Origin of the sequence: Peribacillus asahii (genome assembly GCF_004006295.1) — a bacterium.
Classification (GTDB): Bacteria; Bacillota; Bacilli; order Bacillales; family DSM-1321; genus Peribacillus; species Peribacillus asahii_A.
The window spans coordinates 92,501-149,778 of record NZ_CP026095.1 but is presented as its reverse complement, the minus strand read 5'-3'; the positions used below and the strand labels follow the sequence as shown (position 1 = coordinate 149,778).

Below are 57,278 nucleotides of genomic sequence, written 5' to 3'. Positions count from 1 at the left end.
CAAACTTCACTGTCACAATTAGAAAAAGAATGACTATACCTAACGCAAATCCTCCATACTTTAGCTTCCTTGTCATTTGCTCTCCTTCCATTTGCCCCTATACATTAAAAATATGGGACGAACTACGGAATTAGAACAAATTCTAGCTTCAGTGCAGCTTCATTTTATGACGCTTTTCCCCTGTTTTAAATCCATCCTTCCACCAAGCCTCTACATATCCTTCACAGCGATAATAGAGCCCCTCTTCAAAATTCTCATTTGAGCCAATCTTGCCCCAATAGCGAATAAAATGAAACAGCGTATCAACCAAATACTTCTCCTCTTGAAAGCATCGTGCCCTTACCTCTTCTTCAGACTCTCCATAATAACCAAATTTGCTATAATGCGCTCCCAGTAAAAAGGCTTCTATGGCGATATCTAAGCACCCTTCCTCCACCACATCTATGTAGCCTTTATCAAAGTACTGTACAAAACGCTTTTTGACCTGTTCAAGCGATAGTTCTCGAAGGATTCTCCGCTCATACTTAATCTGCTTCTCTCTCTGCCGCTCCTGTAAATCCATAATTACATTCACGATTGTCCCCCCCATTTTCCGAATCACTCGTAAAGAACGAGGATAAAACTAGTTTTCACTCCCCCTCTGTACACATGCCTGTTTTTTTATAGAAAATTTAATGACTCACTTCATCGTTAAAAACTAATGACACCCAACTACAAAACTTGGATGTCATTGCTTTTTAATTAAAATCATTTTTAAATGGTTCACTTTCACACTCTTTTATTTGTCCAATCAAAGATAGGACAGAACCCGTAGCCTGAATCCAACTCCCACTAACTGTTAATGATTCACCATTTTTATCTTCACTGTTGTTTTTTTCAAAAGTCAAATAGGAACTATAACTTTCAAAGTTTTTTTCATCTTTTTCATTATTCTTTTCTAAATCATATATTCCACCTATTGCTTGCAAGGAATTCCCTATGGATTGTAATAAATTCCCGATAATGTTATAAACCTGACCTGCACTTGTATCTCCTTCAATCTCGTCAGCAAACGACACAAGTCCGCCTAAGGCTTGCATCCAGTTTCCTGTAATGATTAATTTTTCCTCTGTTTCATTTTCAAAATCAATAAGCAGTCCCATAATTACTGTACTATTCCCCATTGCCTGAATCTCACTTCCGACCGCCCCAAGAGATACTCCTCCTGCCCCATCAGCTTGTAGGGCATTCCCTGTTGCCTGCAAGGTATTTCCGTACAAATCTAAATTTTCTCGAAAATCATCGTTTAAAAATTTCAATGGCGTATTTCCAATAGCAGAAAGAATGGTTCCGATAGCTACCACCGCTGCACCAAAAACTTCCTTAAATTGATTATTCGTTAGATTTAAATCAATTGATTCTTTCAATTCGTTATCCATTTGTAACCTCTCCACCATTAAGGGGTTATGTAAAGTATATTCAAATGAATGGGCCAATGCGCATAGTAATCAAATATTTACTCCGTATTTAACCCCGTAAGTCAAGAACGACCAGCTGCTTAGCCAAAAATCATTTCATTAACAATATTGGCGAAAATGGCATACATTCGACAACTTTTCATAATATCGCTACTAAACCTAATCTCTCAACTGAGGGTGAAGAGATATTAAAACCGAATAAAACGATTTACTGAAAGCCTGATTTATCGGGCTTTTTTCTTTCTCCCCATCAGCCTCCATTGGGGAATATTTCTTGGTTGTAATACTACATAGAAAGGGAAACCTAAAATGGAAAATTAAAATAAAGGAGACATCAAATTGAAGAGGAAAAGGATTTTTTTTAGATTTCTAATCAGTTTTACCTGCGTGACCTTGTCTTTTTTTCTTTATTCTATCACTAATCATGCAAGTGCGAGTGAATCCATGCTGCCTGAAGCATCCATTTTCATAGATGGGGAGCCTATCACCACCAAATATACGATGAGAGAAGGCCACTTACTCGTACCTGCCCTTTTCCTTAAAAATACCGGGGTGTATGTTGATTGGGATGAAAAGTATCAGTCCGTAGTATTTAAATTGAAAAAAACACTGTTTGCATTACCTGTAGGGAAAAGATTTACTGATGACTATGTTGGAGGTGTATGGAAACGGTCTCCTTTGCCAACAGAGACGATTGAGTTAGAAGGAGAACCTTATGTACCAATTGTTACGGTTGCACAAAAATTGGGAATGGAAGTAAGGTATGATCCACATATTTCCCGAACCTTTATTCAGACTAATTTCTCTGTTAAGACAAATAATATTAAGCAGCTTAATACTACAGAAAAGCTTGTTGCCTTGACATATGATGACGGGCCAGATAATGTTTATACACCTCAAATTCTAGACATTTTAAAAGAAAAGAATGTTAAGGCGACCTTTTTTATAATGGGAAAACAAGCTAGGGCATATCCTAATGAGGTAAAAAGAATGGTAAATGAAGGACATGCCATTGCAAATCACACATATTCTCATTTTAATACAAGAAAAATTTGGACAGATAAAATTCGAAAAGAAATTCTCTTAACACAGGCAGAACTAGAAAGAGTTGTTGGAAGAAGACCCGATATATTTAGACCGCCTTATGGGGCCTATACGAAAGCAGATATGCAGCTGTTTAATGAACTTGGAATGAGAAATATTCTATGGTCTGTTGATACACTTGATTGGAGTGGAGCAACTGCAGACGATATTTTGGAAATCATTCACCGTGATACTTCACCTGGAGGTATTGTGTTGCTTCATAACTTCCAGTCTGACACTCCTCTATTAAAAGGAAGCGTTGAGGCACTCCCAGGAATCATTGATGAACTACGGGCAAAAGGATATAAATTTGTAACGGTTCAATCCTTATTAGCAAGTCAAGGATAGAGTGTTACAACCAGCAACAGGTTGAGGAGAAAAGAGAAGGTAAGGAGTATTAGAATTCCTTGCCTTTTTCATTATTATTGATACTTACTGCTACATCTTCGCGTCGATTGTACTAATTGCCCACTGTATACATCCACTTAAAAACCTCAGTTCAGACTTACCCCGTTTTTTCTGTTGAACTAAACCTGGTTACGGATTCACTCTAGCTACTTACTCCCCCTTACTCTTAACACAACCTGAGTACAGGCAAACTTGGCAAGTTGGTACATATAGCATTTACACCTTTTACCCCTAACAAGTCAAAATACGGTCAAAAGTACTTTTGAGGCATAAAAAAGACCCCCAACCAAATTGGTTGAGAGCCTTGAAACGTAAAATTAACGTTTTGAGAACTGAGGAGCACGACGTGCACCTTTAAGACCGTATTTTTTACGTTCTTTCATACGTGGGTCACGTGTTAATAATCCAGCAGATTTAAGAGCTGGACGGAATTCTGGATCTACTTGAAGCAATGCACGAGCGATACCGTGACGGATTGCGCCAGCTTGACCAGTGTATCCTCCACCACTAACGTTTACAAGAACGTCGTAGCTTCCAGTAGTTTCAGTAGCAACTAGTGGTTGGTTAACAACTAAACGTAGTGCTGCGAATGGGATGTATTCATTAATGTCACGACCGTTGATTACGATGCGACCTTCGCCTGGTACTAAACGTACACGAGCAACTGAGCTCTTACGGCGACCAGTACCATAATATTGAACTTGTGCCAAGATAGTAACCTCCTTAATAATTATCCGCGTAATTCATATACTTCTGGTTGTTGAGCAGCATGTTTGTGCTCTGGACCAGCGTATACGTGTAATTTTTTGAATTGTTGACGACCAAGAGAATTCTTTGGAAGCATACCTTTGATTGCTAGTTCAAGCATTTTCTCTGGGTAGTTTGTACGCATCTCAAGAGCAGTTCTTGTTTTAAGACCGCCTGGGTGCATAGTGTGACGGTAATAAATTTTGTCAGTTAATTTTTTACCAGTCAATTCGATTTTTTCTACATTGATTAGAATTACATGATCACCAGTATCAACGTTTGGTGTAAATGTTGGTTTGTGTTTACCACGTAGAATGGAAGCTACTTCTGCAGCTAGACGACCTAAAGTTTGACCTTCAGCATCGATCACATACCATTTACGTTCCACTTCGTTAGCTTTCGCCATAAATGTCGTACGCATGGTTATCCTCCTAAAAACAGTTAAATTTTTAATATTTATCTTCATCACAATAAACTTCCGGGGCTTATCGCGGGATTAAAATACATACCATATTATATTAAACTCTTCCAGAAGCCTTGTCAAGCGAATGTTACACCAGGGCTAGTTGTCTTGGTGAATAACAAATCCCTTTATGAAGCCATTTCTAGAAGAAATCATCAAAATTAGTAAAAAAAATTAATTTTCGGGATAGTATACTTCCCATAAATATAGCCCATGACCTGGTGCTGTCTTCCCAGCAGCCTGACGATCACACTTGGCTAAAATATGCGGCAAATCAGTCGCCTGCTTCTTGCCGCTTCCGACCTCAAGCAATGTGCCAACAAGAATTCGAACCATATTATATAAAAATCCCGTGCCGAAAAAGCGAAACACCAGCGAATCGCCTTGCTCCTTCACTTCAATCTCATGAATCGTTCGAACTTTATCGACAACACTCGTATTCGAGGCACAAAAACTCGTAAAATCATGTGTACCTACTAGATATGAAGCAGCTTCTCTCATTGCCTCCAAATCCAATGGATGTGTATAATGATACGCATAGTGACGTTGAAATGGATCACGCAGCGGACTGCGTTCCACCCTATAACGGTATTCCTTGCCGATTGGATTAAATCGTGCATGAAAGTCATCAGCGACCTGCTCAACCGCTAATACGACGATATCGTTCGGTAATAAGGCATTGAGCGCCTTCTGCCAGTTTTCAGCAGGCAAAGCATTCGTAGAGTCAAAGTGAATAACCTGTCCTTTGGCGTGCACCCCAGCATCTGTTCTTCCTGATGCCGTTACTTTTACATGCGTACCCTTATGCATTTTTCCAAGTGCCGCCTCAAGCTCACTTTGAACCGTTCGTTTTTCCGGCTGCACCTGATAGCCTGCAAACGCTGTACCATCATACGAAATAATACATTTATATCTTGGCATTATTTTTTCCCTCTTATGAACGTAATAGAACTAATACACCCGTTAAAATGACAAGCCCGATCATACACAAACTATCTATCATACCCCAGTGAAGCTGGCGATATTTCGTTCGCCCTTCTCCGCCTTGGTAGCCGCGTGCTTCCATCGCTGTTGCCAATTCCTCAGCCCGCTTAAAAGCACTAACAAACAAGGGTACTAACAGGGGAACAATCGCTTTAATACGATTCTTAATCGGCCCAGAAGAAAAATCGACTCCTCTAGCAATTTGTGCTTTCATAATTTTATCCGTTTCTTCCATCAAAGTTGGAATAAAGCGGAGAGCAATGGACATCATTAACGCCAACTCATGCACAGGTACCTTCCATTTTTTCAATGGATTTAACAATTCCTCCATTCCATCTGTAATCGAAATAGGAGTAGTCGTTAACGTTAATAAAGACGTTACCAAAATCAAAAATGTAAAACGCAAAGAGATAAATATCCCTTGTCGCAAGCCGCCTTCATAAATTTCCAGCCAGCCCAGTCGATACAGCACTTCGCCTTCTTTTGTAAACAAGATATGAACTAGGAACGTAAAGATAATTAATAACAAAACCGGCTTTAACCCACTAATTAAGAAACGAATCTTAATTTTTGAGAGTAAGATAATCCCTAGCGTAACTAAACCAAGAAGGCTATATGTTACTAGATTATTAGCCAAAAAAACGATACATACAAAAAAGAAAACGAGCAAGAGCTTTGCACGCGGGTCCATTCTATGCATCACAGAGTTCGCCGGAACATAACGCCCGAAAATCATTTTATCTAGCATTAGCGGTTCCCTCTTTTCATTGCTTTATCTATTTCAATTGCTAAATCATCAATATTTAAACAAGGCTTATCAAAACGAACACCGAGCTCTTTTTGCAGCTTCAATTGAAAGCGCACCGTATCAGGCACATCTAGGCCTAATTCAAGCAATTGCACAGGATCTGAAAAAATTTCTTGCGGGGAGCCTTTTTTAAAGACAGACCCTTGATGCATAATCACGATTTCATCAGCATACTTCGCCGCATCTTCCATACTATGTGTTACAAGTATCGTCGAAATGCCTCGCTTTTTATGCAAGTCATAAAACATGTCCATAATTTCTTTGCGACCACGTGGATCAAGCCCTGCCGTTGGCTCATCTAAAACGAGTACATCCGGTTCCATCGCAAGCACACCTGCAATGGCCACACGTCTCATTTGTCCTCCTGATAAATCAAACGGTGACTTCTCTAAAATATCTTCTGCTAAGCCTACGTGCTGAATCGCCTTTCGGGCAAGTACTTTGGCATCCGCTTCCGACACACCAAAATTCATCGGTCCAAAACAAATATCCTTCTCCACCGTTTCATCAAACAATTGATGCTCAGGAAATTGAAACACAATCCCTACTTTTTGACGAATCGAACGTAATTGTTTCTCTTTACGCCCCGCTTCAATTGTTCGATCTCCAATGATAATCCGCCCTTTAGTAGGCTTTAATAGCGCATTCAAATGCTGAAGAAGCGTTGATTTTCCGGAACCAGTATGTCCAATAATAGCCGTATATGAGCCCGAATCAATAGAAAGATTCACATCATGCAAAGCAAGATGCTCAAACGGAGTATTCGCTTGATAGCGATATTCTACATCTTCGAGTGTAATTCGCATAAATCCTTCACCAACTCTTCCTCTGTCAAATGCCCATAGTCAATCGCTACGCCATTCTTTTGTAAAGCTTTGCTTAGTTTAATAGAAAACGGAATATCAAGGCCTAGCTCAATAAGCTCCTTTTCCATTTTAAAAATATCACGTGGCGTGCCTTCTCGATATAATTGTCCTTTATTCATGACAATTATACGATCCGCTTTCGCAGCTTCCTCTAGATCATGCGTAATAGAAATAACAGTAAGTTCCTTCTCCTGCATCAATTCCCTTACTGTCTCCAATACTTCTTCACGTCCTCTTGGATCAAGCATCGAAGTCGCTTCATCCAAAATAATAATATTGGGCTGCAGTGCTACCACTCCTGCAATCGCGATTCTTTGCTTCTGTCCGCCAGAAAGATGGTGCGGCTCTTGATTGAGAAATTTACTCATTTTCACCTTCGATAACGCGTTTTGCACACGCTCCACCATCACTTCTTGGGGGACACCGACATTTTCTAAACCAAAAGCCACATCATCTTGAACAGTGGTACCTACAAACTGATTATCAGGATTTTGAAACACCATGCCGATTTGCCTACGCACATCCCACACTGTTTCTTCTGTTAACACTTTATCATTCACTGTAATTGTCCCAGTCTGTGCAAATTGAAGGCCGTTTAATAATTTTGCTAATGTTGACTTTCCGGATCCGTTATGACCAACAATCGCCAACCATTCGCCCTCATATATATCAAACGATACATCATTTAAAGCAAAGTTCTTTTGTCCCTCATATTTGAACTTAATATTCTCTAAGGAAACCAGTTTCTTTCTCATTGTGGCCCTCCTTCCCCTCAAACTACGTCTACACTTAGCTCAACCCAATTGCAAATAAAAGTATTAATTTTGAATATAAAAAAACGCTGCACCCCTTCCACCGAAATATCTTTCGGTAAATTAAGAGCAGCTTGGTTTTACAATCTATTTCGACAAATAGATTAATCTTATATACACTTTATTGATTAAAGTGGGAAGGGGTACTTGAGCTAGACGAGAAGGCTCCTGCAAAGCAGGTACACCAGCCATCGTAACACTCAATGCGTATTTCATATATAAAGCAACATTGCATCATTCAACTCGTAAAGAAAATAGACAATATCCCCATGATCTTTACGGAACTAAACGCAAGTATGAATCAAAAAAAACTTAAATTTTCATATATAAAAAGAAAAAGGGCAAAGAACAAGTGAGTTTATTCATCATCTGTCCTGCCCTTTTTCATCGAAAGTTATTAAACTAATTCAATAACCACGACTGGTGCACCGTCACCGCGGCGTGGACCCATTTTTAAGATACGAGTGTAGCCACCTTGGCGTTCTTCATAACGTGGAGCGATGTCTGCGAATAATTTTTGAACAGCATCTTGTCCTTTTTCAGCATCAGCTACTTCATTACGAATAAATGCTGAAGCTTGACGACGTGCATGTAAGTCACCACGTTTACCAAGAGTGATCATTTTTTCTACAACAGAACGTAATTCTTTTGCACGTGCTTCTGTAGTTTCAATGCGCTCATGGATGATAAGATCCGTAGCTAAATCACGAAGTAATGCTTTACGTTGTGCGCTAGTGCGCCCTAACTTTCTGTAACCCATTAGAGATTCCCTCCTTTGTTGAAATTCTATATTATGTCATGTAATAGATATTAGTCGTCTTTACGAAGACCTAAACCTAATTCTTCTAGTTTCGCTTTCACTTCTTCAAGTGATTTACGACCCAAGTTACGAACCTTCATCATATCTTCTTCCGTTTTATGAGCAAGCTCTTGAACGGTATTGATTCCAGCACGTTTTAAACAGTTGTAAGAACGAACAGAAAGATCTAATTCCTCGATTGTCATCTCCAGAACTTTTTCTTTTTGATCTTCTTCCTTTTCAACCATGATTTCAGCATTTTGTGCTTCGTCTGTCAAACCAACAAAGATATTTAAATGCTCCGTTAAAATTTTTGCTCCAAGGGCAATCGCTTCTTGAGGTCCTGTACTGCCATCTGTCCAAACATCCAACGTTAGTTTATCAAAATTAGATAATTGTCCAACGCGTGTGTTTTCTACTTGATAAGAAACACGGGAAACAGGAGTGTAGATTGAATCAATTGGAATTACACCAATTGGTTGATCTTCTCTCTTATTTTGAACAGCCGGAGTATAACCACGACCACGTTTCGCTGTTAGGCGCATACGCATATGACCGTTTTTACCGATTGTTGCGATATATAAATCCGGGTTAAGAATTTCTACATCACTATCATGGGTAATATCAGCCGCTGTAATGACACCTTCACCTTGAACATCAATTTCAAGCGTCTTTTCTTCATCGGAGTAAATCTTTAGAGCAAGCTTTTTCACATTTAGAATGATAGAAGTCACATCTTCTACGACGCCTTCAATTGTTGAGAACTCATGCAAAACTCCATCAATTTGTATAGCTGTGACAGCAGCACCTGGGAGTGAGGATAATAGAATACGACGTAAGGAGTTACCCAAAGTTGTACCATACCCACGCTCTAGTGGCTCTACGACGAATTTACCGTATTTGGTATCGTCGTTGATTTCAACCGTTTCGATTTTTGGTTTTTCTATTTCGATCATTAATAAACCCTCCTTCAAAACGTCAAAACCCCGGCTAGTGGGATTAATCACTATAACCGAAATTCCCCATGTATACGTTCCCGCTGTGCGCAACAACTGAAAATTTAATAATTCTGTAAGAACGCAAACCTAGTATTATATCCCATTATAGACAGGAATACAAAATCTATACAGAAAGATTAAACACGGCGACGTTTTGGTGGACGGCATCCGTTATGTGGAACTGGAGTTACGTCTTTGATAGCTGTTACTTCTAGACCAGCAGCTTGAAGTGCACGAATAGCAGCTTCACGTCCAGCACCAGGTCCTTTAACAGTAACTTCTAGAGTTTTCATACCATGTTCGATTGATGTTTTAGCAGCTGTTTCAGCAGCCATTTGTGCAGCGAATGGAGTAGATTTACGTGAACCACGGAATCCTAAAGCTCCTGCACTTGACCAAGAAATAGCGTTACCATGAGAATCAGTAATCGTAACGATAGTGTTGTTGAAAGTAGAGCGAATATGTGCAATACCAGTTTCTATATTCTTTTTCACACGACGTTTACGTGTATTAGTTTTACGTGCCATGAAAAGTAACCTCCTTTTCTAATTATTTTTTCTTGTTAGCTACTGTACGACGAGGTCCTTTACGCGTACGAGCATTATTTTTAGTGTTTTGTCCACGAACAGGAAGACCACGACGGTGGCGAAGACCACGGTACGCGCCGATTTCCATTAGACGCTTGATGTTAAGAGAGATTTCACGACGAAGGTCGCCTTCTACTTTTAACTTGTCAATGATGTCACGAATTTTGTTTAATTCGTCTTCTGTTAAGTCACGAACGCGAGTATCTTCAGAAACACCTGCTTCTGCAAGAACTTTGATCGCAGTTTGTTTACCAATACCATAAATATATGTTAATGAGATAACAATACGTTTGTCACGGGGAATATCTACTCCAGCAATACGTGCCATGCTTGAGTGCACCTCCTTCTAATTAGCCTTGTTTTTGTTTATGTTTAGGGTTTTCGCAAATAACCATTACTTTACCTTTTCTGCGGATAACTTTACATTTCTCACAGATTGGTTTGACTGATGGTCTAACTTTCATTGCTATCTAACCTCCTTATACAGATCGGAGCGTAACCAGATTTATTTAAATCGGTATGTGATTCTGCCGCGAGTTAGATCATACGGGGAAAGCTCAACCGTAACTTTATCTCCAGGCAAAATACGAATAAAGTGCATACGAATTTTACCGGATACATGAGCTAAAACAGTATGACCATTTTCTAATTCTACCTTAAACATTGCATTTGGCAAAGTCTCTTGTACTGTGCCTTCTACTTCAATTACATCGTCTTTCGCCATTAAAGTGATTCTCCCTTCTCTATGGGTGAACTCTAAAAGAGTACACATCTTTCCGTCAACCGTTACTACAGTCCAATCATCCTCTAAAGTCAGTGCATATCTGCATATAGTATTCACTTATTACAACAGCGTTTACCAAACCAGGCTTTAACTGAGGACCTTTATCAGGTGGACCGAAATGAGGAACTTAACTATGGGTCCTCATGTAAGTCTTGACCGATTCCGTGGAAGCCATACTCTCTAAACTCAAGAGAAATAGTGAACCACGACATAGGTTTGAATAGCATGGGAGATATTTGAAAGACGCACGCCTGGCAAGCTTCTTTCAACCCTCTATATAATGACTCTTTAAACCCTTTAGAGTCGCTCTAGTTTCTTCAGTAATTTTGTAGATTTTGAAAAAATCAAAAGCTAGATATTTTGAAGTACTGCGTTGACGCCCGCGAAATTCATTATACCTTTTATCGAAAAAAATTGCATACTTTTTCGCAAATTCCACAAGATTTGTAGAATCAGATGGCTAATCCTTCAAGAAGTGCATCAACATCTTCAAATACCTTATTAATATCTTGCTGGCCGTTAATGTTTTGCAAGTATCCTTTTTCTCCGTAGAAATCAAGGAGTGGCTGCGTTTGTTTCAAATTCACATCTAAGCGATTTTGAACCGTTTCTGCATTATCGTCAGCACGTTGGTAAAGTTCTCCGCCACAGCGATCGCATGTGTCTTCTTTTGCTGGAGGATTAAAAACAAGGTGATATGTCGAACCACAAGATTTACAAATGCGGCGACCTGTTAATCTTTCCATCAAAATCTCTTTATCCACGTCAATATTAATAACAAAATTGATTTGACGATCTAAATCTGTAAGAATATTTTCTAATGCTTCAGCTTGAGCCACAGTACGTGGAAAACCATCAAGCAAGAAACCTTTCTTACAATCATCTTTACTTAATCTTTCACGGACAATCCCGATTGTAACTTCATCTGGTACAAGCGCACCTTGATCCATGAATGATTTTGCTTGTATACCAAGCTCTGTTCCATCTTTGATAGCTGTTCGGAACATATCTCCAGTAGAGATATGAGGGATGTTATATTTTTCTACAATCTTTTCAGCTTGAGTACCTTTACCAGCACCTGGAAGTCCCATTAATACTAGATTCATTTGTATTCCCCCTCAAACTCTATAATGGGCATTGGGAACAATCCGTTCCCAAAACTCATTACTTTATAAAACCTTTATAATGGCGTTTCACTAATTGCGCTTCAAGTTGTTTCATCGTATCAAGGGCTACCCCAACCACGATAAGAAGACTTGTTCCACCAATCTGTGCAGATTGAGGAAGATCAGCAATTTTAATGAAGAATACCGGTAAAACGGCAATGACTGCTAAAAATATAGAGCCAACAAACGTTAAACGATATAATACGCTCGTTAAATAATCTTGTGTATTCTGACCAGGACGAATCCCAGGTACATATCCACCTTGCTTTTTCAAATTATCAGCCATTTGTTCAGGATTAACCTGAATAAAGGCATAAAAATAAGCAAAAGCAATAATAAGAGCCACATAAATAATCATACCGATTGGTTCCGTATAATTAAATGACTTTTGAATCCATTCTGTTACACTATTCTGTTCAAAGAATGTAACAATGGTTGTAGGTGTAATAAGAAATGCCATCGCAAAGATTACCGGAATAACCCCTGCAGCATTCACCTTTAATGGTAGGTGAGTAGATTGCCCACCCATTTGTGTACGACCTGCCGCAGCGCGCTTCGCATATTGGATCGGAATTTTACGTAGTGCTTGTTGAATAAAGATAACAGCCACTATGATTGCTAATACTGCTAAAGCTATAAGAACCATGGTTACGATTCGTAAGAAAAGTTGTTCTCCAGCATCTTCAAACTGCTGAGCATAAATTTGATTAATTGTCGTAGGAAAACTCGCGACAATCCCAGCAAAGATAATGATAGAAATACCGTTACCTACACCTTTAGACGTGATCAGCTCTCCTAACCACAAAAGAAAAGCCGTACCCGCGGTTAAAACAGTCGCAATAAGCAAATACGTTCCAATGCTAGGGTCTTCTACTAAACCACTATACATACTATTGAATCCATAAGACATTCCTAATGCCTGAATAAATCCAAGAATAATGGTAAAGTAACGAGTGAATTGAGCTAGTTTACGACGACCAGCTTCCCCTTGCTTAGACCATTCAGTAAACTTTGGAACAACGTCCATTTGAAGCAACTGAACAATAATAGATGCCGTAATATACGGCATAATACCCATCGCTAAGATGGAGAAATTTTGCAAGGCACCGCCGCCAAAGGTATTTAATAAACCAATGACGCCTAACTCTTCCTGCGCTGTGAAAACATCGGCATTCACATTCGGTACAGGAATAAATGTACCGATGCGATAGACGATTAGCATTAGCAGGGTAAAGAAAATTTTATTTCTTATTTCACCCACACGCATAAAATTGGAGATCGTACGAAACATCAGATCACCTCTGCAGTACCGCCAGCAGCTTCGATAGCTTCTTTAGCAGCTGAAGAGAATTTGTTAGCTTTAACAGTAAGCTTTTTCTCGATGTTCCCTTTTGCAAGAATTTTGATTCCTGCTTTTTCTTTACTTACAATACCTGTCTCGATTAATAGAGCAGGTGTTACTTCTGTACCGTCTTCGAAACGATTTAACGTATCAAGATTCACGATAGCATAGTCTTTACGGTTGATGTTTGTAAATCCACGTTTTGGTAAACGTCTGAATAATGGTGTTTGACCACCTTCAAATCCAAGACGAACGCCACCGCCTGAACGAGCGTTTTGTCCTTTATGACCTTTACCAGCAGTTTTACCGTTACCAGATCCGATACCGCGACCTTTACGTTTACGTTCTTTACGAGCACCTTCTGCAGGTTTTAACTCATGAAGTTTCATTGTTGGCACCTCCTTGTTATGAGTTATGTTTTTATTGTTCCTTTACAGTAACAAGATGAGCAACTTTGGTAATCATACCGCGAATCGCAGGGTTATCATCATGAACAACTGTTTGATGCATTTTACGTAAACCCAGTGTGTTAACTGTAACGCGTTGATCTTCAGGGCGACCAATCAAGCTACGAGTAAGGGTAATTTCTAATTTAGCCATTTGAATTCCCCCCTTATCCTAACAGTTCTTCTACTGATTTACCACGTAACTTAGCTACGTCCTCAGCACGTTTCAATTGCTTTAATCCTTCGATTGTTGCACGAACCATGTTAATTGGTGTACTTGTACCTAGAGATTTAGAAAGAATATCTTGGATACCACCTAATTCTAAGACTGCACGAACTGGTCCACCAGCGATAACTCCAGTACCGGCAGAAGCAGGTTTTAATAATACGTGACCTGCACCGAAACGTCCGTTAACAAGGTGCGGAATAGTTGTTCCAACCATTGGTAACGTAATTAAGTTTTTCTTAGCATCCTCGATAGCTTTGCGGATCGCATCTGGAACTTCTTGAGCTTTACCAGTACCGAATCCAACGTGACCGTTTTTATCACCAACAACTACAAGTGCAGTGAAACGGAAACGACGTCCGCCTTTTACAACTTTAGCTACACGGTTAACGGTAACTACGCGTTCTTCAAGTTCTAATTTATTAGGATCAATACGACGCATCTGTTTTGTCCCTCCTTATCCATTAAAATTCTAAGCCGTTTTCACGAGCAGCGTCAGCTAATGCTTTTACACGACCATGGAAAAGGTAACCCCCGCGGTCAAATACCACAGTTGTATAACCTTTTTCTACAGCACGTTTCGCAATAAGTTCGCCAACTTTTTGAGCTGCTTCAGCATTGCTAGTAGCTTCTGTACCGATCTCTTTATCAAGAGTAGAAGCACTTGCTAGAGTTACGCCTTTTACATCGTCAATTAATTGTGCGTAAATGTGTTTGTTTGAACGGAACACATTTAAACGAGGACGAGCTTCCGTACCAGAAAGTTTCGCACGGACACGCGCGTGTCTTTTCTGACGAGTAGCGTTTTTATCAAGCTTCGTAATCATTTACGTCACTCCTTTCGTTTACTTATGCGACATTACTTACCAGTTTTACCTTCTTTACGACGAACATATTCACCTTCGTAACGAATACCTTTACCTTTATAAGGCTCTGGTGGGCGAACATCACGGATATCAGCTGCAAGAGCGCCTACACGTTCTTTGCTAATACCTTTAACAATAATCTTTGTATTTGAAGGAACTTCAATTTCAAGTCCTTGTTCAGCTTCAAATTCAACAGGGTGAGAGTACCCAACATTAAGAACTAGCTTGCTACCTTGCTTTTGAGCACGGTAACCAACCCCGATAAGTTCTAATGATTTTTCGAATCCTTTAGAAACACCTTCAACCATGTTTGAAAGTACAGCACGAGTTGTACCATGGATAGTACGGTGCTCTTTTGAATCAGAAGGACGTGTTACTGTAACTACGTTCTCTTCTTGAGCGATTGTAAGATCCGCATGAAATGATCTAGATAATTCACCTTTAGGACCTTTTACAGTTACATCACTACCGTTGATTGTAACTGTAACGCCAGCAGGAATTTCAATAGGTTTTTTACCTACACGTGACATTTAGTGCACCTCCATTCTTGTAACAATGTATTACCAAACGTATGCTAATACTTCTCCGCCTACTTGTTTAGCGCGAGCTTCTTTATCAGTGAAAACTCCTTGAGAAGTTGAAACAATTGCGATACCTAATCCATTAAGAACGCGTGGTACTTCACCAGTTTTTGCGTATACACGTAAACCAGGTTTACTAATACGTTTTAATCCAGTAATTACACGCTCGTTGTTTCCACCGTATTTTAAGAAGATACGGATGATACCTTGTTTATTGTCTTCGATAAACTCAACGTCACGTACGAAGCCCTCTTTTTTCAAGATCTCAGCAATATCTCTTTTGATCTTAGAAGCAGGAACTTCTAATTTTTCGTGACGTACCATGTTCGCATTACGGATGCGAGTAAGCATATCTGCAATAGGATCTGTCATGACCATTTTATTTTACCTCCTTCCCAAACTCGGGTTTTACCAGCTAGCTTTTTTCACGCCAGGAATTTGTCCTTTATATGCAAGTTCGCGGAAACAAATACGGCAAAGTTTAAATTTACGGTATACAGAATGTGGACGTCCGCAACGTTCGCAACGTGTATATTCTTGTACTTTAAACTTAGGTCCGCGCTTTTGTTTTACGACCATAGACTTTTTAGCCACGTTATAGCCTCCCTTTTTTGATTACTTTTGGAACGGCATTCCGATTTGAGTAAGTAGTTCACGAGCTTCTTCATCTGTATTAGCAGTCGTTACAATAACGATGTCCATACCACGAACTTTGCTCACTTTATCGTAGTCAATCTCAGGGAAGATCAGCTGTTCTTTTACACCTAATGTGTAGTTTCCACGACCATCAAATGATTTTTTTGAAACGCCGCGGAAGTCACGTACACGTGGTAAAGAAACAGAAACTAGCTTATCAAGGAATTGATACATACGTTCTCCACGTAGTGTAACCTTCGCACCGATAGGCATACCTTCACGTAAACGGAAGCCTGCGATTGATTTTTTTGCTTTTGTTACTACAGGTTTTTGACCAGCGATTTGTTGTAATTCTTCAACAGCAACATCTAGTGCTTTTGAGTTAGCAACAGCATCACCCACACCCATATTAATAACAACCTTTTCGATCTTTGGTACTTGCATTACTGATTGATAGTTGAATTTACCCATTAAAGATGGAGTAATTTCGCTTTGGTATTTTTCTCTAAGGCGGCTCATTATTTAGTTACCTCCCTTCATTTATGACTTATTTATCTAAAGTTTCACCTGATATTTTAGCTACGCGTACTTTTTTGCCGTTTTCAATCTTGTATCCAACACGAGTTGGTTTACCTGATTTTGGATCAAGCGGCATAACATTAGAAACGTGAATAGCAGCTTCTAGACTAATAATTCCACCTTGTGGATTAGCTTGTGATGGCTTAGAATGCTTTTTCACGATGTTTACTCCCTCAACAAGCACACGATTTTTCTTTGGGTATGCTGCAAGGATTGTACCTTGTTTGCCTTTGTCCTTACCAGAGATAACTACGACTTTGTCACCTTTTTTAACATGCATTAGCTTCGCACCTCCTTGAAAGGCTTTTACGATATTTATCAATTATAGAACTTCTGGAGCAAGAGAAACGATCTTCATGAAATTGTTGTCACGTAATTCACGAGCAACTGGTCCAAAGATACGTGTTCCACGCGGGCTCTTATCGTCACGGATAATTACACAAGCATTCTCATCGAATTTAATGTAAGATCCATCAGGACGACGTACACCGCTTTTTGTACGTACGACAACTGCTCTAACTACATCACCTTTTTTAACAACGCCACCTGGTGTTGCTTGTTTAACTGTAACAACGATGATATCACCGATATTTGCAGTTTTACGACCAGAACCACCAAGAACTTTAATTGTTAAAACCTCACGAGCACCAGAGTTGTCTGCTACTTTTAAACGAGATTCTTGTTGAATCATGTACGGTACCTCCCTTCGGAATTAGCTTAATCCGAACATAGATTAAATAATAACTGCTTTTTCTACTACTTCTAATAAACGGAAGCGTTTTGTCGCTGAAAGTGGACGAGTTTCCATAATACGTACTACATCGCCAATTTTCGCTTCATTCAGCTCGTCATGAGCTTTGAATTTCTTCGAGTACTTTACGCGCTTACCGTATAAAGAATGCTTTTTATACGTTTCTACAAGGACTGTTACTGTTTTATCCATTTTGTCGGATACAACGCGGCCAGTGTAGACTTTACGTTGGTTGCGTTCGCTCATTCTGCAAACCTCCATTCAATTATCGATTATTGACACCGATCTCTCTTTCACGAACAACTGTTTTCATACGAGCGATCGATTTGCGCACTTCACGGATACGAGCTGTATTTTCAAGTTGTCCAGTAGCTAACTGGAAACGAAGATTAAATAGTTCTTCTTTAAGAGATTTTACTTTTTGTTCAATTTCGGCAGTGGTTAATTCTTTGATTTCATTAGCTTTCACTTGATTCACCACCAATTTCTTCTCGTTTTACAAACTTACATTTAACTGGAAGTTTGTGCATTGCAAGACGTAATGCTTCACGTGCAACTTCTTCAGATACACCAGAGATTTCGAACATTACTTTACCTGGTTTAACAACTGCAACCCATCCTTCAGGAGCCCCTTTACCAGAACCCATTCGGACTTCAAGTGGTTTAGCAGTGTAAGGTTTGCTTGGGAAAATTTTAATCCAAACTTTACCGCCACGTTTCATGTAACGTGTCATTGCAATACGTGCAGCTTCGATTTGACGGTTAGTAATCCAAGAAGCTTCAAGTGCTTGAAGGCCATATTCTCCGAAATGTACTTCAGTACCACCTTTAGCATTCCCTCTCATTTTACCGCGGTGTTCACGACGATATTTTACGCGTTTTGGCAATAACATATTATTTTCCTCCTTCCTCAGATTTCTTCTTAGTAGGAAGAACTTCTCCACGGTAGATCCAAACTTTTACGCCTAATTTACCGTAAGTAGTGTCTGCTTCTGCATGAGCATAATCAATGTCAGCACGAAGTGTGTGAAGAGGAACTGTTCCTTCACTGTAGTGTTCAGCACGAGCGATATCAGCACCGCCAAGACGACCAGAAACTTGCGTTTTGATTCCTTGAGCACCAGCGCGCATAGTACGTTGAATAGCTTGCTTTTGAGCACGACGGAATGAAACACGATTTTCTAATTGACGAGCGATGTTTTCTGCAACTAATTTTGCATCAAGATCTGCTCTTTTGATTTCAATGATGTTGATATGAACTCTTTTACCTGTTAATTGGTTTAATGCTTTACGAAGCGCTTCAACTTCAGTACCACCTTTACCAATAACCATACCTGGCTTAGCTGTGTGTACAGAAATGTTAATGCGGTTAGCAGCACGTTCAATTTCAACTTTTGATACAGAAGCATCGCTTAAACGTTTCGTGATATATTCACGAACTTTAAGGTCTTCATGTAAAAGTTCTGCATAGTCTTTATCAGCGTACCACTTGGACTCCCAATCTCGGATGATCCCAATACGCATACCGATTGGATTTACCTTTTGACCCACAGATTATCCCTCCTTCTTTTCTGATACAACGATTGTAATATGACTAGTACGTTTGTTAATCGCACTCGCACGACCTTGAGCGCGAGGACGGAAACGTTTTAAAGTTGGTCCTTCATTAACGTATGCTTCTGAAATAACTAGGTTGTTGATATCCATTTCGTAGTTATGTTCTGCGTTTGCGATAGCAGACTTAAGAACTTTTTCTACAACTGGAGATGCAGCTTTTGGAGTTAAACGAAGAATCGCAACTGCCTCACCTACTTGTTTCCCTCGGATTAAATCCGTAACTAAACGGACTTTACGAGCTGCAATACGAACTGTTTTAGCGACAGCTTTTGCTTGCATGAGATGCCCTCCTCTCATTAACGTCTTGTTTTCTTATCGTCACTTGCATGACCTTTATAAGTTCGTGTTGGCGCGAATTCGCCTAGTTTGTGACCTACCATATCTTCAGTTACATAAACCGGCACATGTTTACGACCATCATAAACTGCGATTGTGTGCCCGATGAATTGTGGGAAGATTGTTGAACGACGAGACCAAGTTTTTACAACTTGCTTCTTATCTGTTTCATTTAACTTTTCAATTTTAACGATTAAATGATCATCAACAAAAGGCCCCTTTTTTAAGCTACGACCCATGCGAGTACCTCCCTTCGTGATCGTTCTACGGTTCTTTGAATGAACCGTAGTTCAATCCCGTTATTTTTTACGACGACGTACGATAAATTTATCGGATTTGTTCTTTTTCTTACGTGTTTTGTATCCAAGAGTTGGTTTACCCCATGGAGACATTGGTGATTTACGTCCGATTGGTGAACGACCTTCACCACCACCGTGTGGGTGATCATTCGGGTTCATTACAGATCCACGAACTGTTGGGCGTTTACCTAACCAACGTGAACGACCTGCTTTACCGATGTGGATAAGTTCATGTTGTTCGTTACCTACTTGACCGATTGAAGCACGGCATGTAGCAAGAATCATACGAACCTCACCAGAGTTTAAACGTACAAGTACATAACGACCTTCTTTACCAAGTACTTGAGCAGATGTACCTGCTGAACGGACTAATTGTCCACCTTTTCCTGGTTTAAGTTCGATGTTATGGATTACTGTACCAACTGGGATGTTGATTAATGGAAGAGCGTTACCTACTTTAATATCAGCTTCAGGACCTGACATGATCTCCATACCTACTTCTAGGTTTTTAGGAGCTAGGATATAACGTTTTTCTCCATCTACATAGTTAATTAATGCAATGTTTGCAGAACGATTTGGATCGTACTCAATTGTAGCAACGCGTCCTGGTATACCATCTTTATTTCGTTTGAAATCGATGATACGGTATTGACGCTTGTGACCGCCACCTTGATGACGAACTGTTAACTTACCTTGGTTGTTACGGCCGCCTTTACTATGAAGGGGAGCAAGTAATGATTTTTCTGGTTTGTCTGTAGTAATCTCAGCAAAGTCAGAAGTTGTCATATTGCGTCGACCGTTAGAGGTAGGTTTATACTTTTTAATCGCCATTGTATTTCCCTCCTTCTCTTATGAATTAAGCTTCAAATAGCTCGATTTCTTTGCTATCAGCAGTTAGTTTAACAATAGCTTTACGGCGCTTGTTAGTGTAGCCTGCATGTTTACCCATGCGTTTGAATTTCCCTTTGTAGTTCATGATGTTTACTTTCTCAACTTGTACGCCAAAGATTTCTTGAACAGCATCTTTAACTTGAGTTTTGTTAGCTTTCACATCAACTTCAAAAGTGTACTTCTTCTCAGCCATTGCGTCTGAAGAAGCTTCAGTAATTACGGGGCGCTTAATGATATCGCGTGCGTCCATTATGCAAGCACCTCCTCTACTTTTTCGACAGCTGATTTAGTCAAGATCAATTTGTTGTGTGATACAACATCAAGAACATTAAGACCCTCAGCTTCCACTACAGTAACACCTGGGATGTTACGTGCAGAAAGAGCAACTTTCTCATCTACTCCATTAGTAACGACTAATGCTTTAGTATCAACAGAAAGGTTATTTAGAACTGCTACAAACTCTTTCGTTTTTGGAGCTTCGAAAGATAAGCTTTCAAGAACTAAGATGTTCTCTTCTAATGCTTTAGCAGATAATGCAGATTTAATCGCTAAACGACGTACCTTTTTCGGTAATTTGTAAGCGTAAGATCTTGGAGTTGGTCCGAATACAGTACCACCACCACGCCATTGTGGTGAACGGATAGAACCTTGACGTGCGCGTCCAGTTCCTTTTTGTTTCCAAGGTTTACGTCCGCCGCCTGCAACTTCAGAACGGTTTTTTACTTTGTGAGTTCCTTGACGTAGGGAAGCTCGTTGCATAATGATTGCTTCAAATAATACGTGATTATTAGGCTCAATACCAAATACAGAATCATTAAGTTCGATATCTCCAACTTGTGATCCAGTTTGGTTGAACAATGTAACTTTTGGCATTCTAATGCTCCTCCTTTCTTAAATATTACTTCGCTTTAACAGCGTTAGTTACTTTGATTAAGGCTTTTCTCGCACCTGGTACGTTACCTTTAACCAATAGTAAATTACGTTCAACATCAACTTTAACGATAGCTAAGTTTTGAACAGTGATTTTTTCTCCGCCCATGCGTCCTGGTAATAATTTACCTTTGAATACACGGTTTGGAGCAACAGGACCCATTGAACCTGGGCGACGGTGGTAACGAGAACCGTGTGCCATTGGTCCGCGAGATTGTCCGTGGCGCTTGATAGAACCTTGGAAACCTTTACCTTTTGAAATTCCTGTTACATCAACTAGTTCGCCTTCAGCGAAAATATCAACTTTGACTTCCTGACCGATCTCGTATTCACCAAGATTAGCTCCGCGGAATTCACGGATGAAGCGCTTAGGAGCAGTGTTTGCTTTTTCAACGTGCCCTTTTTCAGGTTTGTTTGAAAGCTTTTCACGCTTTGTTTCGAAACCGATTTGAATTGCTTCATAACCGTCTGTTTCAACCGTTTTCTTTTGTAGAACAACGTTTTCCGCAGCTTCGATAACTGTTACTGGAATAAGCTCACCGTTTTCAGCGAAAACTTGAGTCATACCGATTTTTCTTCCTAAGATTCCTTTGGTCATTAGTCACACCTCCTAGAGTAATTGTTCATTTTTTATATGAATTATAATTTAATTTCAATATCAACGCCTGATGGTAAATCTAAACGCATCAATGAATCAACTGTTTGCGGAGTTGGATTAACGATGTCGATTAGACGTTTATGCGTACGCATTTCGAATTGCTCACGAGAATCTTTGTATTTATGAACCGCACGAAGGATTGTATAAACAGATCTTTCAGTTGGCAATGGGATCGGACCAGATACAGCCGCACCAGAGCGTTTTGCAGTTTCAACAATTTTCTCAGCAGATTGATCAAGGATTCTATGATCATATGCTTTTAAACGGATACGAATTTTTTGTTTTGCCATTATTTTCCCTCCTTTTCGCCTATTTTAAAATAGACCTTCTCAATGGAAATTTCCCACTCACCCGCCATGGCAAAGCGGCCGGGTGTGTCAGCAACCTTCCATATCATCGCAGTCAAAGACCAACATTGTCTATTATACACAAAGCCCAAAGAATAAGCAAGAAAAACTTGCAACAAACTTTGTGTAACACACTTTTACTATTATACATAGATATAGTCCTCTTATCAAGTGTTAGTTCACAACAACTTTAAAACCAGTTTCTTCTATTAATAAATAAAACTTTTTATGTAAAGTTATTTATATAGATATAAAGGAAAATAAGACACATATAAGAAAAGTGGAACTAGAAGGGGATGTTACTCTTTACCTTTATCTATTGAACAGAGTATAGAGTATAAATCGACGAGCTGGGCTACATACAATACAGCCGCACTTCATTTTAACTCATAGCTTCTAAGTACTTATACTAGTTTCCTATACAATAAAAAAGGCCAGACAGCGTCCTGTCTGGCCCTTTCAGAAGGCGTCCCTTCCTATTTTACAAACCATTGTTATAATTACTCAGTGATTGTAGCAACTACGCCAGCGCCTACAGTACGTCCACCCTCACGGATAGAGAATTTAGTACCCTCTTCGATAGCGATTGGAGCGATCAATTCAACAGTCATTTCGATGTTGTCACCAGGCATAACCATTTCTACGCCTTCAGGTAAGTTACAGATACCAGTTACGTCAGTTGTACGGAAGTAGAACTGAGGACGGTAGTTAGAGAAGAATGGAGTGTGACGTCCACCTTCTTCTTTTGAAAGAACATAAACTTCAGCTTTAAATTTAGTGTGTGGAGTGATTGAACCTGGTTTAGCAAGTACTTGTCCACGTTGGATATCTTCACGAGCTACACCACGAAGAAGTGCACCGATGTTATCACCAGCTTCAGCATAGTCAAGAAGTTTACGGAACATTTCAACACCTGTTACAGTAGTTGATTTTGGCTCTTCAGAAAGACCGATGATTTCGATTACGTCACCGACTTTGATTTGTCCACGCTCAACACGTCCTGTAGCAACTGTTCCACGTCCAGTGATTGAGAATACGTCCTCAACTGGCATCATGAAGTCTTTATCAGTATCACGAGTTGGTGTTGGGATGTACTCATCAACAGCGTTCATTAATTCGTGAATTTTTTCTTCCCAAGCAGCGTCTCCTTCAAGAGCTTTAAGAGCAGAACCTTTGATAACTGGGATATCATCACCAGGGAAATCGTATTCAGAAAGAAGATCACGGATCTCCATTTCTACTAATTCAAGAAGTTCTTCATCGTCTACCATGTCACATTTGTTCATGAATACAACAAGGTAAGGTACACCTACTTGACGAGAAAGAAGGATGTGCTCACGAGTTTGTGGCATTGGGCCATCAGCAGCAGATACTACTAAGATACCGCCGTCCATTTGAGCAGCACCAGTAATCATGTTTTTAACATAGTCAGCGTGTCCTGGGCAGTCAACGTGTGCGTAGTGACGGTTAGCAGTTTCGTACTCAACGTGTGCAGTAGAGATTGTGATACCACGTTCTCTTTCTTCTGGAGCACCATCGATTTGGTCATAAGCGCGTGCTTCTGCACCACCTGATTTTGCAAGTACAGTTGTGATAGCAGCTGTTAAAGTAGTTTTACCATGGTCAACGTGACCAATTGTTCCAACGTTAACGTGTGGTTTTGAACGATCAAATTTTTCTTTAGCCATTAGGGAATTCCTCCTTAAATTTACGAATAATATTAAGTATATAGTTCTGTGACAGAAGAAAAATTCTTCCATCACAGCTTACATAAGTAGTTATACTTTAATAAAGTATGAAAATCAATTATTCACCTTTATTTTTTTTGATAATTTCTTCAGAAATGCTCTTTGGTACTTCTTCATAGTGATCGAAGTGCATAGAGAATGTTCCGCGTCCTTGTGTATTAGAACGTAGAGATGTTGCATATCCGAACATTTCAGATAGTGGAACCATTGCTTTAACAACTTGCGTGTTACCGCGAGCTTCCATACCTTCTACACGGCCACGACGTGATGTAACATCACCCATGATATCTCCCATGTATTCTTCCGGAATAACAACTTCTACTTTCATAATTGGTTCAAGGATAACCGGTTGACATTTAGATACTGCATTTTTAAGTGCCATAGATGCGGCAATTTTAAACGCCATTTCATTGGAGTCAACATCATGGTATGATCCGTCGAAAAGTTTTGCTTTAATATCGATAAGAGGGTATCCAGCAAGTACACCGCGATCAAGAGAGTCTTCTAGACCAGCTTGAACTGCAGGGATGTATTCACGTGGTACAACACCACCGACGATAGCATTTTCAAATTCGAAGCCTTTTCCTTCTTCGTTTGGAGAGAACTCGATCCACACGTGACCAAATTGTCCACGACCACCAGATTGACGTACGAATTTACCTTCAACTTGTGCTGATGCACGGAATGTTTCACGGTAAGCTACTTGAGGAGCACCTACGTTCGCTTCTACCTTAAATTCACGACGCATACGGTCAACAAGGATATCTAAGTGAAGTTCACCCATACCAGCGATAATTGTTTGACCTGTTTCTTGGTCAGTATGCGCACGGAATGTTGGATCTTCATCTTGTAGTTTTTGTAAAGCTTGAGACATTTTGTCTTGGTCAGCTTTTGATTTTGGTTCAACAGAAAGCGAGATAACTGGCTCTGGGAAGACCATAGACTCAAGAATAACTTGGTTTTTGTCATCACATAGAGTGTCACCTGTTGTAGTATCTTTCAAACCTACTGCAGCTGCGATATCTCCTGCGTATACTTCAGAGATTTCTTCACGGCTGTTTGCATGCATTTGAAGGATACGTCCAACACGCTCACGTTTACCTTTTGTAGAGTTGATTACGTAAGAACCAGATTGCAATGTACCAGAGTATACACGGAAGAATGTAAGTTTCCCTACATATGGATCCGTCATTACTTTAAATGCAAGTGCTGAGAATGGCTCTTCATCGCTTGAATGACGCTCAACTTCTTCTTCGCTATCAGGAAGAGTACCTTTAATAGAAGGTACATCAGTTGGAGCTGGAAGATAGTCGATAACGGCATCTAGCATTGGTTGTACACCTTTATGCTTGAAAGCAGTACCACAGATTACTGGATAGAATTCAACAGCGATTGTCGCTTTACGGATTGCCGCTTTAAGCTCTTCAACTGTAATTTCTTCTCCACCTAGGTATTTTTCCATTAACTCTTCATCAACTTCAGCAACACCTTCGATTAATTTCTCGCGGTATTCTTGAGCTAATTCAAGATGTTCTGCAGGAATTTCACCTTCTGTGATATCAGTACCTTGATCATTGCCGTAGAAAGTTGCTTTCATTTCTACTAAGTCAATGATTGCTGAGAAGTTATCTTCAGCACCAATTGGTAATTGGATTGGGTGAGCGTTCGCTTGAAGGCGATCGTGTAGAGTTCCTACAGAATATAAGAAGTCTGCACCCATTTTATCCATTTTGTTTACGAATACAATACGTGGTACTCCGTAAGTTGTTGCTTGACGCCAAACTGTTTCAGTTTGAGGCTCAACACCTGATTGCGCATCAAGAACAGCTACAGCTCCATCAAGAACACGTAGAGAACGCTCAACTTCAACAGTGAAGTCAACGTGACCTGGAGTATCGATAATGTTGATACGGTTACCGTTCCATTGTGCAGTTGTTGCAGCAGATGTAATTGTAATTCCGCGTTCTTGCTCTTGTTCCATCCAGTCCATTTGTGAAGCACCTTCGTGCGTTTCACCAATTTTATGGATTTTACCAGTGTAATAAAGAATACGTTCTGTAGTTGTCGTTTTACCAGCATCAATGTGAGCCATGATCCCGATATTACGAGTATTTGCTAAGGAGAACTCTCTTGCCATTTGTCTTTCTCCTTCCTTCTATGAATTTAATTTTATAGTATTTAATCTTACCAACGGTAGTGAGCGAATGCTTTGTTCGCTTCTGCCATTTTGTGTGTATCTTCACGTTTCTTAACTGATGCACCAGTGTTGTTAGCTGCATCCATGATTTCAGAAGCTAAACGCTCTTCCATCGTTTTTTCTCCACGAAGACGAGAGTAGTTTACTAACCAACGAAGACCTAGAGTTGAACGGCGGTCTGGACGCACCTCAACTGGTACTTGGTAGTTAGCACCACCTACACGGCGTGCTCTAACTTCTAATACAGGCATGATGTTTTTAAGTGCTTGTTCAAACACTTCGATTGGTTCATTGCCAGTACGTTCTTTAATAAGATCGAATGCAGAGTAAAGAATTTTTTGTGATTTACCTCTTTGTCCATCAACCATCATTTTGTTGATTAAACGAGTCACAAGTTTTGAATTATAAATTGGATCTGGTAATACATCTCTTTTTGAAACAGGTCCTTTACGAGGCATTAATTTTTCCTCCTTTCAAAGAAAATCATATTTTAAGTTTTAGATTATTTTTTTGCAGCTTTTGGACGCTTCGTACCGTATTTAGAACGGCCTTGCATACGATTGTTAACACCAGCAGTGTCAAGCGCACCACGAACGATGTGATAACGTACCCCTGGTAAATCTTTTACACGACCACCGCGGATAAGTACCACGCTGTGTTCTTGTAAGTTGTGACCGATACCTGGGATATAAGCTGTTACCTCGATACCGTTTGTTAAACGTACACGCGCATATTTACGTAACGCAGAGTTTGGTTTTTTCGGTGTCATTGTACCAACACGCGTACAAACACCACGTTTTTGCGGAGATGATACGTTAGTTTGTGCTTTCTTGAAGCTGTTGTAGCCTTTGTTTAGCGCTGGTGATTTTGAATTAATTTCTTTTGATTCGCGACCTTTGCGCACTAATTGGTTAATAGTAGGCATTCTATTTTTCCTCCCTTCACTTTTTCATTCCTAGTACCACACATCCAGGTGGTTCATAAATGGGTAAAAACAAAGTCCTTGCAATTGTTATGCAAAAACGAGTTTACTTTTTTAGGGCAACAGTTGCTGCTCCGACATCTATACTGCATGCTTTTCCAAGCATTTTCATCGAATCAACATATGTGATCGGAACATTCAACTCAGTAGCAGTTTCAACAACGCGCGCTGTCAAGTAAATATCCGCATCTCGAGCAATGATAATCTCTTGAATCAAATTGTGTTTCAGAGCTCTCACTGTTTGTTTCGTTCCTATAACCACAGACTTTGCCTGCATTACTTTTTCATAAGACATGGTCTATATCCTCCAGAGTTACAAGGTAACGTAGGAGCACCTTTGCTATATTATCACCTTTTAACAATTGGTGTCAACTTCTTTTGAAAAGTTTTTTAGCAAATGTTTTCCTTATTTTAAAGACTATGCTATATGACTCTTCATTTTCGACCTATTTAAACTATAATTCCATGAAATACTCACGTTTGACATAACCTTTAAAAAGCTGACTCAATAAAGTCTGCTAAGTCATTCTACTTTATTTTAAAGTGAATGATCTTGCCTTCCTTTATTGAGCCAACCTCAATGGTTATTAGTCTACTGTAACTGTTTCTTCATCCTCAGCAACTACAGGCTGTGCTTTGCGGTAACGAAGCATACCTGTACCCGCAGGGATTAACTTACCAATAATAACATTTTCCTTCAAGCCTAATAATTCATCGCGTTTTCCTTTAATTGCAGCGTCTGTTAAGACTCTTGTTGTTTCTTGGAACGATGCTGCAGACAAGAAAGAATCTGTTTCAAGAGATGCCTTTGTAATACCTAACAGAACTGGACGTCCCGTTGCTGGTAATTTACCGTTCATTAACGCTTCTGTATTGGCAAGCGTAAATTGATGTACATCTAGTAATGTTCCTGGAAGAACTTCTGTTTCACCCGCATCTAAGACACGAACTTTGCGAAGCATCTGTCTAACCATTACTTCGATATGTTTGTCACCAATTTCTACCCCTTGCATACGATATACTTTTTGTACTTCATGCAATAGATATTCTTGAACAGTTAACACATCTGTGACTTTCAACAATTCTTTTGGATCGATGGAACCTTCTGTTAACTCTTCGCCTCGACGTACATGTGAATCGACTTTCACTCTTAGACGTGCTGTATATGGTGCCGTATACGTACGAGACTCGACAGCCCCTTGAATCACAATTTCCTGTTGTTTATCACGAATCTCATTGATTGAAACAACTGTACCTTCAATCTCAGAGATAATCGCTTGACCTTTTGGATTTCTCGCTTCAAAAATCTCCTGAATACGAGGTAAACCTTGAGTAATATCGTCTCCGGCAACCCCACCTGTATGGAATGTACGCATCGTTAACTGAGTACCTGGTTCACCAATTGATTGTGCGGCAATTGTACCAACTGCCTCTCCGACTTCAACTGCTTGACCCGTTGCTAAGTTACGACCATAACATTTTTTACATACACCATGGCTTGTGTTACACGTAAAGGCAGAACGAATCCATACTGTTTCAATACCTAGAGATTCAATATAGTTTGCAAGATCTTCTGTGATTAAACCATTCTCTGGAACAATAACTTCATCCGTTTCTGGGTGTTTAATCGCTTTTCTTGCATAACGTCCAACTAAACGCTCTTCAAGTGCTTCAATAATTTCTGTACCTTCTCTTAAAGCAGAAATTTTCAAGCCGCGATCTGTACCACAATCGTCATCACGAATGATAACATCTTGCGCTACATCTACTAAACGACGAGTTAAGTAACCAGAATCGGCAGTTTTTAGTGCTGTATCGGCAAGACCTTTACGCGCACCGTGAGTAGAGATGAAGTATTCTAATACCGTTAAACCTTCACGGAAACTTGACTTAATCGGTAACTCAATAATTCGACCAGCCGGGTTGGCCATCAATCCACGCATACCCGCAAGCTGCGTAAAGTTAGAGGCGTTACCACGGGCACCGGAATCACTCATCATAAAGATTGGGTTACGACGGTCTAAGGAATCCATCAGTTTAGATTGGATTGTATCTTTTGCCGCACTCCAAATCGCAATAACGCGGTCATAACGCTCATCTTCTGTGATTAAACCACGTCTGAATTGTTTTAATACGTTATCCACTTTTTGTTGTGCTTCATCAATAATTCCTTGCTTTTCACCTAATACAACGATATCTGCTACACCAACCGTAATACCGGCTTTTGTAGAATATTTGAATCCAAGATCTTTCATGCGATCAAGCATTTTGGATGTTTCTGTAATTTTGAAACGTTTAAATACTTCCGCAATGATATTTCCAAGATATTTTTTCTTAAATGGATCAATCACTGGCTGTGCTTTAATCAATTCTAGAATATTAGCGCCTTTGTCCACAAAATATTTTTCCGGTGTTTTCGTTTCTAAGTTATAACGAGTTGGCTCGTTAATGTATGGGAACGAATTCGGTAAAATTTCATTAAATACTAATTTCCCAACTGTTGTTAATAACAGCTGATTATTTTGCTCTTCTGTAAACGTTTGGTTGTTTAAAGAAGAAGCTTGCACTGCACAACGAGAATGCAGGTGGACATAACCATTTTGGTAAGCAAGTAATGCCTCATTTGTATCTTTAAAGACCATTCCCTCGCCCATTGCACCTTCTCGTTCTAATGTTAGGTAGTAGTTCCCTAATACCATATCCTGAGATGGCGTTACGACTGGTTTTCCGTCTTTTGGATTCAAGATGTTTTGAGCAGCTAACATTAGCATGCGTGCTTCTGCTTGCGCTTCTGAAGACAATGGTACGTGAACGGCCATTTGGTCACCATCGAAATCGGCGTTGTATGCTGTACATACAAGTGGATGCAGGCGAATCGCACGACCTTCTACTAGCGTTGGTTCAAACGCTTGAATACCAAGTCTGTGCAGCGTTGGGGCACGGTTCAGCAATACAGGATGTTCTCTGATTACTTCTTCTAATACGTCCCAAATTTCAGGAGAGAAACGTTCAATCTTACGTTTAGCTGATTTAATATTATGTGCTAAACCTTTTTGAACAAGCTCCTTCATAACGAATGGCTTGAATAATTCAATCGCCATTTCTTTTGGTAAACCACATTGATACATTTTCAAGTTAGGCCCTACAACGATAACTGAACGACCAGAGTAGTCCACACGTTTACCAAGAAGGTTTTGACGGAATCGTCCTTGTTTACCTTTTAACATGTGAGATAATGATTTCAATGGACGATTACCTGGTCCTGTTACTGGACGACCACGACGGCCATTATCAATCAATGCATCAACAGCTTCCTGCAGCATACGTTTTTCGTTTTGAACGATAATGCTTGGTGCTCCAAGATCTAATAATCGTTTCAAACGATTATTTCGGTTAATTACACGACGATATAAATCATTTAAATCAGATGTCGCGAAACGACCACCATCTAGTTGAACCATTGGGCGAAGCTCTGGCGGAATAACCGGCAGAACATCTAAAATCATCCATGAAGGTTCATTACCAGAATTACGGAACGCTTCTAACACTTCTAATCGTTTAATCGCACGAGTTCTACGTTGCCCTTGAGCCGTTTTTAACTCTTCCTTCAACGCTTCTACTTCTTTTTCCGTATCAATATCTTGAAGAAGCTTCTTAATAGCTTCAGCACCCATAGCAGCTTGGAATTTCTTCCCGTATTTCTCGCGGTATGCACGATACTCTTTTTCAGAAAGCAGTTGTTTCTTTTCTAAAGTTGTATCGCCTGTTTCTGTTACAACATAAGAAGCAAAGTAAATAACTTCTTCTAGTGCACGAGGAGACATATCTAATACAAGTCCCATACGGCTTGGAATACCTTTAAAGTACCAAATATGTGATACAGGAGCAGCTAGTTCAATATGACCCATACGTTCACGACGAACTTTTGATCGAGTCACTTCTACGCCACAACGATCACAGACTACACCTTTATAACGAACACGTTTGTATTTACCACAGTGACATTCCCAGTCTTTCTGTGGACCAAAGATTCTTTCGCAGAATAAACCATCTTTTTCTGGCTTTAATGTACGATAGTTAATTGTTTCAGGTTTTTTCACTTCTCCATGTGACCAAGAACGAATCTTGTCTGGTGAAGAAAGACCAATCTTCATATACTCAAAATTATTAACGTCTAGCAAGGGGCCTACCTCCCTTTTAATCTCCAGGTTTTACCCTTATTGCTTATCTACATAAACAATCATAACGCAAGATTTCTCTCACGATCATCAACCATTATATGAATGAGGCTTTAACAGGCAGCACGATATGGCTACCTGTTAAAGTCATTATCTGTTCATTAATCTGTAGTAACTGAGCTAGATTGTGCTCCTACTTCAGAAGCAACCATCTCTTTTGTATCAGATTCCATGTTTAATACGTCTGACTGATTAGCGTCATCCTCATCCTCTAAATCTCGCATCTCAATTTCTCGATCTTCAGAGTTCATGATTTTAACATCTAATCCTAAGCTTTGAAGTTCCTTAATCAATACTTTGAACGATTCAGGTACACCTGGTTCTGGAACATTCTCGCCTTTAACAATTGCTTCGTATGTTTTCACACGACCAACAACATCATCCGATTTAACAGTAAGAATTTCTTGAAGTGTATACGCGGCACCATATGCTTCAAGTGCCCAAACCTCCATCTCACCGAAACGCTGTCCACCGAATTGTGCTTTACCACCAAGCGGTTGCTGCGTAACAAGAGAGTATGGTCCAGTTGAACGAGCATGAAGCTTATCGTCAACCATGTGCGCAAGTTTAATCATATACATGACACCTACGGATACACGATTGTCAAATGGTTCTCCTGAACGTCCGTCATATAATACGGTTTTCGCATCACGAGCCATACCAGCTTCTTCAATTGTTTCCCAAACATCATCTTCAGTTGCTCCATCGAATACAGGAGAAGCAACGTGAATATTAAGAGCACGAGCGGCCATACCTAAGTGTAGCTCAAGTACTTGACCAATGTTCATACGTGAAGGTACGCCCAGTGGATTTAACATGATGTCAACTGGTGTGCCATCCGGTAAATACGGCATATCTTCTTCAGGAAGGATTCGGGAGATAACCCCTTTATTACCATGGCGACCGGCCATTTTATCCCCTTCATGAATTTTACGTTTTTGTACGATATACACACGCGCTAGTTGGTTTACACCCGGTGGAAGTTCGTCACCATCTTCTCTGTTAAATACTTTAACATCCAAGACGATTCCGCCGCCGCCGTGAGGCACACGAAGAGATGTATCTCGAACTTCACGAGCTTTTTCACCAAAAATTGCATGAAGTAAGCGTTCTTCTGCTGTTAGTTCTGTAACCCCTTTAGGTGTTACTTTCCCTACTAGTAGATCTCCGTCTTTTACTTCTGCACCAACACGGATAATTCCACGCTCATCAAGGTTACGAAGGGCATCTTCCCCAACGTTCGGAATATCACGTGTAATTTCTTCCGGTCCTAATTTTGTATCACGAGACTCTGATTCATACTCTTCAATATGAATCGATGTATACACATCATCTTTTACTAAACGTTCACTCATGATGATGGCATCCTCATAGTTATATCCATCCCATGTCATGAAGGCAACAAGTACGTTGCGTCCAAGCGCTAACTCACCTTTTTCCATTGAAGGACCATCGGCAAGGATTTCACCTTTTACAACTTTGTCTCCTATGCTAACAATTGGGCGTTGGTTATAGCACGTTCCTTGGTTAGAACGAATAAATTTCAATAAACGGTATTTATCAAGGTTCCCCTTCACTTCTTGACCGTCTACTTCTGATACACGTCGAACCCAAATTTCGCGAGCTTCTACGTGTTCAACGATACCAGGGTGTTTACAAATAACAGCTGCACCAGAGTCTTTAGCTGATACGTACTCCATACCTGTACCTACTCGCGGCGCTTCAGGCTGCATTAATGGAACAGCTTGACGTTGCATGTTCGCTCCCATTAAAGCACGGTTGGAGTCATCGTTTTCTAAGAACGGAATACATGCTGTCGCAGCTGATACAACTTGCTTAGGAGATACGTCCATGTAATCGACACGATCGCGCGGAACTACAGTGTTTTCACCACGGAAACGAGCTACAATGCCTTCATCAAGGAATGACCCATCATCAGATAGACGTACATTCGCTTGAGCGACTACATAGTTATCTTCTTCATCTGCTGTTAAGTAATCAATTTGATTTGTGATTTTCCCTGTTTCTGGATCCACTCGGCGATATGGCGTTTCAATGAAACCATATGGATTCACTTTCGCATAACTAGACAATGAGTTAATCAACCCAATGTTTGGACCCTCAGGCGTTTCAATTGGACACATACGACCATAGTGAGAGTAGTGAACGTCACGCACTTCAAAACCAGCGCGTTCACGCGTCAAACCACCAGGTCCTAGTGCAGAAAGACGACGTTTGTGTGTCAATTCAGCAAGCGGATTCGTTTGGTCCATGAATTGAGAAAGCTGAGAACTACCAAAGAATTCTTTAATTGACGCAATAACTGGACGAATATTAATTAGCTGCTGTGGTGTAATCGTGTTTGTATCTTGGATAGACATTCTCTCACGAACAACACGCTCCATACGAGATAATCCAATTCTAAATTGGTTCTGTAGAAGTTCACCAACAGAGCGTAAACGACGATTTCCTAAGTGGTCAATATCATCTGTAATCCCTACACCATGTAATAAGTTAAAGAAATAACTAATAGAAGAAAGAATATCAGCAGGTGTAATATGCTTCACTTCTTCCGTTACATAAGCATTACCAATTACATTAATAACTTTTTCACCATCAGGATCATTTGGTGCGTATATTTTAATTGGTTGAAGCAATGTTTCATCTTCTACTACGCCACCAGTTGGGTGATATGTTTTAAAACCAATGCCATTTTCAAGATGAGGCAAGATTTTATCTAAAATACGTCGATCTAACATCGTGCCTTTTTCAACGATAATTTCTCCTGTTTCCGGATCAATTAACGTTTCGGCAATACGTTGTCCGAATAGACGATTTTTAATGTGTAGCTTTTTGTTTATTTTATAACGACCTACGTTCGCTAAATCATATCGTTTTGGGTCAAAGAAGCGAGAAATCAACAGACTTTTAGCATTTTCGACTGTCGGTGGTTCACCTGGACGAAGACGCTCATAAATCTCAAGCAAAGCTTTTTCTACACTTTCTGTATTGTCTTTTTCAAGCGTGTTGCGTAAATATTCATTGTCACCGATTAAATCAATAATTTCTTGATCAGTACCAAAGCCTAGCGCACGCATCAATACCGTAACTGGTAATTTTCGCGTACGATCGATTCTTACATACACAACATCTTTTGCATCTGTTTCATATTCAAGCCATGCACCACGGTTTGGAATAACCGTTGCTGTAAAGCCGCGCTTCCCGTTTTTATCCATTTTCCCACTGTAATACACACTTGGAGAGCGTACTAACTGAGAAACGATAACACGTTCAGCACCATTAATAATGAATGTTCCTGTTTCTGTCATCAATGGGAAGTCACCCATGAAAACATCTTGGTCTTTTACTTCACCTGTATCTTTATTAACAAGGCGTACCTTTACACGAAGAGGTGCTGAATACGTAACATCACGCTCTTTTGATTCTTCTACTGGATACTTAGGTTCAGCCAAGCTGTAATCAATAAATTCAAGTGATAAGTTACCTGTAAAGTCCTCGATTGGAGAAATATCTTGAAACATTTCTCGAAGTCCTTCATCTAGAAACCATTGGTAAGAAGCTGTTTGAATCTCAATAAGATTTGGAAGCTCTAAAACTTCGCTGATTCTTGCATAACTTCTACGTTGGCGGTGTCGTCCATACTGAACTAGTTGACCTGTCAACTGATTCACCCCTTAAATCAAGCGTTATAAGGTTCAATTTGCCACAGAAAGTTGTTACTTTCCATAGACAAAAAGAAAATGGTTTTTGCTTTAAAAACCACTATTTCTCATAAAACGAACTATTATTTATATATTTTTTCCATTTCATACAATTATTATACACGATTGGTATAAAAATTGCATAGTAACGGAATTATATATATGCATTGTATAATACTAACATAGTGAAATTTGAGAGTCAATTTTTTTTAGAAACTAAGATGTAATAACCTTTCTTCTTTTCAACTACTTCTACATTTCCAAATAATTGTTCCAGCTTCTCCATAGCAGATGGCGCCCCTTGTTTCTTTTGAATAACCACCCACAGACACCCACCTTCATTGAGTCGATTGAAGCTTTGCTCAAAAATTTCATGTACAACTGTCTTGCCAGCTCGAATGGGCGGATTCGTCAAAACAGCAGCAATTTGAGTGGAAGTAACTTGTTGAAAGCGATCACTTTCGTGAATTTCTACATTATGAACCCCATTCGACGAAGCATTTTCTTTCGCTAATTCCACAGCGCGACTATTTATATCAATCATTTCAATCGTTCTCTCCGGATAGGATGCTGCAATTGAAAGGCCGATTGGGCCATAGCCACATCCAACATCAAGGATTTTACCTTCAACATCTTCCTCTAGATGAAAACTTTCAATTAATAGCCGCGACCCAAAGTCGATATCACTTTTCGAAAAAACACCGTTATCACTTTTAAAGCGAAAAGAACGCCCTCTTAATGTATAATCCCAGAACTTCGGATTACTTTCAACACCCGGTTTATTTGAATAATAATGCTCTGTCAGAGTCGTCTCCTCCTATCAGAAAAGGAATGTTTGAAGATTATAAAAGAGAAGATTAGTTGAAGGTGATAGACTTGCTACTCTTTACCATAAAGATAATTATTCGTTTGTGGTAAAAGAGAAAAAAGCCCGCCAAATTAGCGAGCTTTTTTGTTTATGCAAGATTACTTAACTTCAACGTTAGCTCCAACTTCTTCAAGTTTAGCTTTGATTTCTTCAGCTTCTTCTTTAGATACGCCTTCTTTAAGTGCTTTTGGAGCGTTATCAACAACTTCTTTCGCTTCTTTAAGGCCAAGACCTGTAAGTTCACGAACAACTTTGATAACTTTGATTTTTTGGTCTCCAGCAGAAGCAAGAACCACATCAAACTCAGTTTGTTCTTCAACAGCAGCACCAGCAGCGCCACCAACTACAGCTACAGGAGCAGCAGCAGTTACACCAAATTCTTCTTCGATAGCTTTTACAAGGTCATTTAATTCTAAAACAGTCATGTTTTTAACCGCTTCAATGATTTGATCTTTAGTCATTGTATATTTCCTCCTAAGATATGTTTTATTGTTTACTAGTTAAGGCCAAAGATTAACTTACGCGCCTTGTTCTTCTTTTTGATCGGCAACTGCTTTTGCAGCAAGAGCAAGATTGCGGATAGGTGCTTGTAGCACAGAAAGAAGCATTGAAAGCAAGCCTTCGCGTGATGGTAGTTCTGCAAGTGCTTTAATTTCTTCAGCAGTTGCAACGTTCCCTTCAATAACACCCGCTTTAATTTCTAGTGCTTCATGTTTTTTAGCAAAATCGTTAAGGATTTTAGCTGGTGCAACAACATCTTCAGTAGAGAATGCAATTGCATTTGGACCTGTTAGAGATTCGTTTAAACCAGCGATTTCAGCAACTTCAGCAGCACGACGAGTTAAAGAGTTTTTGTATACTTTAAAATCGATACCAGCTTCACGAAGTTGTTTACGTAGTTCTGTTACTTCAGCAACTGTTAAACCACGGTAATCAACAACAACAGCTGTTTGGCTCGCTTTGAATTTATCAGCAATCTCAACAACGATTTGTTTCTTTTGTTCAATAATTGCGCTCATCCTTACACCTCCTATGAGATTTGCTTGAAAACATTTATACCGTTCATAGAAAAAGCCTTCATTTCTTTGCAGACATGAAGGCAGTAATTTCAAAAATCATAGTCAGTGACTAGTTTTATCTAATTACCTCGGTAGGGCATTAAGCTTGAGATCAAGCACCTACTGTCTACGGTACAAAAGTTATTCATTTATTCACAACAAGATACATTATAACATCAAATATCTTGTAATGTCAATTAATTATTTTGCATTAAATGTAGAAGCATCAACTTTTACACCAGGGCCCATTGTAGTTGTTACAGAAATGTTTTTCATGTAAGTTCCTTTAGCAGCCGCAGGTTTTACTTTTAATAAAGTGTCGTAAATAGTTGTGAAGTTTTCTACTAGTTTAGCATCTTCGAAAGAAACTTTACCGATTGGAGCATGAATATTTCCTGCTTTATCAACACGGTACTCTACTTTACCAGCTTTGATTTCGTTAACAGCTTTCGTTACGTCAAATGTAACTGTACCTGTTTTTGGGTTTGGCATTAAACCTTTTGGTCCTAATACGCGACCAAGTTTACCAACTTCACCCATCATATCTGGAGTTGCAACGATTACGTCGAAGTCAAACCATCCTTGTTGGATTTTGTTGATGTAGTCAGCATCACCTACGAAATCAGCACCAGCAGCTTCAGCTTCTTTTGCTTTTTCACCTTTAGCGAATACTAATACACGTTGAGTTTTACCAGTTCCGTTTGGAAGCACAACTGCTCCACGGATTTGTTGGTCAGCTTTCTTAGGGTCTACACCTAGACGGAAAGCAACTTCAACTGTAGCATCGAATTTAGAAAAGTTTGCTTTTTTTGCTAATTCAACAGCTTCAACCACTGAATAAGCTTTTGTGCGGTCGATTAATTGTGCCGCTTCAAGATATTTTTTACCTTTTTTAGCCATGATATATAATCCTCCTATATTGTGGTTTTAACGGAATGACCTCCCACTAATAAAGGTTGCGAGTAAATCGCAACCCCGTAGAAAACCGATAACCTTTACATGGATTAGTCTTCGATGACAATACCCATGCTGCGTGCTGTACCTTCAACCATACGCATTGCAGACTCAACGTTTGCAGCGTTTAGATCAGGCATTTTTGTTTCAGCAATCTCGCGTACTTTATCACGCTTGACTGTAGCAACTTTATTACGGTTAGGCTCTCCAGAACCAGACTCGATACCAGCTGCTTTCTTAAGCAATACTGCAGCGGGTGGAGTTTTCGTAATGAATGTAAATGAACGGTCTTCAAACACCGTAATTTCAACAGGAATAATTAGACCAGCTTGATCTGCTGTACGAGCGTTAAACTCCTTACAGAATCCCATGATGTTAACACCAGCTTGACCTAGTGCAGGACCAACTGGCGGTGCCGGATTCGCTTTACCAGCAGGAATTTGCAATTTAACCATTTTAATTACTTTTTTAGCCACGAGACACACCTCCTTATAAGTCCGTGATGTGGTAATAGGGAATCTATAGAAACCCTCCCACTCATCTGAAATTCTTTATTAGCATAATAATAAAGAATGTTTGTAACATATAGGTCTCGAAATTGAAACATACTGACCTTTGAAATTTTACCACTTTCAAAATACTATTTCAAGTTTTTTTCCGTTTATAATTTTTCCACTTGATCAAAATCTAGTTCAACCGGAGTATCTCGACCAAACATATTTACAAGCACGCGAACTTTGCTCTTATCTGTATCTAGTTCTTCGATAGTTCCTCCAAAGTTTGCAAACGGTCCTTCCTTCACTGTTACAGAATCACCTACTTCAAAGTCCACTTCCACTCTGCCTTCTTCAACACCCATGCGTTTTAACACAACTTCAATCTCTTCTGGAAGAAGAGGCGTTGGCTTTGATCCTGCTCCAGAAGAACCGACGAAACCTGTGACACCCGGCGTATTTCTGACTACATACCAAGAATCATCTGTCATGATGATTTCTACTAGTACATATCCAGGGAATACCTTCTTCTTCAACACTTTCTTTTTACCATCTTTAATTTCTGTTTCTTCTTCTTCAGGCACAATCACTCGGAAAATCTTATCTTGCATCCCCATGGATTCTACACGCTTCTCAAGGTTCGCTTTTACTTTATTCTCATATCCCGAATAGGTGTGAACTACATACCAATTCTTTTCCATTCAGTAGGACTATAACGTCCTTCCCTCCCTGCACTCACTATATTTTGAGCCTATGAAACAATATCATTAATAAAATAAGCAAAAATCAACAATTTCATCTCATGTAGACTTACAAGCGTAAGCCAAGGCCATTCTTTCTCTAAATAAAGACAAATTAAAAAACCCGTAACCGGGCTTTTCTCTCATACTTACTTATTCTATCACTATTATACCTTATTTTCGAACCTCTTATTCAACAACTAAACGAATTAATTCAGAAATTCCTAAGTCCACAACAACAAAGAATAATGACATAATAATAACAGTCGCTAAAACAACAATTGTATATTTCGTTAATTCTTTCCGCTTTGGCCAGCTCACTTTTCGCATTTCGCGAGCTACACCGCGGAAAAATTCAGTCATGCGTTTCATGAATGTAACCTCCAAGCATAGGTAACTACTGTCTATCTATTTAAAAAAACCTTACTTTGTTTCCTTATGTGCCGTATGAGCATTACATGTCTTACAGAACTTCTTAATTTCAAGACGTTCAACATTCAATGCTTTGTTACTTTCCGAGCTATAATTTCTAGAACCACAGTCTGTACAAGCTAAGATAATTTTTTTACGCATATTATACACCTATCCTATCTACTACATCCATAAAAACTTATCATGACTGTTTTTTATTGTCAACGTGATTTCATTTAACTGCATCTAGCAATTCGTTCAATACATGCAAGGTAAGGAGTTTTAAACCCATTTGCGGTGAATAATCGTGCCACTTTCTTAGGAAGAGAGGATTCATTTTGACAGTTTAAGTCAATCGATACAATGTGGAGATTCAGTAGAAAAAACGGAGAAACTATAAGTTAATCTCTCTAACTTCTAGATAGCGCTCTAGTTTTCTTTTCACACGTTGTAATGCATTATCGATAGACTTGACATGCCTATTTAGCTCTTCTGAAATTTCCTGGTACGTTTGTCCATCCAAATACAAAGAAAGTACTTTCCGTTCTAAATCGCTTAGCAGTTCTGCCATCTTCACTTCAATATCATCGAATTCTTCTTTATTAATCATAAGCTCTTCCGGGTCTAACACTTTCGCTCCCGAAATAACGTCCATAAGAGTGCGATCAGATTCATCATCATAAATAGGCTTGTCCAGAGAAACATAGGAATTAAGCGGTATATGTTTTTGACGAGTTGCTGTCTTAATAGCCGTAATAATCTGTCTTGTAATACATAGCTCAGCAAACGCCTTAAAAGACGATAACTTATCACCTTTAAAATCACGAATCGCTTTATACAAACCAATCATACCTTCTTGAACGATATCTTCCTTGTCCGCACCAATTAGAAAATACGTTCTAGCTTTTGCTCTTACAAAGTTACGGTACTTTTGAATTAAATAATCTAGCGCTTCACTATCACCTTTGTGTACTAAACCCACTAGCTCATCGTCATCAAGCTGTATATACTCTTCATTCAGCTTCATTCCGGATTTAACGCCCATCTCTCATCCTCCTGACCGTACTCAGATAGAAATATTATACAGTAGGTAAATTTTAGTCGTCAATCTTTCATAACTTTCCTCGTCGCCATTTTTCAAAAGTTTCAGCCACTTTATCACTTAAAGGAATTTTGGAAGCCGGCTTTTTCTTTGTTGTCTTCGATACATCCTTCTTAATTGCACCACGGACTTGCTCCATTTCAATCAATAGCTCGCGCGCTGATTTCCGGAGGGCCCCCTGTCCAAAAATGACCCATTGCTCCGTATAATCTGATGTTGCTACTTGAATTTGCGTTTTAATATTATTTAATTCAATGGCCATTTTCTCGATCCGCTCATCAGCTGTTTCATTCTCTCTCGTAAAAATGACTTCCACTTTATGATTTTTAAATGTACGAGAAACTCCTTGAACATAGTAAGCATCAAAAACAATAATGACACGATATCCCATAAACGCTTGGTATTCCGCCATCAATTCAATTAAACGGTCTCTAGCTGCAGAAAGATCTCGTTGCTTTAATTCTCTTAGTTCCGGCCATGCTCCAATAATATTGTAACCGTCGACCAACAGAATGTTCATCTCATTATTCCCCTAAAGGGTTGCGTTTACGATAAACTTCATACATCAATAAACTAGCAGCAACTGAAGCATTCAATGAAGTAACCTTCCCTACCATTGGCAGGCGAATGAGAAAGTCGCACTTCTCTTTTGTCAATCGTCCCATTCCTTTTCCTTCACTGCCAATTACAAGACCAATCGGCATCTTCCCATCTAGGTTACGGTAGTCATCGCTTCCTTTAGCATCTGTACCTACAATCCAAACTCCACGTTCTTTCAGTTCTTCAATTGCACGAGCTAAATTCGTGACACGCGCTACTGGAATATATTCAATTGCACCTGTTGAAGCTTTTGCCACCGTTGCCGTTAAACCGACTGCACGGCGCTTCGGAATAATAATACCATGAGCACCTGCTGCATCAGCTGTTCTCATAATTGAACCAAGATTATGTGGATCTTCAATTTCATCTAAAATCATAAAAAATGGAGCCTCGCCGCGCTCCTCCGCTCTAGCAAATAAATCATCTACCTCTGCATATTCATAAGCAGCTACTTTAGCAACAACGCCTTGATGAATTCCTTCGACCATTTGATCAATTTTCTTCTTCGGAACGATTTGTACAAATACTTTTTTCTCTTTCGCAATTCCTATCACTTGTTGCATGGAGCCCTTTTGTGAGCCTTCAGCAATCCAAATCTTACTAACCTCCCGCTCAGAACGCAGTGCTTCTAGCACGGGGTTTCTTCCAATAATAAATTCTTCGCTCATCGGATAGCCGTCCCTTCTTCAATAAATTGAATCGACCGTTGTATAATTTCTTCCATTCTCTCTTGCCGCTTCAATAAATGCAGATAACCGATTAAGGCTTCAAACGCTGTACTATAACGATACGTTTGAACATCCGTATTTTTCGGAACCGTGCCCGATTTTGCATTTCGTCCCCGACGAACAACCGCCATCTCTTCTTCTGTTAAGTAATTCTCTTCTAAGAAAAAGTGAATGATCGTATTCTGTGCTTTTGCTGATACAAAAGCGGTCGCTTTCTTATGAAGAAGATGGGGTTTTACCGAGCCTTTTTGAATGAGATGATACCGGATATACGTTTCGTATACGGCATCACCCATATAGGCAAGAGCTAAACTATTTAACATTTTCGCATCAATTTCCTGTTCATAATAAAGCATACATTACCCTCTTTTCCAGCGTGTACCTTGAGCAGTGTCTTCTAGAATAATATTCATGCTTTTTAATTGATCACGAATTTCGTCAGATCGTTGGAAATTACGGTCCTTTCGAGCTTGAATTCTTTCTTGAATTAAACGCTCAATGTCCTCATCCAGCAATCCTTCTTCTTCTAAGCTTAAGCCAAGAACAGAGAATAATACTTCATATTCGTGTATAAATGCTTCAATGACTTCCTTGTCTGTATTCTTCTCCATTAAGTAATAATTCGCTTGCTTCGATAATTCAAATAAAACCGAAATGGCATTGGCTGTATTAAAGTCATCGTCCATTTCTTGAACAAATTGCTCATGAAGCTCCTTCACCTTTTGAAGCCAACTATCTTTGTTATCCGTTAGACCATTACTTACTTGCAAACGATGTTTTAAGTTTTGATACGACGTTTTTAACCGTTCAAAGGCCGCTGTCGTATTCTCAATCACTTCTTGACTATAGTTAATCGGATGACGATAGTGTACAGACAGCATAAAGAAACGCAGCACTTGTGGATCATGTTGTTGGATAATATCATGCACCAGAACAAAATTACCTAGCGATTTTGACATTTTTTCATTATCAATATTGATATATCCATTATGCATCCAATATCGAGCGAATGTTTTTCCTGTTAATGCTTCTGATTGAGCAATTTCATTTTCGTGGTGAGGGAACGTTAAATCTTGACCGCCTGCATGGATATCAATGGTGTCTCCAAGATATTTACGAACCATCGCCGAGCACTCAATATGCCAACCTGGGCGACCTTTTCCCCAAGGACTATCCCAAGAAATTTCGCCTTCTTTTGCCGCTTTCCAAAGAGCAAAATCAAGAGCATCCTGTTTCTTGTCGCCAACTTCAATTCTGGTACCGACTCGAAGCTCGTCAATCGATTGCTGGGAAAGTTTACCATATTCTTTAAATTTACGAGTACGATAGTACACATCTCCTTCTGATTCATACGCATAGCCTTTCTCGATTAACGCTTCGACAAACTGAATAATAGCATCCATGTTTTCCATAACTGTTGGATGAACATCGGCTTTTTTACAACCTAAAGCTGAAACATCTTCGAAATAAGCTTGAATAAATCGCTCAGAAATCGTTGGTACATCTTCTCCTAATTCCTTAGCAGCACGAATTAGCTTATCATCAACATCGGTAAAGTTTGAAACAAACGTTACATCATATCCACGGTATTTCAAATAATTGCGAACCGTATCAAAAACAATTGCAGGTCTTGCATTCCCAATATGAATATAATTGTAAACAGTTGGCCCGCATACATACATTTTGACCTTTCCCTCTTCCATTGGAACAAACGTTTCCTTCTGGCGCGTTACACTGTTATAAATCTTAATAGCCATTTTATAAACTCCTTTCTTCCTGCTTTCGAGCCAATTCCAATTCCACTTTCAATTGTTTAATTTCTGTTTCCAGCTCTTTAAAGCGGTCTGCAATAGGATCAGGAAGATCTGAATGATTGAGGTCTTTCCCCACCTTAACACCGTCTTGGATGACGACTTTCCCCGGAATCCCCACAACCGTTGAATTAGGCGGCACTTCTTTCAACACCACAGAACCTGCCCCAATCTTTGAATTTTCTCCTACTGTAATCGACCCCAGCACTTTCGCACCTGTTGCAATTAACACATTATCTTCAATCGTCGGATGACGCTTCCCTTTTTCTTTTCCTGTTCCACCAAGTGTAACTCCTTGGAAAACAGATACATTATCCCCAATTTCACATGTTTCTCCAATCACAATCCCCATCCCATGATCAATAAAGAAACGACGGCCAATTTTTGCCCCCGGATGAATTTCAATTCCTGTGAAAAAGCGGCTAATCTGTGAAATAGATCTGGCAATAAAATATAGCTTTCTTTTATAAAATGCATGAGCAATTCGATGGTTCCAAATAGCATGAAGGCCTGAATACGTTAAGATAACTTCTAAATAACTACGCGCTGCTGGATCTTGATCAAAAATGACTTCAACATCCTCTTTAAACATTTTAAACAATGTAATCCCCCCCATAGTTCGACACTTACTTATCTCTACAACTCAAAACACTTCTTTACTGCCTCAACTGGATATACCCCTACAATCACAGTTAACCATAATAAATAACACGCCCCCTTGTTCATATAAAGATAGACTTTTTATATGCCGTTATTACATAGCTCAATTCATATATGTAATAGAGCCTTAAAAAGAACAAACATACAAGCGGCTTGCTCAGTCCTGACCAGCATTAGAAAGCCAGAAGATACAGCCGTTTATATTTTTCCCTGTAAAAAACAAAAAGCGCCCCTGTCTAAATAGACAGAGACGCTAATAGAAAGCGCGGTTCCACTCTGTTTGGAATGATAAACATAGGTTAAACATTCATTTTATCATTCCCAACTTTTATCCTGATAACGGAGGACGGCCGCCTTTGCCTACTATTCATTCAGCAAAGTACTCAAGGGTGCATTTCAAAAAACGAGGGGCCTGAACCACTTTCAGCAGGTTATGGTTCTCTCTATTAAAGCATCGTTTTCCTACTTCTCCCTATCAACGCGTTTAACTTGTAAGATTATTTAATACTATATTATATTTTTGGCAAATTGTTAATATAAAATACTTTGCAAGCGTTGTTTAATTTTTTCTTTGCCTAACAGGGCAATCGCTTTTGGTAAATCCGGACCATGCGTTTGACCTGTTGCTGCTGCACGAATCGGCATAAATAGCTTCTTCCCTTTATGTCCTGTGCTTTTTTGAACAGCTTTAATGGATTTCTTAATTTCTTCCGCTGTAAAGGCTTCTAATGCTTCCACTTCTTGAAGAAAAGCTTGCATGACTTCCGGTACTTGCTCTTCCGCTAAAACCTCTTTCGCTTCCTCTTCATATTCCAATTCTTCTTTAAAGAACAATTGAGATAAATCAACAATCTCTGCTCCATAACTCATTTGCTCTTGATATAGACCAATTAAATCACGAACCCATTCATCCTGCTCGGCTGTACGCACCTCTGCTACTTTTCCTGCTTTAATCAAATGTGGTAAAGAAATTTCAACCGCACGATCCAGGTCAAGCTGCTTCACGTATTGATTGTTTAACCAAGTTAATTTTTGCTGATCGAAAAGCGCTGGTGACTTCGATAACCGCTCTGCATCAAACAGTTTAATAAACTCTTCTTTTGAGAAGATCTCTTCTTCGCCGCCTGGATGCCAGCCTAAAAGCGCGATAAAGTTAAACAATGCTTGCGGTACATATCCTAATGCCTCATACTGCTCAATAAATTGAATAATGGACTCATCACGTTTACTTAATTTCTTTCGGCTCTCATTCACAATTAACGTCATATGACCGAAAATTGGCGGTTCCCAACCAAATGCTTCATAAATCATCAATTGCTTTGGTGTATTAGAAATATGATCATCCCCACGTAAAACATGAGAAATCTTCATCAAGTGATCATCCACAGCTACAGCAAAGTTATAAGTAGGAATTCCGTCCTTCTTTACGATAACCCAATCACCGATGCCCTCTGATTCAAAGGATACTTCATCCTTCACCATATCTTGGAATGTATATACTTTACCTGCAGGAACGACAAAACGAATGCTCGGCTTTCTACCTTCTGCCTCTAACTTCGCTTGCTCCTCAGCCGTTAAATGACGGCACTTTCCAGAATACTTCGGCGTCTCGTTCTTTGCCTGCTGCGCTTCGCGTTCCGCTTCCAGCTCTTCTTCTGTACAGTAGCATTTATACGCTAATCCTTTATCTAATAGTTCTTCGTACAATTTTTTATAAAGGTCATTTCGCTCTGACTGACGATATGGTCCATACTCTCCACCAACATCAATGCTTTCATCCCAATCCATACCTAGCCATTTTAAATATTTCAGTTGGCTTTCTTCGCCGCCTTCAATATTACGCTTCGTATCTGTATCTTCAATACGAATAATAAATTTACCGCCTTTGTTTCGTGCATATAAATAATTAAATAAAGCCGTACGGGCATTTCCTATATGTAAATGTCCAGTTGGACTCGGTGCATAGCGAACTCGGATTTCGCTGCTCATGTCTAACTCCTCCTAAATACTCACGAATTTACCGTTATATATTTTATCATTTAAACAGACTTGAATAAAGGAAACTTCGATTCACAGATGAACGACTTTTAATTTGACTTCACCAATAGTACAACAGCTTGAGCAGCAATCCCTTCCTTGCGCCCTGTGAAGCCTAACTTCTCTGTTGTTGTTGCTTTGACGTTTACTTGCTCCACCGTCGCCTCTAATAGCTGAGCAATCCGCTCACGCATTGCTTCAATATAAGGTGCCATTTTGGGGCTTTGGGCAATAATCGTACAATCAATATTTCCTAGCTTGTAGCCTTCTTGTTTCACTAGATTCCAAACATGTTCAAGAAGCTTGGCAGAGTCCGCATCTTTAAACTCAGGATCTGTATCAGGAAAATGCTTTCCGATATCGCCAGCGCCAATCGCTCCAAGTACAGCATCAGCTACAGTATGAAGCAAGACATCCGCATCCGAGTGACCAAGCAGCCCTTTCTCATAAGGGATCGTAATGCCGCCAATAATTAATGGTCTTCCTTCTACCAACTGATGAACATCGAATCCTTGTCCAATTCGAAACATTCTATTCACTCCTTCTCTTTCTCCATCTTCCTCTTCGCCTGCTTATGTAAAATAGCCTCGGCAAAATAAAGATCTTCTTGTGTCGTAATTTTTATATTATCATAATCCCCTTCAATAATAACCACTTGTTCGCCCATCCGCTCTAAAAGACTAGCATCATCTGTACCAAGAAATTCATCTGCTTCTGCCTGTTTATGTGCTTTATATAAAATAGGCACACGAAAAGCTTGTGGCGTTTGTACCGCCCACAAGCTTGATCGTTCAACGGTCTCCACTACAGATCGTTCTTTCACCCTTTTAATCGTATCCTTAACTGGTACAGCAACGATTGCTCCAGCATAAAGGGAAGCAGCTTCCGTTAATGAATGAATCAACACCTGATCAATAAACGGACGCGCTCCATCATGTACAAGTACAATTTCCTCATTTGTATGCTTTAGACCGTTAAAAACACTTTGTTGACGTTCCGCCCCGCCAGCTACTAACTTCTTTACTTTCTTCAGTCCATAAGCATCCATTAATTCGGTAAAATAAGCCTCTTCTGCTGGATTAATGACTAAAATGATACCTTGACAATGAGGATCCGCCTCAAATACTCGCAGCGTATAAATAATAATGGGAATCCCTGAAAGTTCAATAAATAGCTTGTTCTTCCCAGCCTTCATTCTTTTCCCTTGTCCCGCCGCGGGAATCACCACTTCATACAACATAACCGTTTCTCCTCTATAATGCTTTCTCTAATTGCTTCGGTTTCGCAAAAATCATTCGTCCGGCAGACGTTTGCAGTACACTCGTAACAAGCACATCAAGTCGTTTTCCAATATAATCTCTTCCACCTTCGACTACAATCATCGTCCCATCATCTAGATAGGCTACACCTTGATTCTGCTCTTTCCCATCCTTAATTACTTGCACGCTCATTTCTTCACCTGGAAGAACGACCGGCTTTACCGCATTGGCCAAATCATTAATATTTAATACAGCTACTTTTTGAAATTCACACACTTTATTCAAATTAAAATCATTGGTCACTACAATGCCGCCTGTTACTTTAGCAAGCTTTACTAACTTACTATCTACTTCCTGAATATCTTCAAAATCTCCTTCATACATTTCCACCTTAATTGGCACATCTTTTTGGATACGATTTAAAATATCTAAACCTCGGCGACCGCGGTTTCTTTTTAACGCATCAGAAGAGTCTGCAATGTGTTGAAGTTCGTTCAATACAAACTGTGGAATGACAATCGTCCCTTCTAAAAAGCCCGTTTGACAAATGTCCGCAATTCGGCCATCAATAATAACACTAGTATCTAGGATTTTTAATTTATGATTGGACTCTTCTTCACTTTCTTCACTAGTTACATGTTTCTTTTTATTTGCTTTTAAAAATAGATTCAATAGTTCATCGCGCTTTTTCACACCTACTTGAAAACCAAAATAACCAAATAACAACGTTAAAATAATTGGCACAATGGTATCTAGTATCGGTACGCGAATCGCATTAAACGCTGAACTAATAAGGTAAGCCACGACTAAACCAACCAACAGCCCCAAGCTACCAAAAATAATATCTGTAATTGGGACTTTAACAAGCTGCTCTTCTAACCACTTCATAAAGTTTAAAACATAATCCAATAACCAAAACGTAAGAAGATAAAAAATAATAGCTCCTAGGAGTACACTTGCATAAGGATTATTTAAAATAGCTACATCATCGGCACGTAACACCACTAATAATTCCGGAATAAGAAACATACCGAGTGTTCCACCAATTATTAAAAAGCAAGCCTGTATAATCCGCTTTAACATTATTTCACCTCCCTCTCTCCATTATGAACAATTTTATACAAATACAATCATATATACTTCAGTTAAACGAGATAAAAAGGATTTCTTTTTAAGCCTAGCACCGTACGAATTACGTGTCAAAAAGGAAGTACCTCTCACTTTTTGGGGGAATTTGAGAAGAATAGGCCCATTTATCTACATCCTTCTGTCTGTCACAAGTTGGTTTTTTAAAATACGAAGCCCTTCTTTAATCTTATTGGCACGTACTTCCCCAATTCCCTCGACATCATCCAATTCCGCAACAGAAGCTTTATGAATATCAGCAAAGCTGCCAAACCGTTGCACTAGATTTTCAATAATTAACCCCGGGAGACGAGAAATTTTATGCAGCATGCGATAGCCTCTAGCATGTACTAATTCATCAAGATGAATATAGCCATTATATCCCAAAATTTTCAATAGAGCACCCTCATCTAAATTCTCCTGCATGGCTAATTCTTGGAGTTTAGCCACAACAAAGTCAGGGTTTTCATCGTTTTTACATGCATAGTCTTTAATAAGCCATTTTCCTTCAATTTCGATATCAGCAAGAATTTCATTCATTTGTAAACGAATAAGGCGTCCTTCTGTACCTAATTCATGTAAATACGCGACAAGTTCTGCTTTAATACGTAATACCATCACATATCGATGAAACACTTGAAGCAAGTCCGCAAACGTGACGATTTCCTCATATTCTAAAACACCTAAAACGGCAATACTTTGCTGCAACACGACTTTATATTTCTCTAACGTTTGAATCGCTAAATTAGCCTTTGCCAGAATGACACCAATATCTTTTAACGCGTAACGAAAATTCCCTTGGTATAAGGTAATGACATTACGTCGCTGAGAAATGGCAATAACAAGCGACTTTGTCTCCCGTGCAACCCGCTCCGCTGTTCGGTGGCGCATGCCTGTTTCTGTAGAAGAAACACTAATATCAGGGACAAGCTGGGCATTCGCAAGCAAAATCGTATCTGCTTTTTCATTTACAATAATCCCGCCATCCATTTTAGCTAGTTCATATAATGTACTGGACGTACAAGGACAATTAATTTTAAATCCGCCATCGACAATCGAACGAACTTTTTCATTGTACCCAACGACTATTAAACCACCTGTATTAGCCCGAAGTACATTCTCAATCCCTTCACGTAATGGAGTCCCTGGCGCAACAAGTTGCAAAATGTCTAACTTTATTTTTTCATAAAGTTTTTTATCATTCATATTTTACCCCCCTAATGCGTATTGAAGCGCTTCTGCCACAGATGAAACGCCTATAACTTCAACCTCTTTTGGTACCGTCCAACCAACCATATTATTGGACGGAAGAAGCACCCGCTCAAATCCAAGTTTTGCAGCTTCTTGAACACGTTGCTCAATTCTAGATACCCGTCTAACTTCGCCTGTTAAGCCTACTTCACCGATAAAGCAATCTGTTGGTCTTGTTGGTTTATCTCGAAAGCTGGAAGCAATACTAATCGCAACCGCTAAATCAATTGCCGGCTCATCCAGTTTCACACCGCCAGCTACCTTCAAATAAGCATCTTGATTTTGCAGCAGTAAACCGACACGCTTCTCTAATACTGCCATTAACAATGACACTCGATTATGATCAAGGCCTGTAGCCATACGACGCGGATTCCCAAAGCTTGTTGGTGAAATTAAAGCTTGAATTTCAACGAGGACTGGTCTCGTTCCTTCCATCGAGGCAACAACAGTCGAACCCGAGGCTCCCTGGGACCGCTCCTCTAGAAAAATCTCAGATGGATTGGCTACTTCTTCTAAGCCATCTTCTTTCATTTCAAAAATCCCCATCTCGTTTGTCGAACCGAAACGATTTTTCACTGCTCGAATAATTCGATATGTATGATGTCGCTCTCCTTCAAAATATAACACCGTATCGACCATATGTTCGAGCAAGCGTGGACCGGCAATCGCCCCTTCTTTCGTAACATGCCCGACAATAAAAATGGCAATGCCCTTTGTCTTTCCAATTCGCATTAATGTAGCTGTACATTCACGCACCTGGGAGACGCTTCCTGGTGCAGATGTAACTTCGGATTGATAGACCGTTTGAATCGAATCGATGATTACTAAATCAGGATTCACTTCACTAATAGCGTGTTGAATATAATCCATATCTGTTTCAGAATAAACAAATAGATTCTCAGATGCCACACCAAGGCGGTCTGCTCTTAACTTCGTTTGCTTCACCGATTCTTCTCCAGAAATGTAGAGCACTTTCTTTCCTTTACGAGCAAGCTGCGAAGATACTTGGAGAAGCAAAGTTGATTTTCCAATTCCCGGATCACCGCCAATTAAAACAAGCGAACCTTGCACAATCCCGCCGCCAAGAGCACGGTTTAATTCTGCTAAATCTGTTGCAATACGCGGCTCTTGCTCGGTTTGAATCGTCGTAATCGGAGCAGCTTTAATTCTTTCTCCTGTCCCAATCTGTGTATCAGAGTGAGCAAACGCTCCCCTTCTCCCCGGCTTTACAATTTCGACTTCCTCCACCATTTTGTTCCACTCGCCGCACCCAGGACATTTCCCCATCCACTTCGGTGATTCATATCCACATGACTGACACATAAATTTTGTCTTCTTTTTAGCCACTCTACTTGCTCCCTCTACCCTAAACTGGGTATTAATAAAAGATATTACACATAGACTCTATTTAATCCTTTTTGGAAACGCCTTCATGCGTATATTTTAGAAAAATTAACCTAAAGCTAGTTTTTTTATTGTATATAAAAACAGAGGTACACTGCAATAAATGCATGTACCTCGATGTTTTTTCGTTCTTTAATTATTCATGCGGAACAGCTTCAGGCTGTTTAATGGTTAATGCCCCATCTACAAGATCTAGTACAACCTTTTGTCCTTTTTGAACATTTCCTTTTAATAGTTCTTCAGAAAGAAAGTCTTCCACATGTTTTTGTAAAGCTCGACGGATTGGACGTGCACCGTATTCTGGATCGAATCCTTCCTTAGCGATTTTTTCCTTTGCTGCCTCTGTTAGCTCTAGGAAAATATCTTGCTCTTTTAAACGGTTAATTAATTGATCAGCCATTAATGAAACAATCTCTGTTAAATGCTTTTTCTCTAATGAGTGGAACACAATTGTTTCATCGATACGGTTTAGGAATTCAGGACGGAAAGCACGTTTTAATTCTTCCATCACTTTTCCTTTCATATCTTTGTAATCTTGGCCTTCATCTTGAATATTAAATCCGACATATTTATTCGTTTTTAACGCTGCCGCACCAACATTCGATGTCAAAATTAAAATCGTGTTACGGAAATCAACGGTACGACCTTTTGAATCTGTTAATCTTCCGTCTTCCAATACTTGGAGTAAGATATTAAACACATCTGGATGCGCTTTTTCAATTTCATCTAGCAACACGACAGAGTATGGTTTACGGCGAACCTTTTCTGTTAATTGACCGCCTTCTTCATATCCAACATAACCTGGAGGCGAACCGACTAGACGAGACGTTGAATGCTTCTCCATGTATTCTGACATATCAATGCGAATCATGGCATCTTCATCACCAAAGATTGATTCAGCTAGGGCACGGGCAAGTTCCGTTTTCCCAACCCCTGTAGGACCTAAGAAAATGAATGAACCAATTGGACGCTTCGGATCTTTTAATCCTGCTCTTGCACGGCGAACTGCTTTTGAAACGGCGATGACTGCTTCTTCTTGACCAATTACACGATCATGAAGAATCGATTCCATATTTAGCAGTTTATCAGATTCTGTTTGAGCCAATCTTGTTACTGGTACACCTGTCCAGCTAGATACAACATGGGCAATATCTTCAACGGTTACTTCACTATTCTCTTGACCTTGTTTCTCTTTCCACGTTTTCTTTGTTTCTTCCAGTTGTTCACGTAAACGTTGTTCTGTATCACGAAGAGAAGCGGCTTTTTCAAACTCTTGACTTTGAACAGAAGCATCCTTTTCTTTACGCACCTCTTCTAATTTCACTTCCAACTCTTTTAAGTTTGGTGGCGTTGTATAAGAACGTAAACGTACTTTTGAACCTGCTTCATCAATTAAGTCAATCGCCTTATCTGGTAAGAATCGGTCAGAGATATAACGATCCGATAATTTAACCGCCGCATCAATTGCTTCATCTGTAATTGATACACGGTGATGTGCTTCATAACGGTCGCGTAAACCTTTTAAAATTTGAATGGACTCTTCAATCGTTGGCTCATCTACTTGAATTGGTTGGAAACGGCGCTCAAGTGCTGCATCTTTTTCAATATATTTACGATACTCATCAAGCGTCGTTGCCCCGATGCATTGAAGCTCTCCACGTGCTAATGAAGGTTTTAAAATATTAGAAGCATCAATAGCACCTTCTGCGCCGCCTGCACCGATTAACGTATGCAATTCATCGATAAATAGAATAATGTTTCCAGCCTGGCGAATTTCATCCATGACTTTCTTCAAGCGGTCTTCAAATTCACCACGATATTTTGTACCAGCCACGACTGTACCCATATCAAGCGTCATGACTCGCTTATCTCGCAAAATTTCTGGGACTTCATTGTTAATAATTTGCTGTGCTAAGCCTTCTGCAATCGCTGTTTTACCAACACCAGGTTCTCCAATAAGAACAGGATTGTTTTTTGTACGTCGACTTAACACCTCAATGACACGTTGAATTTCTTTACTACGCCCAATAACAGGATCTAGACTGCCTTCACGAGCAATTGCAGTTAAATCACGTGCTAAGCTGTCTAATGTTGGTGTGCTAGCATTCGCTGCTGCCGCGCCTTGATGCCCGCCAGACTCATTACTTCCTAGCAACTGAAGAACTTGCTGACGTGCCTTGTTCAAGCTAACACCCAGATTGTTTAACACACGAGCCGCTACTCCCTCACCTTCACGAATAAGCCCTAATAGGACATGCTCCGTACCCACATATGAGTGTCCTAGCTTTCTTGCTTCATCCATAGAAAGTTCAATGACTTTCTTAGCTCTTGGTGTATAGTGAATCGTTTGAGACGTATCCTGACCACGCCCAATCAGATTTTCCACTTCTTTTTGAATTTTATCTGCACCTAGGCCAAGGGCATATAACGCTTTAGCTGCAATCCCTTCGCCTTCACGTACTAAGCCTAGAAGGATATGTTCTGTACCAATATTATTATGACCTAAACGAATTGCTTCTTCTTGAGCCAATGCTAATACCTTTTGAGCTCTCTCAGTAAAACGACCAAACATCATAGTGAATTCCTCCTTAAGAATGTTCTTTTGTATCTAAGTTTAAACGCTCTCGGATGAGGGCCGCGCGACGCATATCCCTTTCATAAGGTCTTAATGGTCCACCGGCATATTTTTGTAGAAAGCCTGGTTGCGTTAAAATCATTAATTCATTGAGGATGCTCTCTGAAATATTTTGAATGTATCCTAGATCTATTCCTAACCTCACATCAGAAATGCAAATAGACGCTTCCTTCGTTTCGATAATCCTTGCGTTTGACAAAATTCCGTAAGAACGGAAAACTCTATCTTCTAATTGTATGTTTGAGGTTTTCACTAATGCTTCTCTTGCTGCTCTTTCTTGGGCGATAATTTGTTGAACAACACTTGTTAAATCCTCAACGATGTCTTTTTCAGACTTACCAAGCGTAATTTGATTAGATATTTGAAAGATATTCCCTAACGCTTGACTGCCTTCACCATACATCCCGCGAACAACAAGACCAAGCTGATTGATGGCTGGGATGATTTTATTAATTTGCTGAGTTAAGACTAACCCTGGTAAATGCATCATAACTGAAGCGCGTAAGCCTGTGCCAACATTCGTCGGGCAGCTTGTTAAGTATCCTCTCTCTTCATCATATGCATAGTCGATTGCTTCTTCTAACCAATCATCTAATATATTTGCTAATTGTAAGGCTTTTGTTAGCTGCAAGCCTGACATTAAACACTGGATTCTTACATGGTCTTCTTCATTAATCATCACACTAATGACTTCGTCGTCTGATAATAAACAAGCTCCGTGTGTAGATTCATCAACGAGTTTAGGACTGATTAAATGTTTTTCAACAAGCACACGTTTTTCTAATGCCTGAAGTTGCTCCATTTCTATCATCTCTAATTGACCAATCTCTGAATTCACTTCTGATTCCAAACGTTTTTTGATCAATTCAAGAATGGATTTTGCCTCTTCATGTGAAAATAATGTTGGAAAGGTATACTCTTTAAAATTTCTAGCAAGTCGAACGCGGGAACTTAAGACGATATCGGATTCAGGTCCTTCATGATTCATCCAAGAACTGAGGGCATTTTGTAAAAATTTCTCTAAACTCATGACTCATCCCCCTCACCCTGTGCATGAACCCGTTTTTCCAAAGCCCTAATTTTATCTCGAACCTCCGCAGCTTTTTCGAATTCTTCTTGGTCGATATAAGTTTTTAACGTATCTTTCATCTCGGCCAGTTGTTTTTTTAGATGAAGCGCACCACCAATTCTTTTAGGAATTTTACCTATATGAGCAGTATTACCGCTATGCACTCTCTTTAAAATAGGATTAAGCTGTTTATTGAAAGTTTCACAGCAGGTCGCACATCCAAATTTACCGATACGAACAAATTCCCTGAAAGAAAGCTGACAGTGCGGACAACGTACTTCCTCTGTCTTTGGGAAAGAATTCGCCTTAGGGTGTTGAAAATTAGACTCTATATTCAATAGCCCTGCTAATAAGTTATTAATTGAAAAACCAGATCCTCCATTTTCCATAAACAGATCGCTTTTTCCCTGAGCACATTTTTCGCAAATATGCACCTCGGTTGTTTCACCATTTACAATTTTCGTAAAATGAAGGGCAGCTGGCCTCTGATTACATTCTTGGCATATCATGCACTCTCACCCCTGCAAGACTCATTTATATTTTAACGTAGTAAGCATCGCAGTTAAAATTCTTGCCCTTAATTCATCTCGATCAGGTAAATCGATATAAATAACCGATCGATCAATAACACTCATCATAATCTTTGCTTCTCGATGATTGATAATGTCTTCATTAATGAGCCGATCAATAATTCCTTCAGCAGTTGATTGTGAGACTCTAGAGCCGATAATAGAGATTAACTGATCAATAAGATGGGCGTGCTCTTGTGATTTGATTTTCATAATCCGAATATAACCGCCGCCACCACGTTTACTTTCTACCAGAAATCCTCTTTCAATTGTAAATCTTGTGTTAATAACATAATTAATTTGGGAAGGAACACATTGAAATTTATCTGCAATTTCACTTCTTTTAATTTCTAAAATGTCTTTTTGACTCATTTCCAATATTTTCTTTAAATAAATTTCAATAATATCGGATATGTTTCTCACTCAACCTCCTCCATCCTGACTTTGACTATATTTGACTAATATTATACAACGAAAATTATAATTTGCAAATTAAATGCTTTATATTCTATATTTTTTGTATGATATGGGATAAGTTTCCCCTAATATATCCGTGATTACACATGCATAGAAAAAAATTCATAAAAAAAAATCAGCTTTTCAGCTGATCTCATGTATGCTTGGCGACGTCCTACTCTCACAGGGGGAAACCCCCAACTACCATCGGCGCTGAAGAGCTTAACTTCCGTGTTCGGAATGGGAACGGGTGTGACCTCTTCGCTATCGTCACCAAACAATTATAAGGAACGTTGTTCCTTCAAAACTAGATAATAAGAAAGCATTGCGTGTTATCAAAACAATAGGTTAAGTCCTCGACCGATTAGTATCAGTCAGCTCCATGTGTCGCCACACTTCCACCTCTGACCTATCAACCTGATCATCTTTCAGGGGTCTTACTAGCTTGCGCTATGGGAAATCTCATCTTGAGGGGGGCTTCATGCTTAGATGCTTTCAGCACTTATCCCGTCCGCACATAGCTACCCAGCGATGCCTTTGGCAAGACAACTGGTACACCAGCGGTGCGTCCATCCCGGTCCTCTCGTACTAAGGACAGCTCCTCTCAAATTTCCTGCGCCCACGACGGATAGGGACCGAACTGTCTCACGACGTTCTGAACCCAGCTCGCGTACCGCTTTAATGGGCGAACAG

At 39.6% G+C, this 57,278-nt stretch carries 70 protein-coding genes, 2 rRNA genes, 1 pseudogene and 2 other annotated features (2 of these 75 running past the window's edge); of the genes and pseudogenes, 1 reads left to right on the top strand and 72 read right to left on the bottom strand.

Going from position 1 to position 57,278, the window contains the following annotated elements:
* The 3 genes from cwlD to BAOM_RS00840 form a co-directional block, all read right to left on the bottom strand.
* Positions 1-76 carry the start of an N-acetylmuramoyl-L-alanine amidase CwlD gene (gene cwlD / locus BAOM_RS00850; RefSeq protein WP_127758686.1) on the bottom strand. The gene continues 647 nt to the left of window position 1, outside the view, so only the first 76 of its 723 coding nucleotides appear in the window; the start codon lies at positions 74-76; its stop codon lies beyond the left edge, outside the window.
* Positions 77-148: 72 nt separating this feature from the next.
* Positions 149-574, bottom strand: a complete 426-nt coding sequence (locus BAOM_RS00845; RefSeq protein ID WP_127758685.1) for a DUF2521 family protein — start codon at positions 572-574, stop codon at positions 149-151.
* A 163-nt stretch (positions 575-737) separates the two neighbouring features.
* Positions 738-1,418, bottom strand: a complete 681-nt coding sequence (locus BAOM_RS00840; protein ID WP_127758684.1) for a DUF6944 family repetitive protein — start codon at positions 1,416-1,418, stop codon at positions 738-740.
* A gap of 378 nt (positions 1,419-1,796) precedes the next feature.
* Between BAOM_RS00840 and BAOM_RS00835 the strand changes: the two genes are divergently transcribed.
* Positions 1,797-2,888 (top strand): polysaccharide deacetylase family protein, encoded by a 1,092-nt coding sequence (locus BAOM_RS00835; protein WP_127758683.1) that lies wholly within the window; start codon positions 1,797-1,799, stop codon positions 2,886-2,888.
* A gap of 377 nt (positions 2,889-3,265) precedes the next feature.
* Here the strand turns inward: BAOM_RS00835 and rpsI are convergent, their stop codons facing one another.
* The 69 genes and pseudogenes from rpsI to BAOM_RS00490 all read right to left on the bottom strand — a co-directional run.
* On the bottom strand, positions 3,266-3,658 hold the full coding sequence (gene rpsI, locus BAOM_RS00830; protein WP_119118237.1) for a 30S ribosomal protein S9: 393 nt from the start codon (positions 3,656-3,658) through the stop codon (positions 3,266-3,268).
* Positions 3,659-3,678: 20 nt separating this feature from the next.
* Positions 3,679-4,116: a 50S ribosomal protein L13 gene (gene rplM / locus BAOM_RS00825; RefSeq protein ID WP_127758682.1), complete on the bottom strand. Its 438-nt coding sequence runs from the start codon at positions 4,114-4,116 to the stop codon at positions 3,679-3,681.
* A gap of 216 nt (positions 4,117-4,332) precedes the next feature.
* Positions 4,333-5,079 (bottom strand): tRNA pseudouridine(38-40) synthase TruA, encoded by a 747-nt coding sequence (gene truA / locus BAOM_RS00820; RefSeq protein ID WP_127758681.1) that lies wholly within the window; start codon positions 5,077-5,079, stop codon positions 4,333-4,335.
* Positions 5,080-5,092: 13 nt separating this feature from the next.
* A complete protein-coding gene (locus tag BAOM_RS00815; protein ID WP_127758680.1) occupies positions 5,093-5,890 on the bottom strand; it encodes an energy-coupling factor transporter transmembrane component T family protein in 798 nt (265 codons plus the stop codon).
* Positions 5,890-6,756, bottom strand: a complete 867-nt coding sequence (locus BAOM_RS00810; RefSeq protein WP_127758679.1) for an energy-coupling factor ABC transporter ATP-binding protein — start codon at positions 6,754-6,756, stop codon at positions 5,890-5,892. The genes BAOM_RS00815 and BAOM_RS00810 overlap by 1 nt, the downstream gene beginning before the upstream one ends.
* A complete protein-coding gene (locus BAOM_RS00805; protein ID WP_127758678.1) occupies positions 6,732-7,571 on the bottom strand; it encodes an energy-coupling factor ABC transporter ATP-binding protein in 840 nt (279 codons plus the stop codon). The genes BAOM_RS00810 and BAOM_RS00805 overlap by 25 nt, the downstream gene beginning before the upstream one ends.
* Before the next feature lie 454 nt (positions 7,572-8,025).
* On the bottom strand, positions 8,026-8,388 hold the full coding sequence (rplQ, locus tag BAOM_RS00800) for a 50S ribosomal protein L17 (RefSeq protein WP_127758677.1): 363 nt from the start codon (positions 8,386-8,388) through the stop codon (positions 8,026-8,028).
* Between the two features lie 50 nt (positions 8,389-8,438).
* Entirely contained in the window at positions 8,439-9,383 is a 945-nt protein-coding gene (locus BAOM_RS00795) for a DNA-directed RNA polymerase subunit alpha (protein WP_119118230.1), read from the bottom strand.
* Positions 9,384-9,562: 179 nt separating this feature from the next.
* Entirely contained in the window at positions 9,563-9,952 is a 390-nt protein-coding gene (rpsK, locus tag BAOM_RS00790; RefSeq protein ID WP_028390438.1) for a 30S ribosomal protein S11, read from the bottom strand.
* Between the two features lie 22 nt (positions 9,953-9,974).
* Entirely contained in the window at positions 9,975-10,340 is a 366-nt protein-coding gene (gene rpsM / locus BAOM_RS00785) for a 30S ribosomal protein S13 (protein ID WP_127758676.1), read from the bottom strand.
* Between the two features lie 22 nt (positions 10,341-10,362).
* The gene (gene rpmJ, locus BAOM_RS00780; RefSeq protein WP_003156543.1) at positions 10,363-10,476 is read right to left on the bottom strand and encodes a 50S ribosomal protein L36; all 114 of its coding nucleotides are present in this window, start codon (positions 10,474-10,476) and stop codon (positions 10,363-10,365) included.
* 41 nt (positions 10,477-10,517) lie between these two features.
* Positions 10,518-10,736 carry a translation initiation factor IF-1 gene (gene infA, locus BAOM_RS00775; protein ID WP_028390440.1) on the bottom strand — a complete coding sequence of 73 codons (219 nt, stop codon included), beginning with the start codon at positions 10,734-10,736 and terminating at the stop codon, positions 10,518-10,520.
* A 24-nt stretch (positions 10,737-10,760) separates the two neighbouring features.
* A pseudogene (locus tag BAOM_RS24780) lies at positions 10,761-11,086 on the bottom strand (M24 family metallopeptidase); the annotation flags it as partial.
* 162 nt (positions 11,087-11,248) lie between these two features.
* Positions 11,249-11,902 carry an adenylate kinase gene (locus tag BAOM_RS00765; RefSeq protein WP_127758675.1) on the bottom strand — a complete coding sequence of 218 codons (654 nt, stop codon included), beginning with the start codon at positions 11,900-11,902 and terminating at the stop codon, positions 11,249-11,251.
* Positions 11,903-11,960: 58 nt separating this feature from the next.
* Positions 11,961-13,253 carry a preprotein translocase subunit SecY gene (gene secY / locus BAOM_RS00760; RefSeq protein WP_127758674.1) on the bottom strand — a complete coding sequence of 431 codons (1,293 nt, stop codon included), beginning with the start codon at positions 13,251-13,253 and terminating at the stop codon, positions 11,961-11,963.
* Positions 13,253-13,693, bottom strand: coding sequence for a 50S ribosomal protein L15 (gene rplO, locus BAOM_RS00755; RefSeq protein ID WP_119118226.1), 441 nt, complete (start codon positions 13,691-13,693; stop codon positions 13,253-13,255). Before rplO ends, secY begins: the two co-directional genes overlap by 1 nt.
* Before the next feature lie 31 nt (positions 13,694-13,724).
* A complete protein-coding gene (gene rpmD, locus BAOM_RS00750; protein ID WP_119118225.1) occupies positions 13,725-13,904 on the bottom strand; it encodes a 50S ribosomal protein L30 in 180 nt (59 codons plus the stop codon).
* Between the two features lie 13 nt (positions 13,905-13,917).
* Complete coding sequence (rpsE, locus tag BAOM_RS00745) at positions 13,918-14,418, bottom strand: 30S ribosomal protein S5 (protein ID WP_119118224.1); 501 nt, start codon at positions 14,416-14,418, stop codon at positions 13,918-13,920.
* A 22-nt stretch (positions 14,419-14,440) separates the two neighbouring features.
* The gene (gene rplR / locus BAOM_RS00740) at positions 14,441-14,803 is read right to left on the bottom strand and encodes a 50S ribosomal protein L18 (RefSeq protein WP_119118223.1); all 363 of its coding nucleotides are present in this window, start codon (positions 14,801-14,803) and stop codon (positions 14,441-14,443) included.
* A gap of 32 nt (positions 14,804-14,835) precedes the next feature.
* Positions 14,836-15,372, bottom strand: coding sequence for a 50S ribosomal protein L6 (gene rplF / locus BAOM_RS00735; protein ID WP_127758673.1), 537 nt, complete (start codon positions 15,370-15,372; stop codon positions 14,836-14,838).
* Positions 15,373-15,402: 30 nt separating this feature from the next.
* Positions 15,403-15,801 carry a 30S ribosomal protein S8 gene (rpsH, locus tag BAOM_RS00730; protein WP_127758672.1) on the bottom strand — a complete coding sequence of 133 codons (399 nt, stop codon included), beginning with the start codon at positions 15,799-15,801 and terminating at the stop codon, positions 15,403-15,405.
* A 30-nt stretch (positions 15,802-15,831) separates the two neighbouring features.
* Complete coding sequence (locus BAOM_RS00725; RefSeq protein ID WP_050613643.1) at positions 15,832-16,017, bottom strand: type Z 30S ribosomal protein S14; 186 nt, start codon at positions 16,015-16,017, stop codon at positions 15,832-15,834.
* Between the two features lie 21 nt (positions 16,018-16,038).
* Positions 16,039-16,578, bottom strand: a complete 540-nt coding sequence (gene rplE, locus BAOM_RS00720) for a 50S ribosomal protein L5 (protein ID WP_127758671.1) — start codon at positions 16,576-16,578, stop codon at positions 16,039-16,041.
* A gap of 28 nt (positions 16,579-16,606) precedes the next feature.
* Entirely contained in the window at positions 16,607-16,918 is a 312-nt protein-coding gene (rplX, locus tag BAOM_RS00715; protein WP_127758670.1) for a 50S ribosomal protein L24, read from the bottom strand.
* 42 nt (positions 16,919-16,960) lie between these two features.
* Positions 16,961-17,329, bottom strand: coding sequence for a 50S ribosomal protein L14 (rplN, locus tag BAOM_RS00710; RefSeq protein WP_119118219.1), 369 nt, complete (start codon positions 17,327-17,329; stop codon positions 16,961-16,963).
* A 42-nt stretch (positions 17,330-17,371) separates the two neighbouring features.
* Positions 17,372-17,635 (bottom strand): 30S ribosomal protein S17, encoded by a 264-nt coding sequence (gene rpsQ / locus BAOM_RS00705; protein ID WP_127758669.1) that lies wholly within the window; start codon positions 17,633-17,635, stop codon positions 17,372-17,374.
* A 19-nt stretch (positions 17,636-17,654) separates the two neighbouring features.
* The gene (rpmC, locus tag BAOM_RS00700; RefSeq protein WP_028390454.1) at positions 17,655-17,858 is read right to left on the bottom strand and encodes a 50S ribosomal protein L29; all 204 of its coding nucleotides are present in this window, start codon (positions 17,856-17,858) and stop codon (positions 17,655-17,657) included.
* Complete coding sequence (rplP, locus tag BAOM_RS00695) at positions 17,848-18,282, bottom strand: 50S ribosomal protein L16 (protein ID WP_119118218.1); 435 nt, start codon at positions 18,280-18,282, stop codon at positions 17,848-17,850. The genes rpmC and rplP overlap by 11 nt, the downstream gene beginning before the upstream one ends.
* A 1-nt stretch (position 18,283) precedes the next feature.
* Positions 18,284-18,940, bottom strand: coding sequence for a 30S ribosomal protein S3 (rpsC, locus tag BAOM_RS00690; RefSeq protein WP_119118217.1), 657 nt, complete (start codon positions 18,938-18,940; stop codon positions 18,284-18,286).
* A gap of 3 nt (positions 18,941-18,943) precedes the next feature.
* Positions 18,944-19,285: a 50S ribosomal protein L22 gene (rplV, locus tag BAOM_RS00685; RefSeq protein ID WP_127758668.1), complete on the bottom strand. Its 342-nt coding sequence runs from the start codon at positions 19,283-19,285 to the stop codon at positions 18,944-18,946.
* A gap of 17 nt (positions 19,286-19,302) precedes the next feature.
* Positions 19,303-19,581, bottom strand: a complete 279-nt coding sequence (rpsS, locus tag BAOM_RS00680; RefSeq protein WP_127758667.1) for a 30S ribosomal protein S19 — start codon at positions 19,579-19,581, stop codon at positions 19,303-19,305.
* A gap of 60 nt (positions 19,582-19,641) precedes the next feature.
* A complete protein-coding gene (rplB, locus tag BAOM_RS00675; protein WP_127758666.1) occupies positions 19,642-20,472 on the bottom strand; it encodes a 50S ribosomal protein L2 in 831 nt (276 codons plus the stop codon).
* A gap of 25 nt (positions 20,473-20,497) precedes the next feature.
* Positions 20,498-20,782, bottom strand: a complete 285-nt coding sequence (rplW, locus tag BAOM_RS00670; RefSeq protein ID WP_127758665.1) for a 50S ribosomal protein L23 — start codon at positions 20,780-20,782, stop codon at positions 20,498-20,500.
* Positions 20,782-21,405 (bottom strand): 50S ribosomal protein L4, encoded by a 624-nt coding sequence (gene rplD / locus BAOM_RS00665; RefSeq protein ID WP_127758664.1) that lies wholly within the window; start codon positions 21,403-21,405, stop codon positions 20,782-20,784. Before rplD ends, rplW begins: the two co-directional genes overlap by 1 nt.
* 25 nt (positions 21,406-21,430) lie before the next feature.
* On the bottom strand, positions 21,431-22,060 hold the full coding sequence (rplC, locus tag BAOM_RS00660; protein ID WP_127758663.1) for a 50S ribosomal protein L3: 630 nt from the start codon (positions 22,058-22,060) through the stop codon (positions 21,431-21,433).
* A gap of 41 nt (positions 22,061-22,101) precedes the next feature.
* On the bottom strand, positions 22,102-22,410 hold the full coding sequence (rpsJ, locus tag BAOM_RS00655; RefSeq protein ID WP_019244375.1) for a 30S ribosomal protein S10: 309 nt from the start codon (positions 22,408-22,410) through the stop codon (positions 22,102-22,104).
* Positions 22,411-22,967: 557 nt separating this feature from the next.
* Positions 22,968-24,155, bottom strand: coding sequence for an elongation factor Tu (tuf, locus tag BAOM_RS00650; protein WP_127758662.1), 1,188 nt, complete (start codon positions 24,153-24,155; stop codon positions 22,968-22,970).
* A gap of 118 nt (positions 24,156-24,273) precedes the next feature.
* Entirely contained in the window at positions 24,274-26,352 is a 2,079-nt protein-coding gene (gene fusA / locus BAOM_RS00645) for an elongation factor G (protein ID WP_127758661.1), read from the bottom strand.
* A gap of 47 nt (positions 26,353-26,399) precedes the next feature.
* Positions 26,400-26,870, bottom strand: a complete 471-nt coding sequence (gene rpsG / locus BAOM_RS00640) for a 30S ribosomal protein S7 (RefSeq protein ID WP_127758660.1) — start codon at positions 26,868-26,870, stop codon at positions 26,400-26,402.
* 44 nt (positions 26,871-26,914) lie between these two features.
* A complete protein-coding gene (rpsL, locus tag BAOM_RS00635) occupies positions 26,915-27,337 on the bottom strand; it encodes a 30S ribosomal protein S12 (RefSeq protein WP_127758659.1) in 423 nt (140 codons plus the stop codon).
* Between the two features lie 103 nt (positions 27,338-27,440).
* Positions 27,441-27,689, bottom strand: coding sequence for a 50S ribosomal protein L7ae-like protein (locus BAOM_RS00630; protein ID WP_127758658.1), 249 nt, complete (start codon positions 27,687-27,689; stop codon positions 27,441-27,443).
* A gap of 292 nt (positions 27,690-27,981) precedes the next feature.
* A complete protein-coding gene (gene rpoC, locus BAOM_RS00625; RefSeq protein ID WP_127758657.1) occupies positions 27,982-31,575 on the bottom strand; it encodes a DNA-directed RNA polymerase subunit beta' in 3,594 nt (1,197 codons plus the stop codon).
* A 158-nt stretch (positions 31,576-31,733) separates the two neighbouring features.
* Entirely contained in the window at positions 31,734-35,315 is a 3,582-nt protein-coding gene (rpoB, locus tag BAOM_RS00620; protein WP_127758656.1) for a DNA-directed RNA polymerase subunit beta, read from the bottom strand.
* 238 nt (positions 35,316-35,553) lie between these two features.
* Positions 35,554-36,159: a class I SAM-dependent methyltransferase gene (locus tag BAOM_RS00615; RefSeq protein WP_127758655.1), complete on the bottom strand. Its 606-nt coding sequence runs from the start codon at positions 36,157-36,159 to the stop codon at positions 35,554-35,556.
* Between the two features lie 161 nt (positions 36,160-36,320).
* Complete coding sequence (gene rplL, locus BAOM_RS00610; RefSeq protein ID WP_127758654.1) at positions 36,321-36,683, bottom strand: 50S ribosomal protein L7/L12; 363 nt, start codon at positions 36,681-36,683, stop codon at positions 36,321-36,323.
* A 57-nt stretch (positions 36,684-36,740) separates the two neighbouring features.
* Complete coding sequence (gene rplJ, locus BAOM_RS00605) at positions 36,741-37,241, bottom strand: 50S ribosomal protein L10 (protein WP_127758653.1); 501 nt, start codon at positions 37,239-37,241, stop codon at positions 36,741-36,743.
* Between the two features lie 39 nt (positions 37,242-37,280).
* Positions 37,281-37,431, bottom strand: a sequence feature (ribosomal protein L10 leader region).
* A gap of 50 nt (positions 37,432-37,481) precedes the next feature.
* Positions 37,482-38,180, bottom strand: coding sequence for a 50S ribosomal protein L1 (gene rplA, locus BAOM_RS00600; protein WP_127758652.1), 699 nt, complete (start codon positions 38,178-38,180; stop codon positions 37,482-37,484).
* Positions 38,181-38,284: 104 nt separating this feature from the next.
* Positions 38,285-38,710, bottom strand: coding sequence for a 50S ribosomal protein L11 (rplK, locus tag BAOM_RS00595; RefSeq protein ID WP_029282857.1), 426 nt, complete (start codon positions 38,708-38,710; stop codon positions 38,285-38,287).
* Between the two features lie 185 nt (positions 38,711-38,895).
* A complete protein-coding gene (nusG, locus tag BAOM_RS00590; protein WP_127758651.1) occupies positions 38,896-39,429 on the bottom strand; it encodes a transcription termination/antitermination protein NusG in 534 nt (177 codons plus the stop codon).
* 228 nt (positions 39,430-39,657) lie between these two features.
* Positions 39,658-39,840: a preprotein translocase subunit SecE gene (gene secE, locus BAOM_RS00585; RefSeq protein ID WP_127758650.1), complete on the bottom strand. Its 183-nt coding sequence runs from the start codon at positions 39,838-39,840 to the stop codon at positions 39,658-39,660.
* A gap of 51 nt (positions 39,841-39,891) precedes the next feature.
* Positions 39,892-40,041 (bottom strand): 50S ribosomal protein L33, encoded by a 150-nt coding sequence (rpmG, locus tag BAOM_RS00580; RefSeq protein WP_119118197.1) that lies wholly within the window; start codon positions 40,039-40,041, stop codon positions 39,892-39,894.
* Positions 40,042-40,273: 232 nt separating this feature from the next.
* A complete protein-coding gene (sigH, locus tag BAOM_RS00575; RefSeq protein WP_119118196.1) occupies positions 40,274-40,924 on the bottom strand; it encodes an RNA polymerase sporulation sigma factor SigH in 651 nt (216 codons plus the stop codon).
* A 67-nt stretch (positions 40,925-40,991) separates the two neighbouring features.
* Entirely contained in the window at positions 40,992-41,501 is a 510-nt protein-coding gene (locus BAOM_RS00570; RefSeq protein ID WP_119118195.1) for an NYN domain-containing protein, read from the bottom strand.
* A 4-nt stretch (positions 41,502-41,505) separates the two neighbouring features.
* The gene (gene rlmB, locus BAOM_RS00565) at positions 41,506-42,249 is read right to left on the bottom strand and encodes a 23S rRNA (guanosine(2251)-2'-O)-methyltransferase RlmB (RefSeq protein WP_127758649.1); all 744 of its coding nucleotides are present in this window, start codon (positions 42,247-42,249) and stop codon (positions 41,506-41,508) included.
* Positions 42,246-42,665 carry a Mini-ribonuclease 3 gene (locus BAOM_RS00560; RefSeq protein WP_127758648.1) on the bottom strand — a complete coding sequence of 140 codons (420 nt, stop codon included), beginning with the start codon at positions 42,663-42,665 and terminating at the stop codon, positions 42,246-42,248. Before BAOM_RS00560 ends, rlmB begins: the two co-directional genes overlap by 4 nt.
* Positions 42,666-42,668: 3 nt before the next feature.
* Positions 42,669-44,066, bottom strand: a complete 1,398-nt coding sequence (cysS, locus tag BAOM_RS00555) for a cysteine--tRNA ligase (RefSeq protein ID WP_127758647.1) — start codon at positions 44,064-44,066, stop codon at positions 42,669-42,671.
* Between the two features lies 1 nt (position 44,067).
* Positions 44,068-44,721 (bottom strand): serine O-acetyltransferase, encoded by a 654-nt coding sequence (gene cysE, locus BAOM_RS00550; RefSeq protein ID WP_127758646.1) that lies wholly within the window; start codon positions 44,719-44,721, stop codon positions 44,068-44,070.
* 302 nt (positions 44,722-45,023) lie between these two features.
* Positions 45,024-45,268 (bottom strand) — a binding site (T-box leader).
* A gap of 43 nt (positions 45,269-45,311) precedes the next feature.
* Complete coding sequence (gene gltX / locus BAOM_RS00545) at positions 45,312-46,769, bottom strand: glutamate--tRNA ligase (RefSeq protein WP_127758645.1); 1,458 nt, start codon at positions 46,767-46,769, stop codon at positions 45,312-45,314.
* A 98-nt stretch (positions 46,770-46,867) separates the two neighbouring features.
* On the bottom strand, positions 46,868-47,347 hold the full coding sequence (gene ispF, locus BAOM_RS00540) for a 2-C-methyl-D-erythritol 2,4-cyclodiphosphate synthase (RefSeq protein WP_127758644.1): 480 nt from the start codon (positions 47,345-47,347) through the stop codon (positions 46,868-46,870).
* Between the two features lie 5 nt (positions 47,348-47,352).
* Positions 47,353-48,057 carry a 2-C-methyl-D-erythritol 4-phosphate cytidylyltransferase gene (gene ispD / locus BAOM_RS00535; RefSeq protein WP_286676293.1) on the bottom strand — a complete coding sequence of 235 codons (705 nt, stop codon included), beginning with the start codon at positions 48,055-48,057 and terminating at the stop codon, positions 47,353-47,355.
* Between the two features lie 13 nt (positions 48,058-48,070).
* Entirely contained in the window at positions 48,071-49,159 is a 1,089-nt protein-coding gene (locus BAOM_RS00530) for a PIN/TRAM domain-containing protein (protein WP_127758643.1), read from the bottom strand.
* A 174-nt stretch (positions 49,160-49,333) separates the two neighbouring features.
* Entirely contained in the window at positions 49,334-50,407 is a 1,074-nt protein-coding gene (disA, locus tag BAOM_RS00525) for a DNA integrity scanning diadenylate cyclase DisA (RefSeq protein WP_127758642.1), read from the bottom strand.
* A gap of 3 nt (positions 50,408-50,410) precedes the next feature.
* Complete coding sequence (gene radA, locus BAOM_RS00520) at positions 50,411-51,799, bottom strand: DNA repair protein RadA (protein ID WP_127758641.1); 1,389 nt, start codon at positions 51,797-51,799, stop codon at positions 50,411-50,413.
* Between the two features lie 193 nt (positions 51,800-51,992).
* Positions 51,993-54,431: an ATP-dependent protease ATP-binding subunit ClpC gene (gene clpC, locus BAOM_RS00515; protein ID WP_127758640.1), complete on the bottom strand. Its 2,439-nt coding sequence runs from the start codon at positions 54,429-54,431 to the stop codon at positions 51,993-51,995.
* 13 nt (positions 54,432-54,444) lie between these two features.
* Complete coding sequence (locus BAOM_RS00510; protein ID WP_127758639.1) at positions 54,445-55,521, bottom strand: protein-arginine kinase McsB; 1,077 nt, start codon at positions 55,519-55,521, stop codon at positions 54,445-54,447.
* Entirely contained in the window at positions 55,518-56,069 is a 552-nt protein-coding gene (locus BAOM_RS00505; protein ID WP_127758638.1) for a protein-arginine kinase activator protein McsA, read from the bottom strand. The genes BAOM_RS00510 and BAOM_RS00505 overlap by 4 nt, the downstream gene beginning before the upstream one ends.
* 21 nt (positions 56,070-56,090) lie before the next feature.
* Complete coding sequence (locus tag BAOM_RS00500) at positions 56,091-56,552, bottom strand: CtsR family transcriptional regulator (protein ID WP_127758637.1); 462 nt, start codon at positions 56,550-56,552, stop codon at positions 56,091-56,093.
* 195 nt (positions 56,553-56,747) lie between these two features.
* A 5S ribosomal RNA gene (rrf, locus tag BAOM_RS00495) occupies positions 56,748-56,863 on the bottom strand.
* A 66-nt stretch (positions 56,864-56,929) separates the two neighbouring features.
* Positions 56,930-57,278: ribosomal RNA gene (locus BAOM_RS00490) — 23S ribosomal RNA — on the bottom strand; it runs 2,585 nt beyond the window's last position.

Bases quoted from the DNA above. Each gene is read 5' to 3' on its own strand.
- BAOM_RS00840 (WP_127758684.1), bottom strand. From the start codon at position 1,418: ATGGATAACGAATTGAAAGAATCAATTGATTTAAATCTAACGAATAAT.
- rplM (WP_127758682.1), bottom strand. From the start codon at position 4,116: ATGCGTACGACATTTATGGCGAAAGCTAACGAAGTGGAACGTAAATGG.
- truA (WP_127758681.1), bottom strand. From the start codon at position 5,079: ATGCCAAGATATAAATGTATTATTTCGTATGATGGTACAGCGTTTGCA.
- BAOM_RS00815 (WP_127758680.1), bottom strand. From the start codon at position 5,890: ATGCTAGATAAAATGATTTTCGGGCGTTATGTTCCGGCGAACTCTGTG.
- BAOM_RS00810 (WP_127758679.1), bottom strand. From the start codon at position 6,756: ATGCGAATTACACTCGAAGATGTAGAATATCGCTATCAAGCGAATACT.
- BAOM_RS00805 (WP_127758678.1), bottom strand. From the start codon at position 7,571: ATGAGAAAGAAACTGGTTTCCTTAGAGAATATTAAGTTCAAATATGAG.
- rplQ (WP_127758677.1), bottom strand. From the start codon at position 8,388: ATGGGTTACAGAAAGTTAGGGCGCACTAGCGCACAACGTAAAGCATTA.
- BAOM_RS00795 (WP_119118230.1), bottom strand. From the start codon at position 9,383: ATGATCGAAATAGAAAAACCAAAAATCGAAACGGTTGAAATCAACGAC.
- rpsK (WP_028390438.1), bottom strand. From the start codon at position 9,952: ATGGCACGTAAAACTAATACACGTAAACGTCGTGTGAAAAAGAATATA.
- rpsM (WP_127758676.1), bottom strand. From the start codon at position 10,340: ATGGCACGTATTGCTGGAGTAGATATTCCCCGTGACAAACGTATTGTT.
- rpmJ (WP_003156543.1), bottom strand. From the start codon at position 10,476: ATGAAAGTTAGACCATCAGTCAAACCAATCTGTGAGAAATGTAAAGTT.
- infA (WP_028390440.1), bottom strand. From the start codon at position 10,736: ATGGCGAAAGACGATGTAATTGAAGTAGAAGGCACAGTACAAGAGACT.
- BAOM_RS00765 (WP_127758675.1), bottom strand. From the start codon at position 11,902: ATGAATCTAGTATTAATGGGACTTCCAGGTGCTGGTAAAGGTACTCAA.
- secY (WP_127758674.1), bottom strand. From the start codon at position 13,253: ATGTTTCGTACGATCTCCAATTTTATGCGTGTGGGTGAAATAAGAAAT.
- rplO (WP_119118226.1), bottom strand. From the start codon at position 13,693: ATGAAACTTCATGAGTTAAAACCTGCAGAAGGTGCTCGTAAAGAACGT.
- rpmD (WP_119118225.1), bottom strand. From the start codon at position 13,904: ATGGCTAAATTAGAAATTACCCTTACTCGTAGCTTGATTGGTCGCCCT.
- rpsE (WP_119118224.1), bottom strand. From the start codon at position 14,418: ATGCGTCGTATTGATCCTAATAAATTAGAACTTGAAGAACGCGTAGTT.
- rplR (WP_119118223.1), bottom strand. From the start codon at position 14,803: ATGATTACGAAGCTTGATAAAAACGCTACTCGTCAGAAAAGACACGCG.
- rplF (WP_127758673.1), bottom strand. From the start codon at position 15,372: ATGTCACGTGTAGGTAAAAAACCTATTGAAATTCCTGCTGGCGTTACA.
- rpsH (WP_127758672.1), bottom strand. From the start codon at position 15,801: ATGGTCATGACAGATCCTATTGCAGATATGCTTACTCGCATCCGTAAT.
- rplE (WP_127758671.1), bottom strand. From the start codon at position 16,578: ATGAGCCGCCTTAGAGAAAAATACCAAAGCGAAATTACTCCATCTTTA.
- rplX (WP_127758670.1), bottom strand. From the start codon at position 16,918: ATGCATGTTAAAAAAGGTGACAAAGTCGTAGTTATCTCTGGTAAGGAC.
- rplN (WP_119118219.1), bottom strand. From the start codon at position 17,329: ATGATTCAACAAGAATCTCGTTTAAAAGTAGCAGACAACTCTGGTGCT.
- rpsQ (WP_127758669.1), bottom strand. From the start codon at position 17,635: ATGAGCGAACGCAACCAACGTAAAGTCTACACTGGCCGCGTTGTATCC.
- rplP (WP_119118218.1), bottom strand. From the start codon at position 18,282: ATGTTATTGCCAAAACGCGTAAAATATCGTCGTGAACACCGCGGTAAA.
- rplV (WP_127758668.1), bottom strand. From the start codon at position 19,285: ATGCAAGCAAAAGCTGTCGCTAAAACAGTTCGTATTGCAGCTCGTAAA.
- rpsS (WP_127758667.1), bottom strand. From the start codon at position 19,581: ATGGGTCGTAGCTTAAAAAAGGGGCCTTTTGTTGATGATCATTTAATC.
- rplB (WP_127758666.1), bottom strand. From the start codon at position 20,472: ATGGCGATTAAAAAGTATAAACCTACCTCTAACGGTCGACGCAATATG.
- rplW (WP_127758665.1), bottom strand. From the start codon at position 20,782: ATGGACGCACGCGATATCATTAAGCGCCCCGTAATTACTGAAGCTTCT.
- rplD (WP_127758664.1), bottom strand. From the start codon at position 21,405: ATGCCAAAAGTTACATTGTTCAACCAAACTGGATCACAAGTTGGAGAT.
- rplC (WP_127758663.1), bottom strand. From the start codon at position 22,060: ATGACCAAAGGAATCTTAGGAAGAAAAATCGGTATGACTCAAGTTTTC.
- rpsJ (WP_019244375.1), bottom strand. From the start codon at position 22,410: ATGGCAAAACAAAAAATTCGTATCCGTTTAAAAGCATATGATCATAGA.
- tuf (WP_127758662.1), bottom strand. From the start codon at position 24,155: ATGGCTAAAGAAAAATTTGATCGTTCAAAACCACACGTTAACGTTGGA.
- fusA (WP_127758661.1), bottom strand. From the start codon at position 26,352: ATGGCAAGAGAGTTCTCCTTAGCAAATACTCGTAATATCGGGATCATG.
- rpsG (WP_127758660.1), bottom strand. From the start codon at position 26,870: ATGCCTCGTAAAGGACCTGTTTCAAAAAGAGATGTATTACCAGATCCA.
- rpsL (WP_127758659.1), bottom strand. From the start codon at position 27,337: ATGCCTACTATTAACCAATTAGTGCGCAAAGGTCGCGAATCAAAAGAA.
- BAOM_RS00630 (WP_127758658.1), bottom strand. From the start codon at position 27,689: ATGTCTTATGAAAAAGTAATGCAGGCAAAGTCTGTGGTTATAGGAACG.
- rplL (WP_127758654.1), bottom strand. From the start codon at position 36,683: ATGACTAAAGATCAAATCATTGAAGCGGTTAAAAACATGACTGTTTTA.
- rplJ (WP_127758653.1), bottom strand. From the start codon at position 37,241: ATGAGCGCAATTATTGAACAAAAGAAACAAATCGTTGTTGAGATTGCT.
- rplA (WP_127758652.1), bottom strand. From the start codon at position 38,180: ATGGCTAAAAAAGGTAAAAAATATCTTGAAGCGGCACAATTAATCGAC.
- nusG (WP_127758651.1), bottom strand. From the start codon at position 39,429: ATGGAAAAGAATTGGTATGTAGTTCACACCTATTCGGGATATGAGAAT.
- secE (WP_127758650.1), bottom strand. From the start codon at position 39,840: ATGAAACGCATGACTGAATTTTTCCGCGGTGTAGCTCGCGAAATGCGA.
- rpmG (WP_119118197.1), bottom strand. From the start codon at position 40,041: ATGCGTAAAAAAATTATCTTAGCTTGTACAGACTGTGGTTCTAGAAAT.
- sigH (WP_119118196.1), bottom strand. From the start codon at position 40,924: ATGGGCGTTAAATCCGGAATGAAGCTGAATGAAGAGTATATACAGCTT.
- BAOM_RS00570 (WP_119118195.1), bottom strand. From the start codon at position 41,501: ATGAACATTCTGTTGGTCGACGGTTACAATATTATTGGAGCATGGCCG.
- rlmB (WP_127758649.1), bottom strand. From the start codon at position 42,249: ATGAGCGAAGAATTTATTATTGGAAGAAACCCCGTGCTAGAAGCACTG.
- BAOM_RS00560 (WP_127758648.1), bottom strand. From the start codon at position 42,665: ATGCTTTATTATGAACAGGAAATTGATGCGAAAATGTTAAATAGTTTA.
- cysS (WP_127758647.1), bottom strand. From the start codon at position 44,066: ATGGCTATTAAGATTTATAACAGTGTAACGCGCCAGAAGGAAACGTTT.
- gltX (WP_127758645.1), bottom strand. From the start codon at position 46,769: ATGAGCAGCGAAATCCGAGTTCGCTATGCACCGAGTCCAACTGGACAT.
- ispF (WP_127758644.1), bottom strand. From the start codon at position 47,347: ATGTTTCGAATTGGACAAGGATTCGATGTTCATCAGTTGGTAGAAGGA.
- ispD (WP_286676293.1), bottom strand. From the start codon at position 48,057: ATGTTGTATGAAGTGGTGATTCCCGCGGCGGGACAAGGGAAAAGAATG.
- BAOM_RS00530 (WP_127758643.1), bottom strand. From the start codon at position 49,159: ATGTTAAAGCGGATTATACAGGCTTGCTTTTTAATAATTGGTGGAACA.
- disA (WP_127758642.1), bottom strand. From the start codon at position 50,407: ATGAATGATAAAAAACTTTATGAAAAAATAAAGTTAGACATTTTGCAA.
- clpC (WP_127758640.1), bottom strand. From the start codon at position 54,431: ATGATGTTTGGTCGTTTTACTGAGAGAGCTCAAAAGGTATTAGCATTG.
- BAOM_RS00510 (WP_127758639.1), bottom strand. From the start codon at position 55,521: ATGAGTTTAGAGAAATTTTTACAAAATGCCCTCAGTTCTTGGATGAAT.
- BAOM_RS00505 (WP_127758638.1), bottom strand. From the start codon at position 56,069: ATGATATGCCAAGAATGTAATCAGAGGCCAGCTGCCCTTCATTTTACG.